The sequence below is a fragment of the Afipia sp. GW822-FHT03D08 genome, from assembly GCF_058801645.1.
In genome coordinates this window covers 1,131,896-1,184,161 of record NZ_JBXANK010000001.1, presented here as the reverse complement: position 1 = coordinate 1,184,161, position 52,266 = coordinate 1,131,896, and the positions used below count along the sequence as shown (strand labels likewise).

The window sequence follows — 52,266 nt, the reverse complement described above, 5'->3', positions numbered from 1 at the left end:
GGAAAACGTCATGCCGACCATCGAAGTGCGCTCGCGCCGCGTCGGTGGCGCCACCTACCAGGTGCCGGTCGAAGTTCGCTCGACCCGCCGTCAGGCACTGGGCATCCGCTGGATCATTACGGCCGCGCGTGGCCGCAACGAGAAGACGATGACCGAACGGCTCTCCGCTGAGCTGCTCGATGCGTCGAACAATCGTGGCAACGCGGTCAAGAAGCGTGAAGACGTGCACAAGATGGCGGAAGCCAACCGTGCCTTCTCGCATTATCGCTGGTAACGGCGAAACGAACGGAAATTAAGGACAGCCGCTATGCCCCGCCAACATGCCATCGAGGACTACCGTAATTTCGGTATCATGGCGCACATCGACGCCGGTAAGACGACGACGACTGAGCGCATCCTCTATTACACCGGCAAGAGCCACAAGATCGGCGAAGTGCACGAAGGTGCCGCGACGATGGACTGGATGGAGCAGGAGCAGGAGCGTGGCATCACGATCACCTCGGCTGCGACCACCGCGTTCTGGAACGGCAAGCGCCTGAACATCATCGACACCCCCGGCCACGTCGACTTCACCATCGAAGTCGAGCGTTCGCTGCGCGTGCTCGACGGCGCCGTTTGCGTGCTCGACTCCAACCAGGGCGTCGAGCCGCAGACCGAAACCGTCTGGCGCCAGGGCGACAAGTACAGGGTTCCGCGCATCGTCTTCGCCAACAAGATGGATAAGACCGGCGCCGACTTCTACAAGTGTCTGCAGGACATCATCGATCGCCTCGGTGCGAAGCCGGTTGCGATCCAGCTTCCGATCGGTTCGGAAAACAATTTCGTGGGCATGGTCGATCTCGTGATCATGAAGGCCTACGTCTGGAACAACGAAGCGCTCGGCGCGAAGTTCGACGTCGTCGAAATTCCGCCTGACCTCGCCGACAAGGCGAAGGAGTACCGCGAGAAGCTCGTCGAAGCCGCTGTCGAACTCGACGATGACGCGCTGGCTGCGTTCCTCGACGGCAATGAGCCGGACGAAGCGACGCTGAAGCGGCTCATCCGCAAGGCGGTGCTGACCGGCGCGTTCTATCCTGTGCTCTGCGGTTCGGCCTTCAAGAACAAGGGCGTTCAGCCGCTGCTCGACGCCGTGGTCGACTATCTCCCGTCGCCGGTCGACGTGCCTGCAATCAAGGGCACCGACGAGGACGGCAACGAAGTCGTGCGCAAGGCCGACGACAAGGAGCCGTTGGCTCTGCTCGCGTTCAAGATCATGGACGACCCGTTCGTCGGCACCATCACCTTCTGCCGCATCTATTCGGGCGTTCTTATGAGCGGCACCGGCGTCATCAACTCGACGCGCGAGAAGAAGGAACGTATCGGCCGCATGCTGCTGATGCATGCGAACAACCGTGAAGACATCAAGGAAGCCTACGCTGGCGACATCGTCGCGCTGGCCGGCCTCAAGGAAGCCCGCACCGGCGACACGCTGTGCGATCCGGATCATCCGGTCATCCTTGAAAAGATGGAATTCCCGGAGCCGGTGATCGAAATCGCGATCGAGCCGAAGTCGAAGGCCGATCAGGAAAAGCTGGGCGTTGCTCTGGCGAAGCTCGCGGCGGAAGATCCGTCGTTCCGGGTGTCGACCGATCACGAGTCCGGCCAGACCATTCTGAAGGGCATGGGCGAACTTCATCTCGACATCAAGGTCGACATTCTCCGCCGTACCTATAAGGTCGACGCCAACATCGGCGCGCCGCAGGTTGCGTTCCGCGAGAAGATCACCAAGCGGGCCGAGGTCAAGTACACCCACAAGAAGCAGACGGGTGGTACGGGCCAGTTCGCTGAAGTGTCGATCATCGTCGAGCCGAACGAGCCGGGTGCCGGTTACGAGTTCGAATCGAAGATCGTCGGTGGCGCGGTGCCGAAGGAATACATCCCCGGCGTCGAAAAGGGCCTCAACAGCGTGATGGGGTCGGGCGTCGTTGCCGGCTTCCCGGTGGTTGACGTCAAGGTCCAGCTCGTGGACGGCAAGTACCACGACGTCGACTCGTCGGCGCTCGCCTTCGAAATCGCGTCGCGTGCTGCATTCCGCGAAGCGCTGCAGAAGGGCAAGTCGGTCCTCCTCGAGCCGATCATGAAGGTCGAGGTTGTGACCCCTGAAGATTATACGGGTTCGGTGATTGGCGATCTCAACTCTCGCCGTGGCCAGATCCAGGGTCAGGACATGCGCGGCAACGCCAACGTCATCAACGCGATGGTGCCGCTCATGAACATGTTCGGTTACGTGAACAACCTGCGCTCGATGAGCCAGGGCCGCGCGACCTTCACGATGCAATTCGATCACTACGCTGAAGCGCCGGCAAACGTGTCGGCAGAAGTCCAGAAAAAGTTTGCTTGATTTCTTTGACGTAAGTCAAAGTTGAACGGAGAACGTCATGGCTAAAGAGAAATTCGAACGTAAGAAACCCCACTGCAACATCGGCACCATCGGTCACGTCGACCATGGCAAGACGTCGCTGACCGCGGCGATTACGAAGGTTCTGGCTGAAGCTGGCGGTGCTACGTTCACGGCCTACGATCAGATCGACAAGGCGCCGGAAGAGAAGGCGCGCGGCATCACCATTTCGACCGCTCACGTCGAATACGAGACGCCGAACCGTCACTACGCTCACGTCGACTGCCCCGGCCACGCCGACTACGTGAAGAACATGATCACCGGCGCTGCCCAGATGGACGGCGCGATCCTGGTCGTGTCCGCTGCTGACGGCCCGATGCCGCAGACCCGCGAGCACATCCTGCTCGCCCGTCAGGTCGGCGTTCCTGCGCTCGTCGTGTTCCTGAACAAGTGCGACATGGTCGACGATCCGGAGCTCCTCGAGCTCGTGGAAATGGAAGTCCGTGAACTGCTCTCGAAGTACAACTTCCCGGGCGACGATATTCCGATCGTTCGCGGTTCGGCGCTTGCCGCTCTCGAGAACAAGGATCCGAAGCTCGGCCACGACGCCGTTCTGGAGCTGATGAAGGCCGTTGACGCCTACATCCCGCAGCCGGAGCGTCCGATCGACCAGCCGTTCCTGATGCCGGTCGAAGACGTGTTCTCGATCTCGGGCCGCGGCACCGTCGTCACCGGCCGTGTCGAGCGCGGCATCGTGAAGGTCGGCGAGGAAATCGAAATCGTCGGTCTGAAGGCCACCCAGAAGACCACCGTCACCGGCGTCGAAATGTTCCGCAAGCTGCTCGATCAGGGCCAGGCTGGCGACAACATCGGTGCGCTGCTCCGCGGCACCAAGCGCGAAGAAGTCGAGCGCGGTCAGGTTCTCTGCAAGCCGGGTTCGGTCAAGCCGCACACCAAGTTCAAGGCTGAGGCTTACATCCTCACCAAGGAAGAGGGCGGACGTCACACCCCGTTCTTCACCAACTACCGTCCGCAGTTCTACTTCCGCACGACCGACGTGACGGGCGTGGTTCACCTGCCGGAAGGTACCGAAATGGTGATGCCGGGCGACAACATTGCGATGGAAGTGCACCTGATCGTGCCGATCGCGATGGAAGAAAAGCTCCGCTTCGCTATCCGCGAAGGCGGCCGCACCGTGGGTGCAGGCGTCGTCGCAAGCATCATCGAGTAAAGACGCGAATAGAGGGTAGCGAGCAGGTAACTGCTCGCTGCTCACCACTCACTACTCGCTCTTAGAGAAAGACAAACGGCAATGAACGGCCAGAATATTCGCATTCGTCTCAAGGCGTTCGACCATCGGATTCTCGATACGTCGACCCGCGAGATCGTGAACACGGCAAAACGTACCGGTGCTCAGGTTCGCGGACCCATTCCGCTGCCGACCCGCATCGAGAAGTTCACCGTCAACCGTTCGCCGCACGTCGACAAGAAGAGCCGCGAGCAGTTCGAGATGCGCACTCACAAGCGCCTTCTCGATATCGTCGATCCGACCCCGCAGACCGTGGACGCGCTGATGAAGCTCGACCTCGCCGCCGGTGTCGACGTCGAGATCAAGCTCTGAGCATGACCCCGAATGGTGGGCACCGGTTTTCGGACCGGGTCATGCTCACAAGATAAGTTAGTTAGTCCCTCGGGACAGAAAGAACAGGAAGCACGCCGATGCGCTCCGGAGTGATCGCACAAAAGGTCGGGATGACGCGGGTCTTTACGGAGACCGGTGAACATATCCCTGTGACCGTGCTCAAGTTGGGCAATTGCCAGGTTGTTGGCCATCGCACGACCGAGAAGAATGGATACGTCGCTTTGCAGCTCGGTTCGGGCTCGCGCAAAAGCGTCTATCTGCCGAAGGCTGAGCGCGGCCAGTTCGCCGTCGCCAAGGTCGAGCCGAAGCGCAAGGTCGCGGAATTCCGCGTCTCGGAGGATTCGCTGATCCCGGTCGGCGCTGAAATCCAGGCGGACCATTTCGTTGTCGGCCAGTTCGTCGACGTGACGGGCACCTCGGTCGGTAAGGGCTTCGCCGGCGGCATGAAGCGCTGGAATTTCGGCGGCTTGCGCGCAACCCACGGCGTCTCGGTCTCGCACCGTTCGATCGGTTCGACCGGCGGCCGTCAGGATCCCGGCAAGACCTTCAAGAACAAGAAGATGCCTGGCCACATGGGCGTCGATCGCATCACCACGCTGAACCTGCGCGTCGTCCAGACGGACGTTGCGCGCGGTCTGGTCCTCGTCGAAGGCGCCGTTCCCGGCTCCAAGGGCGGATGGATCACGATGCGCGATGCGGTGAAGAAGCCGCTTCCGAAGGAAGCTGCGAAGCCTGGCAAGTTCAAGCTGGCTGGCGGAACCGATGCTGCTCCTGAAGCGGCTCCGGCTGAGGAGGGCGCGTGATGGAATTGAAGGTCACAACCCTTGAAGGCAAAGCCGCCGGTTCGGTTCAGCTCTCGGACGAGATCTTCGGCCTTGAGCCGCGCAAGGATCTGATCCAGCGCGTCGTCAACTGGCAGCTCGCCAAGCGTCAGGCTGGTACGCACAAGGCCAAGGGCCGTGCGGAAATCTGGCGCACCGGCAAGAAGATGTATAAGCAGAAGGGCACCGGCGGTGCTCGTCACGGTTCGGCTCGCGTTCCGCAGTTCCGCGGCGGTGGCCGTGCATTCGGTCCGGTCGTTCGCTCGCATGCGCACGATCTGCCGAAGAAGGTCCGCGCGCTCGGCCTGAAGCACGCCCTGTCGGCGAAGGCTCAGGACGGCGGTCTGATCGTGATCGAAAATGCCGATCTGAAGGACGCCAAGACCAAGGCTCTGCTCGGACACTTCTCGGGTCTGGAGATCACCAACGCGCTGATCATTGACGGCGCGGAAGTGAACACCGGTTTCGCGCAGGCTGCGCGCAACATTCCGCACATCGACGTACTGCCGATCCAGGGCATCAACGTCTATGACATTCTGCGCCGTCAGAAGCTCGTTCTGACCAAGGCCGCTCTCGATGCGTTGGAGGCGCGCTTCAAATGAAGACTCAGGATGCGCGTCATTACGACATCATCGTTGCGCCGGTCGTGACCGAAAAGGCGACCGTGGCTTCCGAGCACAACAAGGTTGTGTTCAAGGTCGCGTCGAAGGCGACCAAGCCGCAGATCAAGGACGCGATTGAGAAGCTGTTCGACGTCAAGGTGAAGAGCGTCAACACGCTGGTTCGCAAGGGCAAGACGAAAGTCTTCCGCGGCCAGTTCGGTTCTCAGTCGGATACCAAGCGCGCTGTTGTGACCCTCGAAGAAGGTCATCGCATCGACGTGACCACCGGGCTGTAAGGCGAACGACGATGGCATTGAAAACATTCAACCCCACGACGCCAGGCCAGCGCCAGCTGGTGATGGTCGATCGTTCGGCGCTGTACAAGGGCAAGCCTGTCAAGGCTTTGACCGAAGGCAAGCACTCGTCCGGCGGACGCGGCAATACCGGCCGTATCACCGTGCGTTTCCGCGGCGGCGGCCACAAGCAGGCTTACCGCATCGTCGACTTCAAGCGTAAGAAGGTCGACGTGCCGGCCAAGGTCGAGCGTCTCGAGTACGATCCGAACCGCACCGCGTTTATCGCGCTGATCAAGTACGCCGACGGCGAGCAGGCCTACATCCTGGCGCCGCAGCGTCTGGCCGTTGGCGACACCGTTGTCGCCGGCAGCTACGTCGACGTGAAGCCGGGCAACGTCATGCCGCTCGGCAACATGCCGGTCGGCACCATCGTGCACAACGTCGAGCTGAAGATCGGGAAGGGCGGCCAGATCGCCCGTTCCGCGGGCACCTACGCCCAGATCGTCGGCCGCGACCATGATTTCGTGATCCTGCGTCTGAACTCGGGCGAGCAGCGCCTGGTTCACGGCCGCTGCATCGCCACCATCGGTGCGGTGTCGAACCCGGACCACATGAACATCTCGATCGGCAAGGCCGGTCGCAAGCGCTGGATGGGCCGTCGTCCGCATAACCGCGGCGTCGTGATGAACCCCGTCGACCATCCGCACGGCGGCGGCGAAGGCCGCACCTCGGGCGGCCGTCACCCGGTTACTCCGTGGGGCAAGCCGACCAAGGGCAAGAAGACGCGTTCAAACAAGTCGACCAACAAGTTCATTCTCATCAGCCGCCACAAGCGGAAGAAGAAGTAAGGATCGCCGGACATGGTTCGTTCAGTCTGGAAAGGCCCGTTCGTTGAAGGCTCTCTGCTCAAGAAGGCAGATGCCGCGCGTTCGTCCGGCCGTCACGACGTTATCAAGATCTGGAGCCGCCGCTCGACGATCCTCCCGCAGTTCGTGGGGCTCACCTTCGGCGTCTACAACGGTCAGAAGCATGTTCCGGTTGCCGTGAACGAGGAAATGGTCGGTCACAAGTTCGGCGAGTTTTCGCCGACGCGGACCTTCCACGGCCATTCGGGCGACAAGAAAGCCAAGAAGTAAGGGCTTGAGGACTTAGTCATGAGCAAACCAAAGCGCGAACGGGTTCTCCCGGACAACGAGGCAAAGGCGGTAGCCCGCATGCTTCGCGTCAGCCCGCAGAAGCTGAACCTTGTTGCGCAGTTGATCCGCGGCAAGAAGGCATCGTCTGCGCTCGCCGACCTGCAGTTCTCGCGCAAGCGGATCGCCGGCGACGTCAAGAAGTGCCTGGAGTCCGCGATTGCGAACGCCGAAAACAACCATGACCTCGATGTCGACGCTCTGGTCGTCGCTGAGGCGCATGTTGGCAACGGCATCGTCATGAAGCGTTTCGCACCGCGCGGCCGTGGCCGTTCGGGTCGTGTTTTTAAGCCGTTCTCGCAGCTGACGATCGTCGTTCGTCAGGTCGAGGCCGAGGCGAGCGCCTAAGGGCGGGAGAGAACGATGGGTCAGAAGATTAATCCAATCGGGCTGCGTCTGGGCATCAACCGGACCTGGGATTCCCGTTGGTTCGCCGGCAAGAACGAGTATGCGAAGCTCCTCCATGAGGACATCCGCATCCGTGAAATGCTGATGAAGGAACTGAAGCAGGCGGCCGTCGCGCGCATCGTGATCGAGCGCCCGCACAAGAAGTGCCGCGTGTCTATCCACTCGGCGCGTCCGGGCGTCGTGATCGGCAAGAAGGGCGCCGACATCGACAAGCTGAAGAAGAAGGTCGCCGAGATCACCGACTCCGACGTCGTGATCAACATCATCGAAATCCGCAAGCCGGAGCTCGATGCGACCCTGGTCGCCGAATCGATTGCGCAGCAGCTCGAGCGCCGCGTTGCGTTCCGCCGCGCCATGAAGCGCGCCGTTCAGTCGGCGATGCGTCTGGGCGCCGAAGGCATCCGCATCAACTGCTCGGGCCGTCTCGGCGGCGCCGAAATCGCGCGCATGGAATGGTATCGCGAAGGCCGCGTGCCGCTGCACACGCTGCGCGCCGATGTCGATTACGGGGTTGCGACCGCGTTCACGACGTTCGGTACCTGCGGTGTGAAGGTCTGGATCTTCAAGGGCGAAATCCTTGAGCACGATCCGATGGCCCAGGACAAGAAGATGGCTGAAGGCGACAGCGGACGTCCGTCACGTCGCGATGCAGCCTGATTGAAATTCGAAGAAGGTTTGAGGGCGTAAGCCATGATGCAACCAAAGAAGACAAAGTTCCGCAAGGCGCATAAGGGCCGTATTCACGGCGTCGCCTCGTCGGGTGCGACGTTGTCTTTCGGCCAGTTCGGCCTGAAGGCGATGGCGCCGGATCGCGTCACCGCGCGTCAGATCGAAGCCGCCCGCCGCGCGCTGACCCGTCACATGAAGCGTGCCGGCCGCGTCTGGATCCGCGTGTTCCCCGATCTTCCGGTGTCGAAGAAGCCTGCCGAAGTGCGCATGGGCTCGGGCAAGGGTACGCCTGAACTGTGGGTCGCCCGCGTCAAGCCGGGCCGCATCATGTTCGAGATCGACGGCGTGACCCAGCAGACCGCGAAGGAAGCACTGTCGCTCGCCGCCGCCAAGCTGCCGATCAAGACGCGCTTCGTTGCGCGCATTGCGGAGTAACGATCATGGCCCAACTCAAAATCGAAGACATCCGCGCGATGAGCCCCGATCAGATGGACGACGCCGTCCTCAATCTGAAGAAGGAGCGGTTCAACCTGCGCTTCCAGCGCGCCACCGGGCAGCTCGAGAACACCTCGCGCCTGCGTGAGGCTCGCCGCGATATCGCACGCATCAAGACCATCGCCGCGCAGAAGCGCGACGGCAAGACGAAGTAAGGGGCGAAAGATGCCGAAGCGTACTCTCCAGGGCGTCGTCGTCAGCGACAAGCAGGACAAGACCATTGTCGTGCGTGTCGACCGCCGCTTCACCCACCCGATCTACAAGAAGACCATTCGCCGGTCCAAGAACTACCATGCGCATGACGAGAACAACCAGTTCAAGGCAGGCGACACGGTCTGGATCGAAGAAAGCAAACCACTCTCGAAATTGAAGCGCTGGACGGTTGTTCAGAGCGACAAGAAAACAGCTTAAGCGCAACTTCGCGCATCAGAAAGAGGACGAGGTGCATCAATGATTCAGATGCAGACCAACCTCGACGTGGCCGATAATTCCGGCGCGCGCCGTGTCATGTGCATCAAGGTTCTTGGAGGTTCCAAGCGCCGCTATGCAACGGTGGGCGACATCATCGTCGTCTCGATCAAGGAAGCCATTCCACGCGGAAAGGTGAAGAAGGGCGACGTGATGAAGGCCGTCGTCGTTCGCGTTGCGAAGGATATTCGCCGCGCTGACGGCTCCGTCATCCGTTTCGACCGTAACGCGGCTGTGTTGATCAACAACCAGTCCGAGCCGGTCGGCACCCGTATCTTCGGGCCGGTGCCGCGCGAGCTTCGCGCCAAGAACCACATGAAGATCATCTCGCTTGCGCCGGAGGTGCTGTAATGGCTGCCAAGATCCGCAAGGGTGACAAGGTCATCGTGCTGAACGGCCGCGACAAGGGCCGGACCGGCGAAGTGTTTGAAGTGCGTCCTTCCGAGAGCAAGGCGCTCGTGCGTGGCGTCAACCTGGTGAAGCGTCACCAGAAGCAGACGCAGGCGCAGGAGGGCGGCATCATCACGAAGGAAGCCCCGATCCATCTGTCGAACATCGCGCTCGTCGGCAAGGACGGCAAGCCGACCCGCGTCGGTTTCAAGATTCAGAAGGATGGCACCAAGGTGCGCGTTGAGAAGCGCTCGGGAGCAGAGATCAATGGCTGAGACCGCATACGTTCCGCGCCTTCGCGCGGTTTACGACAAGGACATCCGCGGCAAGCTGGTCGAGCAGTTCGGTTATGCGAACGCCATGCAGGTGCCGGCGCTCGAGAAGGTCGTGCTCAACATGGGCATCGGCGAGGCTGTCAACGACCGCAAGAAGGTCGAACTGGCTGCTGCCGATCTCGCGTTGATCGCCGGCCAGAAGCCGGTCGTCACCCATTCGCGCAAGGCGATCGCAACCTTCAAGCTGCGTGAGGGCCAGGCCATCGGCGCCAAGGTCACGCTGCGCAAGTCCAAGATGTACGACTTCGTCGACCGTCTTGTGAACATCGCGCTGCCTCGTGTCCGCGACTTCCGCGGCCTCAATCCGAAGAGCTTCGACGGCAAGGGCAATTACTCCCTCGGCCTCAAGGAGCATCTGGTGTTCCCGGAAATCGACTACGACAAGTCGGGCGAGACCTGGGGCATGGACATTACGATCTGCACCACCGCGACCACAGACGACGAGGCGCGCGCGTTGCTGACCGCATTCAATTTTCCGTTCCGGCAGTGAGACACTGAACTAGTCAGCGTCTCAAACGCGGAAAGGTATGGAGACTACTCGTATGGCGAAGAAAAGTTCAGTCGAGAAGAATAACCGGCGTCAGAAGATGACGAAGAACGCTGCGGCCAAGCGCGCCCGCTTGAAGGCGATCATCGCCGACAAGAACAAGCCGATGGAAGAGCGTTTCGCGGCGACGATCAAGCTCGCCGAGATGCCGCGCAATTCGTCGGCGACCCGCGTTCACAACCGTTGCGAAATCAGCGGACGTCCTCACGCGGTCTATCGCAAGACCAAGATGAGCCGCATCGCGATCCGTGATTATGGCTCCAAGGGCCTGATCCCGGGCCTCGTGAAGTCGAGCTGGTAAGGGGAGGGTCGGACATGTCTACGCACGATCCTATCAGCGATCTCATCACCCGCATCCGCAATGCGCAGATGCGCAACAAGTCCAAGGTTTCGACCCCGGGCTCGAAGATGCGCGCCAACGTTCTCGAAGTGCTGAAGACCGAGGGTTACATCCGCGGTTACGCAGCGGTCGAGCATGCCGGCGGCCACAACGAGCTGGAAATCGAACTGAAGTATTTCGACGGCGAGCCGGTCATCAAGGAGATCGAGCGCGTGTCGAAGCCAGGTCGCCGGGTTTACGCGTCGGTCAAGAACCTGCCGCGCGTCCGCAACGGTCTTGGCATCTCGGTTCTGTCGACGCCGAAGGGAATCATGGCTGACCACGACGCGCGCGACGCGAACGTGGGCGGCGAAGTTCTCTTCACGGTGTTCTAAGGAAGGAAGACCAATGTCACGCGTAGGCAAAAAGCCCGTCGCGATCGCCTCCGGCGTCACCGCGAATATCGAAGGGCAGACCGTCAAGATGAAGGGCCCGAAGGGCGCTCTTCAGTTTGTCGTGCATGACGACGTTTCGGTCCAGATGAAGGACGGTGCGATCACAGTTGCGCCGCGCTTCGAGACCAAGCGCGCGCGCTCGCTGTACGGCACCGCTCGCGCCCAGATCGCGAATCTGGTCGAAGGCGTCACCAAGGGCTTCGAGAAGAAGCTGGAAATCACCGGCGTCGGTTACCGCGCCGCGTTGCAGGGCAAGAACCTGCAGCTCGCGCTCGGCTACAGCCACGACGTGATCTACCCGATCCCGGAAGGGATCACGATCACCGTGCCGAAGCCGACCGAAATCACCATCGTCGGCAACGACAGCCAGCGCGTCGGCCAGGTCGCCGCCGAGATCCGCAGCTATCGTCCGCCGGAGCCCTACAAGGGCAAGGGCGTGAAGTACGCCAACGAGTTTATCTTCCGCAAGGAAGGCAAGAAGAAGTAACGGAGCCGGTCATGTCGAAACTCAAGGTCACGAATGCCCGGCGCAAGCAGCGCGTACGTCTCGCGCTGCGCCGGACGGCGAACGGGCGTCCGCGCCTGTCGGTGTTCCGCTCGTCGAAGCACATCTACGCTCAGGTCATCGACGACCTGAAGGGCGAGACGCTGGCTTCGGCCTCGTCGCTGGAAAAGACGATGCGCGATGCCGGCAAGACCGGCGCGAACATCGACGCAGCGAAGGCTGTCGGCAAGCTGCTCGCAGAGCGCGCTGTGAAGAACGGCGTCAAGGAAGTGGTTTTCGACCGTGGTGGCTATCTCTACCACGGCCGCGTCAAGGCGCTCGGCGAAGCCGCGCGTGAAAGCGGCTTGAGCTTCTAAGCTCAGCCTTTGAAATTGGTTTGAACGGACACAAGGTCAGAGGCGCGAGCCTCACAAGGATTGGAAAACACCATGGCAGGTGAACGCGAACGCGGTGGACGCGAGCGGGGCGGTCGGGATCGGGAAGAGCGCGACAGCGAGTTCGTCGACAAGCTCGTCCACATCAATCGTGTGGCGAAGGTCGTCAAGGGCGGCAAGCGCTTCGGTTTCGCGGCTCTGGTCGTCATCGGCGATCAGAAGGGCCGGGTCGGTTTCGGCCACGGCAAGGCGCGCGAAGTGCCTGAAGCGATCCGCAAGGCGACCGAGTCGGCCAAGCGCAACCTGACGCGCGTTGCTCTGCGCGAAGGCCGCACGCTGCATCACGACATTGCTGGCCGTCACGGCGCTGGCCGCGTTTACCTGCGCGCAGCTCCGGCCGGTACCGGCATCATCGCGGGCGGCCCGATGCGCGCCGTGTTCGAGACGCTCGGCATCCAGGACGTGGTGGCGAAGTCGATCGGCTCGTCGAACCCCTACAACATGGTTCGCGCGACGTTCGATGCGCTGAAGCATCAGGATTCGCCGCGTTCGGTTGCAAACCGCCGCAACATCAAGGTTTCCACGCTGCAGTCCCGCCGTGTCGGTGGCGACGCGGAAGCTGTCGCGGAATAATTGGGGCATGATCCGGAAAAGCGGTCTTCCGGTTTTCCGATAGGATCATGCCAGTCTGAAAAGACGTTTTGGAGTTAGGACAATGGCCAAGGCCGCAACGAAAACCATCAAGGTCGAGCAGACGGGTAGCCCGATCCGCCGTCAGGCCGCGCAGCGCGCGACGCTGATCGGTTTGCGTCTCAACAAGATCGGCCGTGTCTCCGAGTTGCAGGATTCGCCTGCGGTTCGCGGCATGATCGACCGGGTCAAGCACCTCGTTCGCGTCGTCGACGAGAAGTAAGGAAGCAAGCGATGAAGCTCAATGAGATCGCCGACAACAGCGGCTCGCGCAAGAAGCGCATGCGCGTTGGCCGTGGCATTGGCTCCGGCAAGGGTAAGCAGGCAGGCCGCGGCGGCAAGGGCCAGACCGCGCGTTCGGGCGTGCGCATCAAGGGCTTCGAGGGCGGCCAGATGCCGCTGCATCGTCGTCTGCCGAAGCGCGGCTTCAACAACATCTTCCGGCTCGACCTGACCGAGGTCAACCTCGACCGTCTTCAGGAAGCCATCGATGCCAAGAAGCTCGATGCGAGCGCGACCGTCAACGCGGAGTCGCTGGTGAAGTCCGGACTGCTGCGCCGTTCGAAGGACGGCGTGCGGCTGCTCGGCCGCGGCGAACTCAAGGCCAAGCTCAACATCGAAGTGCACGGCGCGACCAAGTCCGCGATCGAGGCAGTCGAGAAGGCTGGCGGTTCGGTGAAGATCCTGGCTCCGGCGAAGGACGCTGCCGCCCAGAAGGCTGCTGCCAAGAAGCCGAACAGGAAGGCCTCGTAAGGTTCGACCGATCCCGCCTTTGTGACCGGCACCCGCGACAAGACTTCCTATATGGTCGTGCGAAGTCTTAAAAATCGCAGGTGCCCGGGCCGCTTAAGGCTCGGTACTGACGAATAGAAGGATCGGAGCCTCGGATGGCCTCTGCAGCGGAACAACTGGCGGCAAACCTCAACTTCGCGGCATTCGCAAAGGCTGACGAACTCAAGAAGCGCATCTGGTTCACACTGGGTGCGCTGCTTGTTTATCGGCTGGGCACCTACATCCCGCTGCCGGGTATCGACCCGAACATCTGGGAGCAGGTGTTCAAGTCGCAGGCCGGCGGCATTCTCGGCATGTTCAACATGTTCGCCGGCGGCGGCATCCACCGCATGGCGATCTTCGCGCTGAACATCATGCCGTACATTTCGGCATCGATTATCCTTCAGTTGCTGACGACTGTTTCGCCGCAGCTCGAGGCCCTCAAGAAAGAGGGTGAATCGGGCCGCAAGCAGATCAACCAGTACACCCGCTATCTCACCGTCATTCTCGCAGCGTTCCAGGCTTACGGCATCGCCGTCGGTCTCGAAGGCGCGGGCAATGTCGTGTCCGATCCGGGCATGTTCTTCCGCATCTCGACGGTCATCACGCTGACCGGCGGCACCATGTTCCTGATGTGGCTCGGCGAGCAGATCACCTCGCGCGGCATCGGCAACGGCATCTCGCTGATCATTCTGGCCGGCATCGTCGCCGAACTGCCGTCGGCGATCGCCGGTACGCTCGAACTCGGCCGTCAGGGTGCGCTGTCGACCTTCCTGATCCTCGCGATCATCATCATGGCCGTCGCGGTCATCATGCTGATCGTGTTCGTCGAGCGCGCGCAGCGCCGGCTGCTGATCCAGTATCCGAAGCGCCAGGTCGGCAACAAGATGTTCGAGGGCCAGTCCTCGCATCTGCCGCTCAAGCTCAACACCGCGGGCGTCATTCCGCCGATCTTCGCATCGTCGCTTCTGCTGCTGCCGACCACGATCGCGAGCTTCAACGCAGGGAAGGGACCGGAGTGGTTCCAGTGGCTGACGACCCAGCTCAGCCACGGCCGTCCGCTGTTCCTCGTTCTCTATCTCGCGATGATCGTGTTCTTCGCCTTCTTCTATACGGCGATCGTGTTCAACCCGACCGAGACCGCTGACAACCTCAAGAAGCACGGCGGTTTCATTCCCGGCATCCGTCCGGGTGAACGCACCGCCGAGTACATCGACTACGTGCTGTCGCGCATCACCGTAATCGGTGCGATCTATCTCGCGGTCGTCTGTCTGATCCCGGAAATTCTGATCTCTTACGCGTCGGTGCCGTTCTATCTCGGCGGTACCTCGCTTCTGATCGTCGTCAGTGTGACGATGGATACGGTCGCCCAGGTGCAGGGCTATCTGCTGGCGCACCAGTACGAAGGGTTGATCCGTAAATCGAAACTGAGGGGCCGCCGTAAATGAGGTTGATTCTTCTCGGGCCGCCGGGGGCGGGCAAGGGAACGCAGGCGCATCGACTGGTTCAAAAGCACGGTATCGTTCAGCTCTCCACCGGCGAGATGCTGCGTGCCGCTGTCGCAGCCGGAACGCCGGTCGGCCTCAAGGCGAAGGACATCATGGCCAGCGGCGCGCTGGTGCCTGACGAGGTGGTGGTCGGAATCATCGCCGATCGTATCGAAGAGCCGGACGCGAAGAAGGGCTTCATCCTCGACGGCTTTCCGCGCACCGTGCCGCAGGCGCAGGCGCTGGACGAACTGCTCAAGAAGAAGCACCTCAAGCTGGACGCCGTCGTCGAACTGCGCGTGAACGAGAGTGCGCTGCTGGAGCGGGTCGAGACCCGCGTCGCGCAGATGCGCGAGCGCGGCGAAGAGGTCCGGATCGACGATACGCCGGAGGTGCTCTCGAAGCGCCTCGCCAGCTACCGCGCCCAGACCGAACCGCTGGTTCACTACTACTCGGAGAAGCGCAAGCTGATCACCATCGACGGCATGATGACCATCGAGCAGGTGACGGCGGCGATCAACCGGGTGCTGGCAGCGCTGGAAGCCGATTCGGCTGCCAAGTCCGCCAAGAAGGGTGCCCGGAAAACCGCCAAGCCGGCCACGGGTGCAAAAAAGGCCGCCGGGAAGGCTGCCAAGGCACCCGCCAGGAAGACCAAAAAGGCCGCGAAACCGGCTGGCAAGGCTGCGAAGGGCGGTAAAAAGCCCGCCGCCAAGGCCAAAACCCGGGCCGCGGGAACCAAAGCTGCCAAGACCCGAAAAGTGGCCAAAAAGGCCACGAAAAAGAGCGCCAAGACCGCCAAGCGGTTGACGAAACGCCGCTAAATACATTAATAAGCCCGCATCCAGTCGGATAGTTCAGACGATGCCGGGCCCCGAAAGAAAAGTGGGGAGGGCGTCGTGTTTGCGTTTGTGAACACCCGCCCGACGCCAGAGACCTAACAAAGACAAGCTGTCCGGAGCGGACGGCGACAGGAGCGAAGACCGTGGCCCGTATTGCAGGCGTCAACATTCCGACCAACAAGCGCGTTCTGATTGCGCTTCAGTACATTCATGGCATCGGCCAGAAGAACGCCGCGACCATCGTGGAGCAGCTCAAGATTCCGGCCGACCGCCGCGTCTCGCAGCTCACCGACGCTGAAGTTCTCCAGATCCGCGAAATGATCGACCGCGACTTCCTGGTCGAGGGCGACCTGCGCCGCGAAGTCGGCATGAACATCAAGCGTCTGATGGACCTCGGCTGCTACCGCGGCCTGCGTCATCGCCGCGGCCTTCCGGTGCGCGGTCAGCGGACCCACACCAACGCGCGCACGCGCAAGGGTCCTGCCAAGGCCATCGCCGGCAAGAAGAAGTAATTTCGTTTCGACCACTGAACCGATCCGGCTCGCGAGGGCCGGGTGATCACCTGAATTTCCCCAGCGTCTGGAATCACGGACGCGCTTGAAGGAAGAGAAGAGACTTATGGGTAAAGAAGCCACACGCGTCCGCCGCCGTGAACGCAAGAACATCGCCTCCGGCATCGCGCACGTGAATTCGTCGTTCAACAACACGACCATCACCATCACCGACGCGCAGGGCAACACCATTGCCTGGTCGTCGGCAGGCACGATGGGCTTCAAGGGATCGCGCAAGTCGACTCCGTATGCGGCTCAGGTTGCCGCCGAAGACGTGTCGAAGAAGGCGCAGGAACACGGCATGCGTACGCTGGAAGTCGAAGTCGCGGGTCCCGGTTCGGGCCGTGAATCGGCTCTGCGCGCATTGCAGGCCGCGGGCTTCACCGTCACCTCGATCCGTGACGTGACCACGATCCCGCACAACGGCTGCCGTCCGCGCAAGCGCCGGCGCGTCTGATTGTTTGGACTGCCGCGGGCGATATGCGCCCGCGTTGTTTTTGAGATGCGATGACGCGGCCATTGTTTAAGAACATTGCCCGCGCCGCCAGACCTCCAACGCCAGTGATTTTGATGGCATGGGTGAACAAGTGACGATCCAGAAAAATTGGCAAGAACTCATTCGTCCGAACAAGCTCAACGTGACGCCTGGTTCGGATCCGACCCGTTTCGCTACCGTCGTCGCCGAGCCGCTCGAGCGCGGCTTCGGCCAGACCCTCGGCAACGCGCTGCGCCGCGTGCTGCTGTCGTCGCTGCAGGGCGCTGCCGTGCAGTCGGTTCACATCGACGGCGTTCTGCACGAGTTCTCCTCGATCGCCGGCGTGCGCGAGGACGTGACTGACATCGTGCTGAACGTGAAGGACATCTCGATCAAGATGCAGGGCGAAGGCCCGAAGCGCATGGTCGTGAAGAAGTCGGGTCCGGGCGTTGTCACCGCCGGTGACATCCAGACCGTCGGCGATGTCGTCGTGCTGAACCCCGAGCTTCAGATCTGCACCCTCGACGAGGGCGCTGAAATCCGCATGGAGTTCACTGTGAACTCCGGCAAGGGCTACGTCGCCGCCGAGCGCAACCGTCCCGAGGACGCGCCGATCGGCCTGATCCCGGTGGACAGCCTGTTCTCGCCGGTTCGCAAGGTGTCCTACAAGGTTGAGAACACCCGCGAAGGCCAGATCCTCGACTACGACAAGCTGACGCTGACCATTGAGACCAACGGCGCGATCTCGCCGGACGACGCGCTCGCTTATTCGGCGCGCATCCTGCAGGACCAGCTCAACGTGTTCGTGAACTTCGAGGAGCCCCGCAAGGAGGTTGCCGCCGAGATCATTCCGGATCTCGCCTTCAACCCTGCGTTCCTCAAGAAGGTGGACGAGCTCGAACTGTCGGTTCGTTCGGCCAACTGCCTGAAGAACGACAACATCGTCTACATCGGCGACCTCGTGCAGAAGTCGGAAGCGGAAATGCTCCGCACCCCGAACTTCGGCCGCAAGTCGCTGAACGAAATCAAGGAAGTGCTGGCCCAGATGGGTCTGCACCTCGGCATGGAAGTGCCCGGTTGGCCGCCGGAGAACATCGACGAGCTGGCCAAGCGCTTCGAGGATCACTACTGAGAACCGCGTCATCCTTCGGGGCCGCCGCAAGAGCGACGGCACCTCAGGATGACGAACAAGCGATAGTCCGTCATCCTGAGGTGCGAGGGCGTAGCCCGAGCCTCGAAGGGTGACGGAGATTAAGGGCGAACGCAGGCAGCCCACCTGAGCAACATGTCCGACGAACCGTCGCGGCAATCTGGATTGAGGACTACATCATGCGTCACGGCAAGGTTCATCGGAAGCTCAACCGCACCGCGGAGCATCGCAAGGCGATGTTCGCAAACATGTGCGCCGCGCTGATCAAGCACGAGCAGATCGTCACCACTCTCCCGAAGGCGAAGGAGCTTCGCCCGATCGTCGAGAAGCTGGTCACCCTCGGCAAGAAGGGCGGCCTTTCGCTGCGCCGTCAGGCGATCGGCGAAATGCGCGATGTCGATCAGGTCAAGAAACTGTTCGACGTTCTGGCGCCCCGTTACAAGGATCGTCAGGGCGGCTACACCCGCATCATCAAGGCCGGCTTCCGCTACGGCGACAACGCGCCGATGGCCGTGATCGAGTTCGTCGACCGCGACGTCGATGCCAAGGGCCAGGACTCGGGCCCGGTGCAGGAAACGTCGTCGGAAGCGGCGTAAGCCTCATCCCTCGGAGAATTCAAAAGCGGCGCCTTGTGCGCCGCTTTTTTTATTGGCCGGACGTTTCCCGTGCGGCCACAATGCCATGAACCGGCGGACACGATCTGGCAGTGGCGCGGGCTGTTTGGGCCGCCATATGAGTTCCATAGCAAAGGAGCTTTTCATGAAAATCGATCTCTCAGGCACCACCGCAATCGTGACCGGCTCGACCGGCGGCATCGGGCTGGCCATCGCCAGGGGTCTCGCCCGGGCCGGGGCGAGCGTTGTGGTCAACGGCCGCACACAGGCCAGGGCGGACGCAGCAGCCGAGGCCATCGTCAAGGCGGTGCCCGGAGCGAAGGCGCGGGGCGTCGCGGCCGATGTATCCACCGCCGAGGGATGCGCGAAGCTGGTCGAGGCCGAGCCGGACACGGACATTCTCATCAACAACGCCGGCATTTTCGAGCCGAAGGGCTTTTTCGATATTCCCGACGCGGACTGGACGCGCTTTTTCGAGGTCAACGTCATGTCCGGGGTCCGGCTCTCGCGCGCCTACATGCCGGGGATGCTGAAGCGCAACTGGGGACGCATCGTTTTCATCTCGTCGGAATCGGGCGTGAACATTCCGAGCGAGATGATTCACTACGGCATGTCCAAAACCGCGCAGCTCTCGATCTCGCGCGGTCTGGCCGAGTTGACCAAGGGCACCAACGTGACCGTCAATTCGGTGTTGCCTGGCCCGACCATGTCGGAAGGCGTGGAGACGTTCGTGAAGGATCTGGCGAAGCAGAACGGCCAGTCAGTGGAAGAGGCGGCCTCGCAATTCGTCAAGCAGCACCGCAGCACGTCGCTGATCCAGCGATTCGCGACGGTCGACGAGATCGCCAACATGGTGGTCTATGCCAGTTCGCGCGAGGCGTCGGTGACCAACGGCGCGGCGTTGCGGGCTGAAGGCGGCATTATCCAGACGATCGTGTAGCGCCTTTCAGAGAAGCAACAGATTGATTTCGGCGTTCTCCGGGAATGATTTTCTCCCGGGACGTCGTGTCGCATGCGACAAACGTCGCAGATCGGCTGTTTGTCACATCACTGTAACGCCGCTGTCGCATTAATGCGGCCATGCTCATGGCTGCAATGCAACACGCCTGCTCGTCTTGTCCGCGGCAATTGTCGTTCTAGATCAAGCGAATACGGCCCGCCTTTCAATGATCGGCTGACTTCATCGTGTGGACGACTGTTTTGAATGACGAAACCGCCAATCTCTCGCCGTCGCGCTTCGAGCCGAACGGCTGGATGCAGTGGCCCGAAAATGAGGATTACAGTCTTCAGTTCATGCGTGTGCTGGGCTCCGCGCAAGAAGGCGGCAGCACCATCTCCGAGTGCTTCCTGACGGCGAACGGGATCACCGCCGGCGACGACGAAAGCTGGCATCGCGCATGGAACGCCATCGCCAACGTCAACAAGGCGCGCGGCAATCTTGCGTTGGAGGCGGGGAATATCCCGTCGGCGCGCAGCAACTGGCTGCGGGCATCGAATTATTACCGGACCTCGGAAGTCTTTCTGAAGCTGGATGACGTGCGGCGCGCGACCGCGCTGGAGCAGATGCGGGCCTGCGCGAATCTCGTGGTCACGCATCTGCCGTCGGGCGGCGAGCTGGTTCGCATTCCCTGTTTCCAGAACGGCTTTGTCGAAGCCTATTTTCTGCCGGCGCCCGGGTCGGATTCGCCGGCGCCCGTCGCTGTCTGTGTCGGCGGGCCGGAGCATTTCAAGGAAGAGCATCTGCTGACGCTGCTGCGGCATGCTCATTCGCGCGGACTGTCGCTGCTGCTCGCCGATCTGCCGGGGCAGGGAGGCGCGCCGAAGCTCAAGGAGATGGTGCGATACGAGGTTGAGACCGCGATCAGTTGCTGCGTGGATTATCTGATTGCGCGCGGCGACATCGACGAGCGGCGGATCGCGATTTTCGGTGACGGACTGGGCGCCGCCTATGCCTCGCGCGCGGCGGGTCTCGACGACCGGTTTGCCGCCGCCGTGTGCGATGCCGGGATCTGGGACATGCACCAGCGCGTGACGGCGGCACAATGGATGTCAGGACACGACGGGGGTGACGCGATCGGTGACGAGATTCGCAGGATGCAGCGTCATGGCGGCATCACCAGCATCAAGTGCCCGATCCTGATGACGTTCGGAGAGTTTGACTGGCTCGATACCCGTCACGCCGATGCTCTGTGCACGGCGTTGAGGGAGGAGGGCGCGGACGTGACGCTGAAGGTGTTCTCCATTGCCGAGACCGCCGTGGTGCACGGGCAATCCGACAACCCGACCATCGGCAACGAGTTTATCTTCGACTGGATATCGGCGCGCCTGCGAACGGCGCCTGCGCTCGCGGACTGACGGTCAGTTTCCTGCGGCGATCATTTGCGCGGCTTTCGCCAGGCGCTCCTTGAGCGTCGATAGCTTGTCGGTGAGATCGCGGAACGTCTGGGTCGAGAAATCCGAGAAGACGAGATTGTCGGCGACCACCTGCTGCGAATAGAGATTCGCGATCTGCTTGTGCGCCTTGTCGGTCAGCGACATCAGCACGACGCGCGCATCTTCCTTCGATGCGACGCGGCGCATGAAGCCGTGCCTTTCCAGGCTTTTTGTCTGGGTGGTCACGAACGAAGGATCGACATGAAGCTTTGTCGAAACCTCGCGGACGGAAATTCCCTTGCCTTCATCGAGATCATTGACCGCCATCAGGATCAGCCACTGCGGACAGGTGATGTCCAGCATGCGCGCCCAGTTGGAACGGATTTCTTCGAGATGCGTGTTGATCGAAATAACATCCCAGATGAACTTCCGGACCAGTGCATCGTCAGGCCCCATCGGATGCGCATCGCGCGCCGTGCCGCGCGGGCTCGCCGTGTGACGTTGAGATGAAATTTTCTTGGCGGGAAGTCTGCCGGCCATTTAATTCTGCCTTTGCGAGCGAATGCGCAAAAATATGTCAGCATTTACGCCTTTGCAATCACTGCTTGCGTCATCCCGCTGACATGATGTTGCGGGGAAAGCACACGAACGCGGCCAAATAAAAGCATGAGTAAATCAATTATTGTAATCAATTGATGCTTGCGGTCATTGTTCCTGCGTCAGCCGGAGACGTCGGGTGACTCGTTGGTGGTCCCGCCCGGAAGGCGAGGCGGCCGGCGGTAAGTGGGGGTCAAGGGGCTGATTGGGGTGGCTAGCGCCACGGGAAGCGGACCTTTCCTCAATTGAACAATTTTGGAGGTTTTATGAGCAAGATTAAGAGCCTTATCCTGGGTTCGGCGGCCGCGTTGGCTGCTGTCGCAGGAGCACAGGCGGCTGATCTTCCCGTCAAGGCGAAAGCGGTCCAGTACGTGAAGATCTGCTCCCTGTATGGAGCTGGTTTCTACTATATCCCGGGCACCGACACCTGCATCAAGCTGGGCGGCTACGCTCAGCTCGACGTCACGGTCAACGGCAGCGCCCACGGCCAGCCGGCCTGGAACAACAGCGCGAACACCGGTCAGCAGAACCGCTCGTCGGATTACTTCGTGACCCGCGCCCGTACCCAGCTGAACATCGACACCCGCACTGCCTCCGAATACGGCGTTGTCCGCACCTACTGGTCGAGCAACTTCCAGCACACCTCGGGCGACGGTCCGTCGTCGGGCGTGCTCACCATGGATCTCGGCTTCGTCCAGTTCGCCGGCTTCACCTTCGGTAAGGCGATCTCGGGCTTCCAGACTCCCTGGGGCGCAACCCCGGTTGGTCTGAACACCTCCAACCTTCTCGGCGGTTACGACAACTCCACCGGTATCACCCAGATTGCCTACACCTGGCAGTTCGGCAACGGCCTCTCGGCTCAGTTGGGCGTTGAAGACAACAAGACGATCAACCGCGCTCCGGTGTTCAACGCCAGCGGCTCCATCACCGGTGCAACCGCAGCTACGGTGGCGGGCGCTTACCTCGGCGCCGGCACGCTCGCTGCGAACCAGAACGGCACGGGCGGTCAGCACTCACCGGATTTCGTCGGTAACATTCGCCTCGACCAGGCTGCGTTCACTGCCCAGATCTCGGGTGCGGTCAACAACATCAGCGCCAACTATTACAGCACTGGTGCCGGTGCAATCGGCAACGAGCAGCTCGGTCATCCGAGCGATGCGTGGGGCTACTCGATCTCGGGCGGCCTTCAGCTGAAGCAGCTGCCGACCGGCCCTGGCGACAAGCTGTCGTTGGACTTCACCTATACCGACGGCGCTCCGAAGTACATCATCGGCGGCACCACGGGTAACACCTTCGACGCCTTCAGCGGCGAGACCAACTTCGCTGGTAGCTACCAGTCGTTCGCTTCGCTGAACCTCTACGACGGCGTCTACGGCAACGGTGGCGGCATCGAGAAGACCAAGGCTTGGGGCTTCCGCGGCGGCTACGAGCACAACTGGTCGCCAGAGTGGCAGACCAGCGTGTACGGCAGCTACACCAAGGTCGACTACAATAACAACGCTTCTGCCCTGATCTGCGGCCGCCAGCTCCAGGCGATCGGCGCGCTGACCGGTGGTGCAGCAGCCAACGGCTACACCTGCAACCCGGACTTCGCGATCTGGCAGGTCGGCACCCGTACCGCATGGACTCCGGTCAAGAACCTGACCCTGTCGGGCGAAGTGCTCTACACCACGCTGGACCAGTCGAACACCGGTTCGATCACGACCACTGGTGCAAACCTGATCGGCGGCTTCAAGCCGGCCGGCACCTACGACTACAAGGATCAGGGTATCGTGTCGGGCCAGTTCCGCGTCCGCCGCACTTGGTAATCGCGTAACGACCACTTGAACAAAGAACCCCGGCAGGAAACTGCCGGGGTTTTTCTTTGGTCTTATCCAAAAGTGGAAGTCAGCTTCCACAGCGGCGAAAATCGGTGGCACGGCGATATCGAACAAACATATCCCGCGCTGCACACGCAATCGTGAGAGCACGTATGCATTTCGATTGTTTGACTAAATAAGGTAATTGAGGCATGTTCCAGTCACAGCGCGGCGGTGACGTCGCGGCTCGATTGCGCATCAGTTTTTCTCAGAAAATCTCCCATAACCTCCGGCAATGCCCTGCCGGAGGTTTTTTATTAGGGACGCGCGATAAGTGCGAAGGCGCTACCAGCCTTCCAGCACCAGCTTGCCGGTGGAGCGTCCACCTTCCAGCAGCGCGTGGGCCTGCTTGAGATTCGCCGCGTTGATCTTGCCGAGCACCTTGTCGAGGGTGGTGCGCAGCACGCCGTTGTCGATCAGGCTGGCGACGTCATCGAGCAGCTTGTGCTGTGCGATCATGTCGTCGGTCTGGAACGATGAGCGCGTGAACATCGATTCCCAGTGCAGCGATACTGCCTTGCCCTTCAGCAGGTTGACGTTGAGCGAGGCGGGATCGTCGATCAGCCCGATCTTGCCTTGCGGCGCGACGATGTCTGCGAGCGCAGCGAAGTGCTGATCGGTATTGGTGAGTGCTGCGACCAGCGCGACCGGCGGAACTTTCAGAGCGGCGACCTGGTCTTTCATCGGCTTTGAATGATCGATCACATGATGCGCGCCGAGCTCAAGACACCACTTGCTGGATTCGGGACGTGACGCGGTGGCGACGACGGTGAGTCCGGTCAGCCGCCGCGCAAGCTGAATCAGGATCGAGCCGACGCCGCCGGCGCCGCCGATGATCAGCAGCGTGCGCGGATCGACGCTCTTGCCCGGCGCAACCCCGAGGCGATCGAACAACAGTTCCCATGCCGTGATGGACGTCAGGGGCAGGGCGGCCGCTTGGGCGAACGACAACGTCTTCGGCTTGTGGCCGACAATGCGCTCATCCACGAGATGGAATTCCGAATTGGTGCCCTGGCGCTGGATCGAGCCAGCATACCAGACCTCATCACCGGGCTTGAACAGCGACACGTCCGGTCCGACTGCATCGACGATGCCGGCGGCGTCGAAGCCGAGAATCTTGGTTTCGCCTGCGGGCGGCTCGGCGCGCTTGCGGACCTTGTAGTCCACAGGATTGGCTGAAATCGCCTTCACCGCGACGCGGATGTCACGCCCGCGCGGCTCCGGCTTGTCGGTTTCGAAATCGAACAGCGCGTCTGCCGCATCGATCGGCAGCGACTTCTTGTAACCCACAGCTTTCATTGTTCTTGCTCCATCAAGGACCATTGCGGTCTCCGAGAACCTACCTGTCGCGCCTGGGCCATATTTGCAAGTACTGTCATTTCAGGGATATAGTCACCGTTCGGATACCAATGGATATATCCCAATGAAACGACAGGATTTCGGCTGCGCTCCGGGCTGTTCGGTGGAGGTCACGCTCGATCTGATCGACGGCAAGTGGAAGGGCGTCATCCTCTATCACCTGCAGGAGGGGCGGCTGCGCTTCGGCGAACTGCGCAAGAAGCTGCCGAGGATCACCCAGCGGATGCTGACCAAGCAGCTTCGGGCCCTTGAGGAGGATGACCTGATCGTCCGCAAGGTGTATGCGGAGGTTCCGCCGCGGGTCGACTATGAGTTGTCCGAGACGGGCCAGCGGCTGCGGCCGGTGATTGATGCCCTCAAGGCGTGGGGCGATGCCAATCGCGCCCGGGTCGATGCCGCATTGGAAAACAAGGCTGCGGAAGCAAGGAAAGGCAAGGTGCAGCCGGACACCGCGAAGCGCCCGTCGAGGCTGCCGCAACCCGCTGAATAGTGATTTCTCCCGCCACCCCGGCGTGGCTGTATCTTTGGCATCAAGTTCAGGACTGTTTCATGATCGTTATCCGTGCGCTTTCCGCGCTTCTCGTCTCGTCCGTTTTGGCCGCGCCCGCGCTGGCGCAGGATCGCGTGGTTCCCCAATCGCCGGCGCAACTTCGCTTTTCCTATGCGCCGATCGTTCAGCGCGTGCAGCCGGCAGTGGTGAACGTCTACGCCGCCAAGATCGTGCAGAACCGCAACCCGCTGCTGGACGATCCGGTGTTTCGCCGTTTCTTCGGCGTGCCGGGCAATCAGCCGGAACAGATGCAGCGCTCGCTGGGCTCCGGCGTGATGGTCGACGCGGCGGGTCTCGTGGTCACCAACAATCACGTCATTGAAGGCGCCGACCAGGTGAAGGTCTCGCTGTCCGACAAGCGCGAGTTTGAAGCCGAGATCGTGCTGAAGGACAGCCGCACTGATCTGGCAGTGCTGCGCCTGAAGGACGTGAAGGAAAAATTCCCGGTGCTCGAGTTCTCGAACTCTGACGATGCGCTGGTCGGCGACGTGGTGATCGCTATCGGCAATCCGTTCGGCGTCGGACAGACGGTGACCCACGGCATCATCTCGGCGCTGGCGCGCACACAGGTCGGCATCACCGACTATCAGTTCTTCATCCAGACCGATGCGGCGATCAATCCCGGCAACTCCGGCGGTGCATTGGTGGACATGACCGGCAAGCTGGTCGGCGTCAACACCGCGATCTTCTCGCGCTCCGGCGGCTCGCAGGGCATCGGCTTTGCCATTCCGGCCAACATGGTGCGCGTGGTCGTCGCCTCGGCCAAGGGCGGCGGCAGTGCGGTGAAGCGCCCATGGCTCGGCGCGCGCCTGCAGGCTGTGACACCCGAGATCGCCGAAACGCTCGGGCTGAAGCGTCCGGCCGGCGCGCTGGTGGCGAATATCTCCGAGGGCAGTCCGTCGGCCAGAGCCGGATTGAAATTGTCCGATCTGATCGTATCCATCGATGGCCAGGTCGTCGACGATCCGAATGCGTTCGATTACCGCTTCGCGACGCGTCCGCTCGGCGGCACCGCACAGGTCGAGGTGTTGCGCGGCGGCAAGCCGGTCAAACTTTCGGTCGCGCTGGAAACTGCGCCGGACACCGGCCGCGATGAGATCGTCATCAAGGCGCGTTCGCCGTTCCAGGGTGCGAAGATCGCCAACATCTCGCCGGCGCTGGCGGACGAGCTGAAGCTCGACAGCAGCATCGAGGGCGTGGTCGTGACCGATTTGCCTGACGATGCGATCGCGACGAATGTCGGATTCAAGAAGGGCGACGTGATCGCCGTCGTGAACGGTCAGAAGATCGGCCGGACCAGGGATCTCAACAAACTCGCCACCGAAGGCTCGCGGCTCTGGCGCATCACGGTGATCCGCGGCGGCCAGCAGTTGAATGTCGTTCTCGGGGGATGATGATTATCGAGGCGCTTCTCCTGACCTCGCCCCGTTCTTACGGGGAGAGGTCGGATTGCCGTAAGCGCGTTTACGCGCGTCTTCGACCCGCTATGGCAATCCGGGTGAGGGGCTTCTGCTTGTTGCCGAGTTGCCGCTCACCCCAACCCTCTCCCTGTAAACGGGGAGAGGGAGAAGAACTTGCCCTATGAACGCGAAGCGACCGCAGCCTTCCGCAAACCTCTTCGCCGCAGCCGGCATGGAGCAGGACGCACCGCGTCCGCTGCCGGACAAGCTGCGGCCGCGGACGCTTGCCGATGTGGTCGGGCAGGATCACATCCTCGGTCCGGATGGCGCGCTCACGCGGATGCTGGAGACTCGTACGCTCGGCTCGCTGGTGTTCTGGGGGCCACCCGGCACCGGCAAGACCACGGTGGCGCGGCTGCTGGCTGATGCGACCGAGCTGGAGTTCGAGCAGATCTCCGCGGTTTTTTCCGGCGTCGCGGATTTAAAGAAGGCGTTCGATGCAGCCCGCGCCCGCCGCGAAATCGGCAAGGGCACGCTGCTGTTCGTGGATGAGGTACATCGCTTCAACCGTGCGCAGCAGGATTCGTTTCTGCCGGTGATGGAAGACGGCACGGTGGTTCTGGTCGGCGCCACCACGGAAAACCCATCCTTCGAGCTCAACGCGGCGCTCCTTTCGCGCGCGCGGGTGCTGGTGTTTCACTCGCTTGACGTTGCGGCGGTGGAGAAGCTTTACGCCCGCGCTGAAGAGGTCGAGGGCCGGAAGCTGCCGCTCGATGCGGAGGCGCGCGCGGTGTTGGTGCGGATGGCGGACGGTGACGGCCGCGCCGCGCTGACACTGGCGGAGGAAGTCTGGCGTGCCGCGCGCCGGGACGAGATTTTCAACGCCGCGCAGTTGCAGGACATTCTCCAGCGCCGCGCGCCGATCTACGACAAGTCCGCCGACGGCCATTACAACCTGATCTCGGCGCTGCATAAGTCCGTGCGCGGCTCGGATCCTGACGCCGCGCTCTATTATCTCGCGCGCATGCTGGACGCCGGCGAGGACCCGCTGTTTCTGGCCCGGCGGGTGGTGCGCATGGCAGTGGAGGACATCGGGCTGGCCGATCCGCAGGCGCTGGTGATCTGCAACGCCGCCAAGGACGCCTATGATTTCCTCGGCTCTCCCGAAGGCGAACTCGCCATCGCGCAGGCGGTGATCTATCTCGCGACCGCGCCGAAATCGAACGCGGGCTATATGGCGTACAAGGCCGCGATGCGCACGGCAAAGGAGGGCGGCTCGCTGCTGCCGCCGAAGCACATCCTCAATTCACCGACCAAGCTGATGAAGTCCGAAGGCTATGGCGGCGGCTACGAATACGACCATGACACGCCGGACGCCTTCTCGGGGCAGGATTACTTCCCGGAAGCGCTCGGCCGCCAGACGTTCTACGATCCGCCGGACCGCGGTTTCGAGCGGGAGATTCGCAAGCGGCTCGAGTACTGGGCCCAGCTGCGAAGAGAGCGAAAGGGCCGGAGCGAATGAGCGCCTTCAGCAAAACGGCTCGGACGCTCGCCGTGCTGGCCTCATTGTCATGGGCTGGCATGGCGGCCGCCCAGACGGTCGAGGTGGCGCCCGGCGTTCAGGTCACGAAGAAAACCTACTCCGCGCCGATCAACGAGCAGCCGTTCTATGGCTTTGCCGAGAAAACGCCGGAGCTGCGCGCAACCGACGAACGCTTTGTATCGGCGCTGACTCAGGCCGCCGGAACACGGCAGAGGGCGTTTGAGGAAACCACCCTGCGCGGCTGGAGGGCGCTTGGCTCCGGCAACACCGCAGAGGCTGCGCAGCGGTTTAATCAGGCGTTTCTCCTCGCTCCCGAACAGAGCGGCGTTTATCACGGCTTCGCGGCGGTGGTTCAGGTCCGCTTCAACGATCCCGCGTTCGCGGAGGAGTTGTTCAAGATTGCGCGAAAGCAGCCAAATCCGTCGAAAAATCTCAATGCCGATTACGGGCGGTTTCTTCTGATCGCCAGGCGCCCGGGCGATGCACAGCCGGTGCTCGAACAGGCCGTCATCGATGCCCCCAATTTCGGCGACGCGTGGTCCAATCTTGCCTTCGCGCGAATTCAGAATGGCGACCGCACCGGCGCGTGCGCCGCTGCGGACGAGGCCGCCAAACGGAATCCGTCAGTCAACGCGAGCCGTGATCTCGTGCTCCTTAAAAGCAATGCGCAATGCAAATGAACGATACCGAATCCCGACGTCTTGAATTTGAATGGCCGACGGCTCGCCTTATCGAGCCTGAATGCGGCCCGAGCAGGAAAGTTAAGTCATGAGCCGCCGCGCCAGAAAGCCTCTCGCGAAGAAATCCGAACGCGGCAACAAGCGCGGCGTGAAGCGCTCCACCGACAAGCGCGGGTCGGGCAAGCCGTCATTCGGCGGGCCGGATAAACGCCCCGGCAGCAAGTTTCCGCCGCGCCGCCCGGCCGCCGAGTTTTCGGCGAAGCCAATGCGCGAGCCGCGTCCCGAGCCGGTGAGGGAAGAGAAAGCGGCACCGCCGCCGTTGCCGACCAAAGTGCAGACCGTCGTCGTCACCGCCGACGAGAACAACATGCGCGTCGATCGTTTTCTCGAGCATCGTTTCCCCGGGCTGTCGTTCTCCCATATCCAGCGCATCGTCCGCAAAGGCGAGCTGCGCATCAACGGCAAGCGCGCCGACAGCAAGGACCGGCTTGAAGAAGGCCAGAGCGTGCGCATTCCGCCGCTCAAGCTCGACACGCCGAAGGTTGGCGGTGAACTGTCCGAGGCTGCGACCAAGACGCTCGAAGATCTGCGCAAGATGATTCTGTTCGAAGACGCCGACGTGATGGTGCTGAACAAGCCCGCCGGTCTCGCGGTGCAGGGCGGTTCGGGCATGACCAAGCATGTCGACCAGATGCTGGAAGCGATGCGCGACGCCAAGGGGCAGAAGCCGCGTCTGGTCCATCGTCTCGACCGCGAAACGTCCGGCTGTCTTTTGATTGCCAAGACGCGCTTTGCAGCGAGCGCATTGACTGGATCGTTCCGCCATCGTTCCGCGCGCAAGATCTACTGGGCGCTGGTGGCGGGTGTGCCGAAGCCGAAGCAGGGGCGCATCTCGACCTATCTCGCCAAGGAAGAGAGCGAGGAAGATTCCATCATGCGCGTCGCCGCCCATGGCGACGAGGGTGCGGCGCATGCGGTGACTTATTATGCCGTGGTCGAGGCCTCGGCGCAGAAGCTGGCTTGGGTGTCGCTGAAGCCGGTGACCGGGCGCACTCACCAGTTGCGCGCGCACATGGCGCATATCGATCACGCCATCGTCGGCGATCCGAAATACTTCAACAAGGAAAACTGGGAACTGCCCGGCGGTATCCAGAAGCGGCTGCATCTTCTGGCGCGGCGGATCGTGATCCCGCATCCGCGCGGCGGGTTTATCGACGTCACCGCGCCGCTGCCGCCGCATATGCTGCAATCGTGGAACCTGCTCGGCCTCGAGGCCGACCGTTTCGATCCGATCGAGAACGCTCCGGAGGAGTGATCACGCGAGGGTGATGCTCTTGCCGCTGATGTCCCGGGTAACGATATGATCGTGATGAACAGAACCGCATTCGCAATCGTGCTCACGCTGTCCGCGCCTGTGTCCGGCGTCGCGCACGCGCAGCTCTATCCGCCGGGCGGCGTCGGCGCGCAGCCTGTCATTCCGTTTCCGACCGCGCCACCGGCGCCGCCGCCGCCGCCGATCGTTGTGCCGACCGTGCCGCAGATGAATTCGCCGCCGCCGTTCGCATTGCAGAACACGACGCCGGGTGTGGTCACGCAGGACACGCCGCCGAAACCGGTGCTGAAGCGCGACCGCCGTCCGTCGTTCAGCGACCGGGTCGCGCGCTGTCTTGACGACGGCGCGGCGTGGGGGCTTAACCCCAATCAGCGCGCGGCGTATTCGCGCCAGTGTGCAAATCAATAGGGCATGACCCCGAAAAGTGGGAACCGGTTTTCGGACAAGGTCATGCCCAGAAAATCAAAAGGCTAGTGGATGCGCGAACTGTTCGACGAAGTTGCCGGCAAGTCGCCGCTCGATCCGCGCGAGGCGTCGCGCAAGTCATCGCGGACGCCGCTGCGCAAGCGCTTCTATACCAGCGCGGGCGTGGCCGAAGGGCCTGACGGTTTTACGGTGACGCTCGACGGCAAGCCGATCCGCACGCCGGGGCGCAATCCGCTGGCTGCGCCGACGCGCGAGCTCGCCGAAGTGATGGCCGCGGAGTGGGACGCCCAGACCGACAACATCGATCCGATGTCGATGCCGCTGACACGGCTGGCCAACAGCGTGATCGACGGCGTCGTAAAGGACGTCCAGACCGTGGCCGACGATGCTGCGAAGTACTTCGAGACCGATCTCTTGTTCTATCGCGCCGGTTTTCCCGACGCGCTGATCGCGCGGCAGGCTGAGCACTGGGACCCGGTGCTGCGCTGGGCCGCCGATGATCTTGGTGCGCATTTTATTCTCGCCGAGGGCGTGATCCATGTGACGCAACCGGAGACGGCGGTTGCGGCTGCGCGCAGTGCGTTGCCGAAAGACGCGTGGCCGGTCGGCGCGTTTCATATCGCGACCACGCTCACCGGCTCGGCGCTGCTGGCGCTCGCGCTCAAGCATGGCGTGCTGGATGCGGCGCAGGTCTGGGCGGCGGCGCATGTGGACGAGGACTGGAATCGGGAGAAGTGGGGCGCCGACGAGGAAGTCGACGCCCGCCGCGCCTCAAAGTTCAGGGATTTCGAGGCCGCGGCAAAGGTGCTCAGAACGCTCTGAGCAATTCATACCTTCATGGCGCCGACCAGTTCGTCCGTGGTCAGAATGGCGTGGGCATAGGTCGGACCATTGATATTCATGGCCGCATGCATCGCCTCCGGCGTGCGCGCCGCAGTTGCGTCGCGAACGAGGGTGACGTGATAGCCAAGCTCCATCCCGATGCGTCCCGTCGCCTCAAGGCATGTGTTGGCGAGCAGGCCGACAAGGATGATCTTCTCCTTGCCGCGCCGTTTGAGCTGGATATCGAGGTCCGTGTTCGGAAAGCCGCTTGATGCCCAGTGTTCGGTCGCGACAACGTCCCCCGGCTGCACCTTGAAGTCATCGTGAAATTCGCCGCCCCATGTCCCCTTGGCGAAAATCTGCCGTTCCATGCCGGAGAGCTGATAGGGGGTAGCATTTTTCCAGTTCTGAAGATCGCCCGGTTCCCAGCGATGATGCGGAACGTGGAAAACGGTGATGCCGGCCTCGCGCGACGTTTTGACGATGGTGCGCAGATTGTCGAGAAGCTTCAGTTCGGCTGCCATCGTCTTCACCATGGGCCACAGCTTGCCGCCTTCGCTGAGGAAGTCGTTGTAGAAATCGATGCACAGGAGCGCCGTGGTCTTGGGATCGTAAGACTGGGTCATCGGAGAAACCTTGCTTTTGGCCGGGGGGCGGTTAATTAGCGTATTATCAACCTCTATTATAGAAATAGAGTTCAATCAACATCTATTATCGGAAATCGCCAAATGGGTCGATCGAGCAGGCAACAGGCGGAAGAAAACCGCGAGCGGATCGTGAAGGTCGCCAGCGGGCTGTTTGCCGCCAACGGCGTCGGCGCTGTCGGTATCGCGGACGTTATGAAGGCTGCGGGAATGACGCAGGGCGGCTTCTACAAGCATTTTGAGAGCAAGGACGCGCTCGCTGCCGAGGCTTGCAGTTTTGCGTTCGCCGGTGCGGCCAGGATGTGGCGGCAGGTCGCGGAAACGGCGCAGCACGCGGGGCGCGATGCAGCCGGCGCGATCGTCACATACTATCTCGATCCCAAGCCGCCCGAAATGACATGCCCGATGGTAACTTATGCGCCGGACGCCGCGTCCGCTCCCGGTGAGCATCCGCTGAACGCCGCTTACAGCGCGGGCGTCCGCGATCTGTTCGACACCTTCTGCGAGCTTTCCGGGCCGGGATCGTCCGATGCGTCTCGGGATCACGCACGCATGCAGTTCGCGGCCATGGTGGGATCCAACATGCTGACGCGTCCGTCGCGCGGAGCGGGATGGCTCACCCGATTCAGGCAATCCATCAAAACGAACTTGAATCCCGGTGGCCAGGTCAAAGCGGGCCGGAATACAGCGCGGACCGTGGATCGCGCCCGGCAGAAACCGGAGAGGCGGAGTTAACAAAGGGTTTACGACGCTGGTCTAGCTTGGCGGCCGAACAAGGCCTCCATCATGTCGATCGCCATCAATCCCGTGTTTCCGGTCGTCGCTGCCCAGAGCGTAGCGGCGGGCGTAGCGTTGCAGCCGGGCACCGTGATCGATGCGACCGTGCTCAAGCAGCTCGACGCCAATCTGGTCCGCATTGCGATCGCGAATCTGACAATCGAAGTCCTCTCCGAAGTGCCGTTGCAGCCCGGCCAGGTGCTGCAACTGGCAGTGTCGCAGACGCCGCAGGGTGTGCGGCTTCAGATCGTGCCGGGCGAGGGTGCCGCGCTGTCGTCCGTGGCCACGGCATCAGCCGGTGCGGCGAAGGCCGATACGGTCAGCGTGCCGAAGGCCGATGTGCCGGTGCAGGCCGCAGCCGCAGGCCGCGTGCTGACCAATCTCGAAGCGCTCGCCGTGTCGGCCGCGGTGCAGGGCGCCGCCGCACGGCAGGGCAGTCTCTCGCCGCTGTTCGCAAATCTCGGTGTTGCGGCGTCGTCACCGGCACTGCCGCAAACGCTGCAACAGGCCGCCGCGCAACTGCTCGCCCAGCGCACGCCGCTCGGCGAGAATCTCACCGGCGATGCGCTCAGGACCGCGTTTCGGAATTCAGGTCTCTTCCTCGAGCAAAGCCTCGCATCATCGCAGGCTTCCAATGGTCCCGACCTCAAGGCCGCGCTGATCGTCTTCCGCCAGACCGTGGCCTCGTGGCTCGGCACCGCGCCGGGGCAGGAGGCCGCAGCGTCGCCGCAGCCGGCCAACGTGCCGCCGTCCGCAGCGCCGCCGTTGTCGCCGGAGATTGAAGCCGGTGACATCTTGTTGCCGCAGGCCGCCGCGCGCATCGCCGAGGATGCCGCAGAGCTCGACGGCAAGGTCCGCATCTACGCGCCGAACGAACCGCTGCCGACGGCGGCCAACCGCGCAGCCGCGGCCAGCGCCGGGCTCACGGCGCTCCAGGAAGTACTGCAGGCATTTCCGAAAGGCGTGCAGGACGAGGTCGCAAAGCTTCTCAATGCGGAAGCGCATGCCGGTGTGACCCGCATGCCGGGGAATGACGATGCGATCGCGCGCACGAATGTGCCGCCGCCGCCGTTCCGCGGTTCGGAAACATCCGCGCAGCCGGTCGCGCTGCCATCGCTCGCGCCCGACGATGCCCCGGCGGCTGTCGCGCATCGCCTGATCGAGGATACCGATGCCGCCTTGGCGCGGCAGACGCTGTTGCAGGCGGCCTCGTTGCCGCTGGATGTGCCCGGCGCCCGCAACGATCCGACCGCGCCGCGCTGGAATTTCGAGATTCCGTTCGCCACGGCGCAAGGCACGGCGGTGGCGCAGTTCGAGATTTCGCGCGATGGCGCAGGCAGCGAAGCCGAAGCGGCCAGCCGCGCCTGGCGGGCGCGCTTTTCACTCGACGTCGAGCCGAGTGGTCCGGTGCACGCGCTGGTGTCATTGAGCCATGGACGAACGTCGGTGCGGATGTGGGCCGAGCGGCCCGCGACGGCGGCGCAGCTTCGCATCAATGCGCCGCAACTGTCGCATGCGCTGCGCGAAGCAGCGCTGGAGCCGGGCGACATTGTGATCGGCGAGGGCGCGCCGCCGAAGTCCGCTCCGCCCCCGGCTGGGCATTTTCTGGATCGCGCGCTGTGAGCATCGATATCAAAAACCGTCTCGCGGTCGCGTTGCACTACGACAAGAAGGGTGCGCCGCGCGTCGTCGCCAAGGGCAAGGGCACGCTCGGCGAGAAGATCATCGAAATCGCCAAAGAGAACGACATTCCCATTCAGGAGAATGAAGTGCTGGCGGGCGCGCTGTCCAATGTCGAACTCGGCGACGAGATTCCAGCCGAACTTTACAAGGGCGTCGCGGAAGTCCTGATTTTCGTCATGCGGCTGACGGGACGGCTGCGCTAGATTTAGTTATCGTCATTGCGAGCGAAGCGAAGCAATCCACGCTTGAAGCTGGATTGCTTCGTCGCTTTGCTCCTCGCAATGACGAAGACTGGAACCGTCATCATTTCACCACGATGCGCCGCGCAATTAGCGCCGCCAATTCGTATGAGATGATCATGATCAATCGCCGTCATGTCTTGTCGCTTGCCGCCGCTGCGGCCGTTATCCCGGTACCTGCATTCGCCACTGGCGTGCCGCGATACGAAGTCCGCAAGAATCTGCAGAAGTATTTCACCGACGACGGCACCGTTGGCGCCTTCGCGGCGTTTCAGGCCGACGATCAGCACGTCATCGCCAGCGACAACACCCGCGCCCGCGAGGCTGTCCTTCCGGCGTCCAGCTTCAAGATTGCCAATTCCGTCATTGCGCTGGAAACCGGCGTCGTCGCCGATCCGGACAAGGACATCTTCAAGTGGGATGGCGTGACGCGGAGCATCCCCGAGTGGAACAAGGATCACACCATGCGGACCGCCATCGCGGCTTCTGTGGTGCCGGTCTATCAGCAGATCGCGCGGCGCATCGGCGCGGAGCGGATGCAGACGTATGTCGATACGTTCGAGTACGGCAACCGCAACATCGGCGGCGGCATCGATCGCTTCTGGCTGACGGGTGACCTGCGCATCTCGCCGCTGGAGCAGATCGCATTCGTGGACAAGCTGCGGCGGCGGACGCTGCCGGTGTCGAAGCGCGCGCAGGATCTGACTGCGGACATTCTGCCGGTGACGAAGGCAGGCGACAGCATCATCCGCGCCAAGACAGGCCTGATCGGCGTCGATGACAGGACAGCAGTCGAGGGTGTGAAGGCGAGCCTCGGCTGGCTGGTCGGCTGGGCCGAGAAGGGCAGTGCGCAGACCGTGTTCGCGCTCAACCTCGACATCCGCGAGGACAAGCACATCGCCAGCCGGATGAAGATCGCGCAGCAATGCCTCAGCGACATAGGAGCCATCTGACACTTTGTCCGGTTTCGCACCCGCGCGAAACCGGCTAGGCTCGTGGCAATTCAGAAGAATAAAGAGCCCAGGGAGTGAGTTGATGTCCTCTTCAGCAGCTGCGAAAATTGCGCCGACCTCGTCGTGGAAAGATCTCGCCACGCGTTACAACGCCGCGTGGAACGCCCACGACGTTGCAGCGATCATGGCGTTTCATACCGACGACACCAGCTATCAGCGCCACGGCAGCCCGAAGGTCTACAAGGGCAAGGAGTCGGTCGCCGAGCAGTTCGGCAAGGACATCTCAGGATTGCCGGGAATCAAGTTCGAGCCGGTCGCGCTCTATGGCAGCGACGATCATTTCGTCTCGGAATCGATTCTCACCGCAACGAAGCCCGACGGCACGCCGGTGACCATGGAACTGGTGGACGTCATTACGCTCCGCGACGGCAAGGTGGTGCACAAGTCGAGCTACTTCGTGCCGAGCCGCCCGCCGAAGGCGTAACGCGCGCGCGTTGCTCTTTACCTCGCCCCGTCTACGGGAGAGGGAGTGGTCGTTTCAGCCGCGATCTCTCCACCGTCATCACCGGGCTTGTCCCGGTGATCCCATTGGTGTGGCACGGTGCCCGAATAATCGGGATGGCCGGGACAAGCCCGGACATGACGGTCAGTTATCCCGCGTCCTTCCCGATCCGCCCCAGATGGGTGAACGTAAATCCCGCGTCGTATTTCAGGCCGTAGCCGAGCGCGCGGTCGATCCCGATATGCGCGCACCAGATCAGCGACAGGTGCATCGCCAGCGCCGAGGGCATGACCATGGCGAAGATGCCGATCAGCATCGGGATGATCGCCGCGTGGGCGGCGTTGTAGGCGGCGGCTCCCGCGCGCGGACCGGCGAGATAGCCCAGAAAGCTCAGGTCCGGCGCCAGCAGCAGGAGGGCGAACATCCACCACGAGCCCTCGAAATAGCTGTAAAACACCATGCAGGCGGCGGCGAGCGCCGCGCCCTCCAGCCGGAGCAGGGTGCGGACCCCGCCGGTGGCGCTGCCTGGGGCCGGGGTCGTCGTGGTCTCGGTCATGGCTTGCGAATCCCTGTAAAGGACGCCTTTTAGCACGCGCCACAGGCCAGCCAGACCCGCCATTTTCGGGGCAGCAGGGCCATTTTCTCCCGCCCAAACAGCGTGCTAGAAAGCTGCCCAACCATCCAAGAACGGCGGCGTCCGCCGCCCGTGAACACACCGGGACGAAATCCATGAAGCATATCCTCGAAGCACTCGATCAACGCCGCGCGGGCGCAAAAAAGGGCGGCGGCGACAAGCGCATCGAGGCGCAGCACGCACGCGGCAAGCTGACCGCCCGCGAGCGCATCGAGCTGCTGCTGGATAAAGGCTCGTTCGAGGAGTTCGACATGTTCGTCGAGCATCGCTCGGTCGAGTTCGGCATGGACAAGACCAAGATCCCCGGCGACGGCGTGGTCACCGGCTGGGGCACGGTGAACGGCCGCACCACCTTCGTGTTCGCCAAGGACTTCACCGTGTTCGGCGGCTCGCTGTCCGAGACCCACGCGCTGAAGATCACCAAGCTGCAGGACATGGCGCTGAAGGCGCGGGCGCCGATCATCGGCCTCTATGACGCAGGCGGCGCGCGCATCCAGGAAGGCGTCGCGGCGCTGGCCGGTTACTCCTATGTGTTCCGCCGCAACGTGATCGCCTCGGGCGTCATCCCGCAGATCAGCGTCATCATGGGCCCGTGCGCGGGCGGCGACGTCTATTCGCCGGCGATGACCGACTTCATCTTCATGGTAAAGAACACCAGCTACATGTTCGTCACCGGCCCCGACGTGGTGAAGACCGTGACCAACGAAGTGGTCACCGCGGAAGAGCTCGGCGGCGCGAGCGTCCACGCGACGAAGTCGTCGATCGCCGACGGCGCGTTCAGCGACGACGTCGAAACGCTGCTCCAGATGCGCCGGCTGCTGGACTTCCTGCCGAGCAACAACACCGACGGCGTGCCGGAGTGGCCGAGCTTCGACGACATCGAGCGCACCGAAGAGTCGCTCGACACGCTGATCCCGGCCAATCCGAACCAGCCCTACGACATCAAGGAGCTGATCCTGAAAGTGGTGGACGAGGGCGACTTCTTCGAACTCGCGGACACCTTCGCAAAAAACATCGTCACCGGTTTCGGCCGCATCGCGGGCAAGACGGTGGGCTTCGTCGCCAACCAGCCGATGGTGCTGGCGGGCGTGCTCGACAGTGACGCCTCGCGCAAGGCTGCGCGCTTCGTCCGCTTCTGCGACGCCTTCAACATTCCGATCGTCACCTTCGTGGACGTGCCGGGCTTCCTGCCGGGAACCGCGCAGGAATACGGCGGGCTGATCAAGCACGGCGCGAAGCTGCTGTTCGCCTACAGCCAGTGCACGGTGCCGCTGGTCACCGTCATCACGCGCAAGGCCTACGGCGGCGCGTTCGACGTGATGGCCTCGAAGGAGATCGGCGCGGACATGAACTACGCCTGGCCGACCGCGCAGATCGCGGTGATGGGCGCGAAGGGCGCGGTGGAGATCATCTTCCGGCAGGACATCGGCGACGCGGAAAAGATCGCCGCGCGCACCAAGGAATACGAAGACCGCTTCCTGTCACCGTTCGTCGCCGCCGAGCGCGGCTATATCGACGACGTGATCATGCCGCACTCGACCCGCAAGCGCATCGCCCGCGCGCTGGCGATGCTGAAGGACAAGCACGTCGACGTGCCGATGAAGAAGCACGATAATATTCCGTTGTAGACGGGGCAATTTTCAATTCAACAAATTTTGTTGACGCTAGATGAGGTGGGCGCATAGTACGTGAGTACTAGGAGGTGATTCGTCATGCGCGACCGCCTTACCGCTTTTGGATCTCAGTGTCGAAAATTTAGGATCCAGTATAATCTAAGCATGGGGGATCAAGCCAAAGGGCTGGGATTCTCTGTCGCGTATATTTCCGCTATTGAGCTAGGTAAGCGGAAAATTCCCGAGAACTATATATCCGATCTCGCTTACTGGATGAGTTTGTCGGCACCCGACAAAGACCTTCTTGAAAAGCTTGCGATCGGGGATCAGCGCACAATTGAGGTTCAGCCTAAGAATACTGAACAAGCGCTTCTTGCTGATGAATTTGCTAAGAGTGTGAGCCGACTTCCTGCAGAAGCAGTTAAGTTTCTTCGTGAATGCTTGTCCGTTGCGCGTTCTGCAAGATACTCGGACATGGAAGTGCGCAAACGAGCCTTACTTGCGCGGACGGTTTTCAATTTAGACGATGAAGCCACGTTTGATGTTCTACGCATTGTGGAGAGTCAGTTACATCTCGTAGATCAGAATTTCTTTCTAAAGGTCGACTCTGAAAAGCCGAGTCAGTTGGCCATCTACGCTAGTTCTGACGGCAAAAAAGTTGATCATTTTGTATGCGCGGAATTTTTTTACACTAACGCGGATCGTCAGACGCCGGACAGCAGAGCACTACTAGCGCACGAGATCGCTCACTGGATTTTGCATCCGGAAGAAAGTCACGCTTATTCGAGGCCTTTCCATCCAAGCATTGTAATTTCGAAAAGTAAGCGCATCGAATATGAGGCTGATTTATTTGCTCGCGAATTCCTTCTGCCAATAACTACCGTATCCAAGTATCAATCTCCCGAATCCTTGGCGAGAGCTACTAATGTTCCTTTGTGGATGGCGAAGCTTCGAATAAAGGAAATTGCTCGTCTGAAAGACGTGGAGCGTGAGGAGGTTATCGCATTTGCTACGGCCTTACGGAAAAGGCTGCTATCTGCCGCAGAGACAAACGTATCTATTGAGGAGACAAAGCAGTTTCCGACGTCAAAAAGTAATGTTGTCCCTTTTCCAATTCGGTCCTCGCATCAACCTGTTTCCTCTAAAAAGCGATCAAAGAAATCCCCGGCGCTTCTTCCACTTTTTGAGTATGCAGACAAACAAGCGGCAGCAAGGTTGAATCGGTCCATCGAGTGGTTTCGAGAGTTTGGTTTTCGGGAATAATTTGCCCTCTCCATGCCCCACATCTTCGTCGTCCGCGCCACTGTCCCCGATGAATCAAAACGCGCTGCGTTCGATGCGTGGTATTCGCGCGAGCATTTGCCGGATGCGGTGAAATCGTTCGGCTCAAAGCGTGCATGGCGCTACTGGCTCGCCAACGATCCCGCCGTGCATCTGGCGATGTATGAATTCCCGGGCGCATCGCTGGACGCTGCGGCGGGCGGGGAGGAGATGAAGCGGCTGATCCGCGATTCGACCGCGACTGGCCGGATGTGAAGCGCACGCGCGACATCATGGTGCAGGCGGAAAGCTGGCCTGCGTAATTCACTTTGTCATGGCCGGGCTTGTCCCGGCCATCCACGTCTTTCTCCTTCCGGCAAGTCCAGTCTGGATCCCCGCCTTCGCGGGGATGACCGGGAGCGTAGAGCGGCAGGCGTTTCGCGGCTCCCGTCCTGCGCCAGCACCGGAACTATGCTACGCCTCCATCATGGAGCCCGCAGAATCAGTTCTCTTCTTCTTCGGTCTGTTCGCCATGGTTGCCGAGGCCATGACGGCGGCGCTGGCGGCCGGGCGGCGCAAGATGGACTGGTTCGGCGTCGCGATGCTCGGATGCATCACCGCGCTCGGCGGCGGTTCGCTACGCGATGTGCTGCTCGGGCATTATCCGCTGCTCTGGGTGAAATATCCCTCGCTGCTGTTCTTGACCGGCGGCGCGGCGCTTTTGACCATCGCGCTGGCGCGCGTGGTGCATCGCTTTCACACTCTGTTTCTCGTGCTCGATGCGATCGGGCTTGTTGTCTTTACCATCATCGGCTGCAACGTGGCGCGGAGCATGGGCCATCCGGTGACCATCGTGGTGGTGGCGGGGATGATCACCGGATGCGCCGGCGGCGTGCTGCGCGATATCCTGTGCACCGAGGTGCCGCTGCTGTTCCGCAGCGAGCTTTACGCCAGTGTCTCGTTGATGACGGGCGCGATCTATGTCGCGGGCACGCATTTCGGCACCGAGCATGTCGCGGTGGTGATCGGCTCGGTCGCGTTCGGCCTGACGTTCCGCCTGCTGGCGATCCGCTACAAGTGGGAAATGCCGAAGTTCATTTACGAGCGCGAAGGGCCGCACTGAGCGTCCGGCCCGCGCCCGGTGCAGGGCCGCTTACGCCGCCTTGCTGCGCTTCCTGAGTTCTTCCTCCGCGCGCTTCTTCAGGTCGCTGGCGCTGATGTCCTCGATATGCGTGCCGACAAACCAGCTATTGCCCGCGGGATCTTTCACGCCGCCGGAGCGGTCACCGTAAAACTGGTCCATCGGCTCCATGATCGAGGTGGCGCCGGCCCTGATGGCTTTCTGGTAGGCGGCGTCCGCGTCCGGCACATACAGATAGAGCATGACCGGCGAAGCCTTGGCGTGTTCGGACGAGTCCGCGATCATGACCATCGAGTTGCCGATTTTCAGCGTGGCGTGCATCACGGTGCCGTCGGGCCGCTTGGTCATCTCGTGCAGCAGTTCGGCATCGAAGGCTTTCTTCAGAAAGCCGATCATCTTCTCCGCGCCATCGACAATGAGATACGGCGTGACGGTGTGGAAGCCTTGGGGAATGGGTTTGACCTTGGAAGCCATGAGCAAACTCCTCGTTTCGATAAAGAATGACGAGAACAATCCGCCCCCGGACATGATCCGGTGACCTGCTGCCGCGCCTGGTCATGGCGGGTTGCGCGGCGGGAGCTTCGTCCGCAATTGCGACGGGACCATGAACGGGCCGAACCGTGAGCGACTCTGCTGCGTCACAGTGGCGCGATTGAGATTAAATTGTGCCGCGCGATTTGTTCCAGGAAACTTTCAGGAAGCCTGCGCGTTTATGTGGCATGTCATCACGCAAGCCACCTCCCATGATCAATCAGCCACCTGCCGATGGCAGCAACATGCCCCGGCAGATGGTGTCGCGCGTCGAGCTGGTGGGGCCGAGGCAGCCGACGCCTTATGACAAGGCGCTGTGTGCGAAGGCGCGGGGCGATGCCCTGAAAAAACAACGCGAAGCGCTGGGCGCGTCCATGGTCATGAAAACCGGCGCGTCGCATCCCGGGCGCGGAAAGACGTCCTGAAGCCGACGCACGCCCTGCGGGGCAACGCCGATTCGATTTAAATTCTCTCAAGTTTTCCGCATGCGCGCCGTCAGACCGGCCACGATCTGTATCGTCACGCCAAGCAGCCAGCCGAACGCGAGCAATGACGATGTCGCTGTGGTTGTATCGGCGTCGGTGACGATGGAATACACCGATATGAAAGCCGTTATGGCGGCGAGAAAGGTTCCAGCCGAGCTCAGAAGCTCGACGGGGTCGGTGGACGGCGGAGGTTCGTCGGCGCGTGCGCGTGCCAGATGCAGTCTGGCGTTGCGGTGAGGGGGCACATCGATCCCGAGATAGAACCCGATTGCACCAAGAATCATCAGGGCAAGGCTCATGCTCACGGAGCCCAGCGCATCGACGCGTGCGTTCGCGACATGCGCGGCCACGAACAGGCCGCACGACGCGCCGGCCATGGACAGTCCGACGCGTTCGATGACATGAGCGACCCGGCTGGTCCGGGAACGGTATGTCCGGTGGGGGATGATGCTGTCTGCCATCTGTACCAACCACGGAACCGCGAAAGGTTCCTTCAGCATCGTGAAAAATTGGCGGGGCCTGTTTAGGACCGTCCGGCGCGGATCGGAAGATACCCATTCGATACCTCGCGGGATTGACAATTCTCGCAATTGGATTATATTCCTATTCGTCCCGCCCCGTCATGAGGGGCGTTTCGCGATCGTCACGATACGCGGGGCGGGATGCGGTGGCGCGGCAGCGTCAGGCCGGAGCGAGGGTTGCAGGGCGCAAGCCCGGATCGCGCGCACGCACCCGCAAGGGCGTGCGCAACATCCGGAGGCGTGTGAGCGATGCAAGCGACGGCAGACGAACCACGCTGTGCGCGCCGGCTCAAGTCGTGTGGTCCCGACGCCCGAAGCTGGCGTCAGTCCGGCAGAGAGCTGCTTCCAACCGGAGGCGGAAACCCTCAGCAGGGATGCGGTGACGTAGCATCGTCCGCCGGGGAGAGCACGAAGCAAGCCGGAGCCCCACCGCGTGCGGAACGCCGGATGCAAACGGCGTGACCGTGGTGACGACGCTCGTGTGCTTTCTCACTTTTGCGCACGGGGCTGCGGATGCGCTCGCGCATCCGGCGTTCCGCGCGCCCTCATTCAGGGCGAAGCGATATGAGAATTCGGGCGCCCCCGCGCCGTCATAACAACAGGGGTGATGGCGCGTGGCTGTTGGTGGCGCGGGATTTCTTTGGCGCGAATCGGGCAAGCCCCACGCGCGCAGGCTGTTTTAATCGGTGAATCTGGGATGCAGCGGATCGTCATCCTGAGGTGCGAGCGCTTGCGAGCCTCGAAGGATGACAACGACGCGAATAGTGCATCCTTCGAGGCTCGCCGCAAACGCGGCTCGCACCTCAGGATGACGCGGGCACGCGGGGACGACGAGAGAGCAAGAAAAACCCCGCCGAAGCGGGGTTTCGATAGCGCGGGGCGGAGTGCTTACCACCAGGTGCGGCAAACGCGGCGGCCGGGACCCCAGTAGCGGCACTTGCGAACGACCGGCGGACGAACGACGACGACGCCACGGTTGGCGCGGCAGCCGCCATATGGACCGCGGTGAAAGCCGGGGCCGCAACCGCCGGCGACCTGAATCACATCGGCGGAGGCGCCCGACGCGGGAGCCAGAGGCATTGCGTTGGCCGTGCCGAAACCGGCGACAGAAACGGCGAGAAGCGCTGCTGCGAACAATGTTTTCATGGGGGTCCTTCCTAGGGTGATCAAATCGCGATGCGTTTCGGAGCGGCCGGGGCTGGCCGGAGGCGCCGAAGATTATTCGCCGGCGACGGGCCGGCGGAGGGACGTTATTCGCTCGAACATTGACACAAGATGAACCGAATGTGGCCCGGTTGCGACCACTGACAAGGCAGTACGCCTGAGGCAGGGGACTCACTTTCATGAAGACATTTATTCTATCGGGATTGCTGATGTGTGCCGCGGGCGTGGCCGTGGCAGCCGATGTCACCGCGATCTGCAAGCTCGGGGACGACAAGCGTACGGTGACGGTTGCGTTCACAAATCCCGAATCGAAGACGATGCAGTGCGAAGTCAATTGCGACATGGCGCTGCCCGGCGGGTTCGGGACGGTGGTGTGCGTCAAGCCGGTTCCCGGCGGCGCTAAAGATCAGGTGATGTGCACCGACGTAAGCAAAGGCAGCGCAGCCTGGGTCCGCGTCAAGGGCACCGAGGTCAATTGCCGTGATCCGAATGGAACGCCGGTCACACCCGCCGACGACAAGTCGGAGGAAGAAGAATCCGACGCGCTGATCAAAAGATTACAGAAGCAGGGTCAGGATTTCATCGACCGGCAGAAGAAATAACGTCGCGACCGCGAAACCTGAAACGGTTCAGTTTCCATTCATGCGCGCTGCTGAATTCTGCTGTCGGGCAGAACATCAGAGGACGCACCATGGATCGCCGCGTTTTTCTCAAGTTCGCGTTTGGTGTCGCTGCCGCAGGTGCGGCCACCATCGCAGCCGCGCGTGCCGCGCCGCTCGCGCCGCAAGCGCTCACCGGCACTCCGATCGAGCCGGATCAGCTTCCGCAAAATGCCGTTGCCAACGACGACGACCTGAACGAAGCGCAGGTCGAGCAGGTCCGCTGGGGCCGTCGCCGGTGGGGATGGCGCCGCCACCGTTGGGGATGGCGCCGCCGCCGCTATTGGGGTTTCCGTCGCCGCAGATACTGGCGCCGCCGCAGATACTGGGGGTGGCGTCGCCGCCGTCGCTTCTATCGCCGCCGGTACTGGCGTCGCCGCTACTGGTGATGACGTACCTCATGCGCGGTGATGCTTCTGCCTGAGACAAAATTATCGAAGCTGCCAGGGAACGATCACGCTTCACCGCGTTTGTCGTTCCTGCGGGACATTCGGTTCCGTAAAACGTTCACAAGGAGATAGTTGATGGAACGTCGTGATTTCCTGAAATTTGCGTTCGGCTTCGCGGCCGGCGCTGGAGCAATCGCCGCTGCCGCATCGGCCGCGACCGCTGCTCCGATGCTGGTCCCGCATCAAGATTTGATGAACGGCCCGAAGTCCGAGCCGGACGTCGCTGCGAAGCCAGCGGTTGCAGATCAGGACGACGTTGCGCGTGCCGAACCTGAGAAGGTGTACTGGCGCCGCCGCCATTACCGTCGGCATTATCGCCGTCATTACCGCCGGCACTACCGCCGCTGGTAAGCCGCGGCTGAACTGACGGACCCCGGCTTCGACGAGCCGGGGTTTCGTTGTGTCGCCATCTATTTCGCGAGGAAGCCCAGCATCAGTTCATTGAACTTCGATTCGGCTTCGAGAAAGATCAGATGCCCGACACTCGGGATCACCTCGGCCTTTGCGTTCGGCATTTTCGCCGCGAACGCTTTGGCGAGATCGGCGTTATGGCCCATTTTGGGGCGCAGCGCCTCCGGCGCGTTCGGCTTGCCGGGCGCACTGTGATCGTCTTCGCCCATGACGAACAGCGTCGGCCGGTCGATCAGCGGGATTTCGTGCGCAACCGGCTCGCGATAGATCATCTGCGCTGAATTGACGAAGGCGCGCAGCCAGCGCGGGTATTCGGACGAGCCCTTGATGTTGAAACGCGCATCGATGAACGGCGTGATCGCCTCAGGCGGCAGCTTCAATGAGTAGTTGTTGACGAGCTGGGTCCGGTAACCGTCCGCGGTCAGCTTGTCTTCGTTCTCGAGAATTTTTTCGGTCGGCGTCGGTGGCACGTAGAGCCGGTAGTCCTCAAGTCCGATGGGAGCGGCCAGCAGCAGGCGGGAGACGCGGGCAGGGTAAGCGCGGGTGATGCGGACGCCGAGCATGCCGCCGAGCGAATGTGCCACGATGTCCACCTGCTGCAGTTGCAGATGATCGAGCAGCGCGATGGTATTGCGCGCCAGTGCATCGAAATGCAGGTCGAAGGCCGGCTTGGAGGATTTTCCAAATCCGATCTGGTCGGGCACCACCACGCGATAGCCCGCGCCGGTCAGCGTCTTGATCACCGGCGCCCAGTAGCTCGACGGAAAGTTGCGGCCGTGCAGCAGGAGTACGGTGCGGCCGTTCGGTGTTGCGGGCGCGACATCCATATACGCCATACGGACCTGCTCACCCTCGTTGGTGAGCGGCAGCATGTTGACCGGGTAAGGATAGGCGAAGCCTTCGAGGCCGATGCCGTAGGGTTCCTTCGCGACAGGCTCGGCCGCGTGCGCGGCGGTGAGCGACAGCAGTGCGAACGGCAAAAGGTATAGCGATCTCATGAGACTCTCCCGGATACGGGCGGCACCGTTAGCGCCGTCGGGTATCCGGGTAAAGCACGGCGCGTTCTGCCCTCATGACAATGCCGTGAGGGCAGAAAGCGATGTCAGAGTTTCGGCGCGTTTCCGAGCGGAGTCTTGTTGAGCGCCTCGTTCTTCTCGGCGGCGAAAGCGTCGGCATCGATCTTGGCGGCACTGATGATCTGCTTGAAGTCGATCAGCGTGAATTCAGCCTTGCTGACGCGATCCGGCGTGATGCCGGGAAAAATCTCGACGGAGACGAGGGCATCGCAATTCGCCGCCTTGGCCTCGGTGACGAGCTTGTCGAGCGTCTTTTCCAGCGCTTGCGCGCGTTTCAGCTCCGCGACGCAGCTTCCGCGTCCATTGGCATCGTTGAGCGCCACGGCAGCTTTGGGATTGAGCGGTGCGTTGAGTGCTTCAAGCGCGGAAGCAGGGGTGTATTTCTGCTTCACCGACATCACCTTGCCGGCCTTGTAGAAGTAATACATGCGGCCGTCGCCGATCGCGGTCGGCTGACCGTATTTCGCGGTGACCCGTTCAATCATCTCGGCCTTGGACGGTTGCTTCTCGGCGGAAAAGCCGAGAACGCGCGAGATGTAATAAGCGCGGTTGGCGCTGGCCGGAGAGGAAAACACCGCCAGCATCGATTCACCCGGATGAGTGCTGGTAGGGGCGAGGGTGAACTTCATCGCGGTGACATAGGTCACGTTGGTGCCGCCGAATTTCTGCTGGGCGGTTTCCGGCTTCACACCCGGCAGGTCCTTCAGATAGGCCTCGAACAGGGGCGAGGCCTTGCTGCCCTCGGTGCTGCTCGACAGGCCGACGATGTCGGGTTGCAGCTTCGGGGAAAACGCGGTTTCCGGCACTTTCGGCTTGATCTCATAGGCCCAGCCTGTCGCCGGAAAGGTAACCGAAGACAGCGCGACAAATGCGATTAACCCACAGCGAAACATGGAACACCTGCTCAGAAATGAAGGAAGTCAAAGCGCAATGCGCGGCGAATTACGCCAATTTTTGCGCGCGTGTGTCAACACCGGATTGTTGCATTAATCATTCTTCGTGCCGAACAGCGCCGTGAACCGGTCGGCGCCCTTGGGCGAAAACGTCACGACGCGATTGCCCTTTTCGCGCCTGGCCCATTTCAATTCGTAAAGACGCGACAGAATCGCTGCGCCCAGCGATCCCGCAAGGTGACTGCGCCGTACGCTCCAGTCGAGGCAGGTCTTGCAGAGCGGGCGGCGGGTTCCCTCCAGCGCCGACAGGTCGATGCCGAAATCGGCGACAAATCGTTCGCCCTCCGGCGTCAGCGTTACGCTGCCCTTGTGCGTGCGCAGGAGCTTCTTTTCGGTCATGGCGTCGAGCATCTGGACGCCGAAATCGCCGGCGAGATGGTCGTAGCAAACGCGGGCGCGCCGCAATCCCGGATCCGCCGGTCCGGTCCTGACCCGCAGATGGCCGGCGCGGGCGGCGAGGCCCATCAATCCCTCCAGCACCGCAGCGACATCTGGACCCGAAAGGCGGAAATAACGATGACGGCCCTGTTTTTCGGGAACGACGAGGTGACCCGCTTCGAGTTTGGCCAGATGCGAACTCGCGGTCTGCGGCGTGATGCCGGCTTCCTGCGCAAGTTCGGTCGCGGTGAGCGCGCGGCCACTCATCAGCGCCGTCAGCATGTTGGATCGCGCGGGATCGCCGACAAGCGATGCGATCACGGCCATGTCCGGTCCTGCTTTCATACTTCGACCTTAATCGAAGCATTCGCGGCAGGCAACGGATAGCTTGCGGTCAAGACAAGGAGCGTCTCATGACAATTACCGTTTTCATCCGCTACCAGCTTGATCCGTTCAGGCGCCATCTGTTCGAGGCCTACGCGCAGCGCTGGCTCACGATCATTCCCAAGTGCGGCGGCGATCTGCTCGGCTACTGGATGCCGCACGAGGGCACCGACAACATCGCGTTCGGACTGATCTCGTTTCAAAGCCTCGCTGACTATGAGTCCTATCGTGCGCGGCTCAAAGCCGATAGCGAAGGTGTCGCCAATTTCAACTTCGCGCAGGAGCATAAGTTTATCCTCTCGGAGGAGAGGACTTTTTTGCGACAGGTGCAGGGCTGACACCGCCCAGGGGCCGATTGATTTCACATCGCATCAGCGGCATCGTCCGATGTAGCAAAGACACAGAAAACAAACTTGCTGGGAGAATGACCAATGCCGGTTTCGACAGCGCAGAAGCGCGCGGACTTCAGGAAACTCCACGAGAGCGGATGCTTCGTGCTGCCCAATCCATGGGACGTGGGTAGCGCACTGTTGTTACAAGGAATGGGCTTCAAGGCGCTAGCCTCAACGAGTTCGGGCATGGCCTGGTCGATTGGCCATTCCGACAACAACGTGAATCGCGATCATGTCCTGGCGCATCTGAAGACGCTGTGCGATGCCACAGATTTGCCGGTGAATGCTGATTTCGAAGCGGGGTTTGCGCACGATCCGGCAGGCGTGGCCGCGAACGTGGCGCGTGGTGTTGATACCGGCGTGGCTGGATTGTCGATCGAAGACTCGACCGGAGATGTTTCGGCACCGCTCTATGAGATGACACTTGCAGTGGAGCGCATGCGCGCGGCCCGCGCGGCGATCGATGCAAAGGGTGGCGACATCGTGCTGGTGGGGCGCTGCGAAAGCTTTCTGGTAGGACAGCCTGATCTCAAGGCGACCATCGCGCGGCTGGTGGCCTATGCGGAGGCCGGTGCGGATTGTCTTTATGCCCCGGGCATCAGGACCAGGGAGCAAATCGCAGCGGTCGTCAAAGAGTTGGCCCCGAAGCCGATCAATGTCCTGATGGGAGGTCCGGGACTGACCGTTGCTGAACTCACCGACCTCGGCGTGCGGCGGATCAGCATTGGCGGCGCGCTGGCACGTGCAGCGTGGGGAGGATTTCTTCGCGCCGCGCGAGAGATCGCCGAGAAGGGATCGTTCTCCGAGTTGGCTCATGCCGTGACGCATGCGGAGATCAATGGCTTCTTCACCAAGGTGGCGAAGGATCGGAAATGACGGAACGAAAAAGAGCGGGCATCCGTGAAGATGCCCGCCCTGACGTTCAGCCTTCGTGATTAGTTACTTGACGGCGCGCCAGCCGGAGGCGCGTTGTTCTGCGGAACTGCCGGAGCAGGGTTGTCAGCTGCCGGTGGAGCAGCCGGCCGTGCGGGGTTCATTGCAGAGCCGGTGGTCTGGCCAGCCGGAGCGCGAGGCGCCTGAGCGGTTCCGGCCGCCGAAGGCGAGGCAGGTGTTGTCTGCGCGGTCGGAGTCGCCTCGGGTGATGTGCTTGACGAATTCAGCCCGTAAAATACGACGCCGAGAACGGCCACCAATGCGATCGCGAACAATGCGATACGCCCGCCATTCGCAGGACCTTCAGCCAGTTCAGGATCCGCCTGAAGTTCGTTATCAATTTGTTCCGTTCGGCGGCGAAGCACGTCATCGTTCGTCGCGGCGCTGTAGGGATCGCTGGGATTGCGTTCGATTGCCATAAGTTCAATCCTCCAGTCGTTGCATCTGGACAGACAATCGCCCGATGCTGGGGACGTTCCCGGCGCCCGGCGATGATGGGTCAAGAATCTCGGATTGCAGGTCGGGTATTCATCGGGCGCTTGTGCCCGTCGTCTGGCCTGTCGTTATTGCAGGGTTGTTCGAGACATCATGCGGTGCAGGATTCATCCGCGCGAGTGCGACGGCGAGCACCACAAGGAGCGCGATGCCAATCAACGCCTTGACCGGTTTGCCTTGCTGATACGCGAACTCCTCGCTCGCCTGAGCAGGTTCGTCGGAGACACCTTTTTTGCCGTCCGACATCCAGTCGCTTCCTGAAATGCGATTCATGATGCAAATCCTCCGCTCTGTGACCCGTTGAGATCAGGTCTTTGTATGTCGGGGCAACGGCCTTTCCGGTGGGAACGTTCCGGCGGAGCGTTGCATGGAGCGAGGGGCAGCATTGCGGGGAGACAGGCCGCACTGCAGCGGTATGAACGGGGGGCCGCTGCAAGGCACGAGTCGTTCGCAATGTCCTTTCGGCCTCAGGCAGGCGGGCGACACAACCGGTCTGAAGGAAGGCGAAAAGCGCCCTAAAATTACGTTTGAAAACAAAGGTCTGATGAATGCGATTTCTTTTGTGCGGGAAACGAAAAGCGACATAGACTGGCTTTAGGTAGACTCGTCACAGCGCAACAAGAGCCCGGCAAAGAGGCAAACGAATATGGGAATCAACCAAGGGCCGATCAGCCTCGACCAGAAATACACGCAGGCATCGGGGCATGTTTTCCTGACCGGAATTCAGGCGCTGGTCCGGCTGCCAATGGCACAGGTCAGACGCGACCGCGCGGCGGGGCTGAACACCGCAGCGTTCGTATCCGGATATCGCGGGTCGCCGCTGGGCGGCTATGACCAGCAACTGTTCGCCGCGCGCAAGCACCTTGAACAGTACAATGTGAAATTCCAGCCGGGGGTCAACGAGGACCTCGCCGCCACGGCGATCTGGGGTTCGCAGCAGCTCAATCTCTCGCCCGGCGCGAAATACGACGGCATCACCGGCATCTGGTATGGCAAGGGCCCCGGCGTCGATCGTTGCGGCGACGTCTTCCGCCACGGCAATGCGGCGGGCTCCGCCAAGAACGGCGGCGTGCTCTGTCTCGCCGGTGACGATCACGGCGCGAAGTCATCGACCGTGCCGCATCAGTCGGACCACGCCTTCATCTCCGCGCTGATGCCGTATCTCTATCCATCGAGCATCCACGAGATGATCGAGATGGGACTGCTCGGCATCGCGATGTCGCGCTATTCCGGCTGCTGGGTCGGCATGAAGGTGATCACCGAGACGGTGGAAACGACCGCGGAGATCGATCTCACCGACGAGATGACGCCGTTCATCATTCCGAGCGATTTCGAGATGCCGCCGGGCGGTCTCAACCTCCGCTGGCCGGACGACCGTTACGCGCAGGACAAGCGCTTGCAGGACTACAAGGGCTTCGCTGCCGTCGCCTTTGCGCGCGCCAACAAGATCAACCGCGTGACGATGGACTCGCCCAACGCACGGTTCGGCATCATGGCGTCCGGCAAGAGCTATGAAGACATCCGCCAGGCGCTGCGCGAACTCGGCATCACGCCGGAGGTGGCTGCGAAGATCGGTCTGCGGCTTTACAAGATCGGCATGCCGTGGCCGCTGGAGCCGGAAGGCGTGCGCGCCTTCGCCGTCGGTCTTGAGGAAATCTTCATCGTCGAGGAGCGCCGCGAGATCGTCGAGAACCAGGTCAAACAGGAGCTGTTCAACTGGCGCGACGATGTGCGCCCGCGCATCATCGGCAAGATGGACAATCACGACAAGCGGTTCCTGCCGTTCGCGGAAGAATTGAGCGTCGCTTCGCTGGCAAGCTCGCTGACCGAGCGGCTGCTGCAACTCGACCTCAATCCCGAAATCGTGGCGATGCTCCGCGCCAAGGCTGACTGGTTCAACGGCCGGCAGGCGACGCAGGTGCAGGCCATCGCGCCAGTGACGCGCACGCCGTATTTCTGCTCGGGCTGTCCGCACAATTCATCGACCAAGGTGCCGGAAGGCAGCCGTGCGATGGCCGGTATCGGCTGTCACTTCATGGCGTTGTGGATGGACCGCAACACGGAGACCTTCACGCACATGGGCGGCGAGGGCGTGCCGTGGGTCGGCATCGCGCCATTCACCAACGAGAAGCACGTTTTCGTCAATCTAGGCGACGGCACTTACTTCCACTCAGGCAGCCTCGCGATCCGGCAGGCAGTCGCGTCCAAGGCCAACATCACCTACAAAATTCTTTACAACGACGCGACGGCCATGACCGGCGGTCAGCATGTCGACGGCGAGCTTTCGCCGCAGCAGGTGACGTTCCAGCTTCACAGCGAAGGTATCCGCGACATCTATCTTGTGTCGGAAAATCCCGAGGCCTATCCGGCATCCGACATCGCGCCCGGCACCAAGGTCGCGCACCGCGATCAGCTCGACGAAGTCCAGCGCACGCTGCGCGAGACGCCGGGTTGCTCGGCGATCGTGTTCGTGCAGACCTGCGCCGCCGAAAAACGCCGCCGCCGCAAGCGCGGATTGATGGAAGACCCGTCAAAGCGGGTCGTCATTAATGCCGCGGTCTGCGAAGGGTGCGG

The 52,266-nt window shown here is 62.0% G+C and carries 67 protein-coding genes and 1 pseudogene (2 of these 68 only partly in view); 56 read left to right on the top strand and 12 right to left on the bottom strand.

Annotated features, from left to right (window positions below; translation table 11 throughout):
• From rpsG to AC1RM7_RS05720, 32 genes are all read left to right on the top strand, one after another.
• Window positions 1-274, top strand: partial view of a 30S ribosomal protein S7 gene (gene rpsG / locus AC1RM7_RS05875; RefSeq protein WP_006021072.1) — the 3' portion only. The gene continues 197 nt to the left of window position 1, outside the view; 274 of the gene's 471 nt are visible here — the last part of the coding sequence; its start codon lies off the left edge, out of view; its stop codon occupies window positions 272-274.
• Between the two features lie 33 nt (window positions 275-307).
• Window positions 308-2,380 carry an elongation factor G gene (gene fusA / locus AC1RM7_RS05870; protein ID WP_024920147.1) on the top strand — a complete coding sequence of 691 codons (2,073 nt, stop codon included), beginning with the start codon at window positions 308-310 and terminating at the stop codon, window positions 2,378-2,380.
• A 37-nt stretch (window positions 2,381-2,417) separates the two neighbouring features.
• Window positions 2,418-3,608 carry an elongation factor Tu gene (tuf, locus tag AC1RM7_RS05865; RefSeq protein ID WP_006021070.1) on the top strand — a complete coding sequence of 397 codons (1,191 nt, stop codon included), beginning with the start codon at window positions 2,418-2,420 and terminating at the stop codon, window positions 3,606-3,608.
• Window positions 3,609-3,689: 81 nt separating this feature from the next.
• Window positions 3,690-3,998, top strand: coding sequence for a 30S ribosomal protein S10 (gene rpsJ, locus AC1RM7_RS05860; protein WP_002712302.1), 309 nt, complete (start codon window positions 3,690-3,692; stop codon window positions 3,996-3,998).
• 98 nt (window positions 3,999-4,096) lie between these two features.
• A complete protein-coding gene (gene rplC / locus AC1RM7_RS05855) occupies window positions 4,097-4,822 on the top strand; it encodes a 50S ribosomal protein L3 (RefSeq protein WP_006021069.1) in 726 nt (241 codons plus the stop codon).
• Window positions 4,822-5,442, top strand: coding sequence for a 50S ribosomal protein L4 (rplD, locus tag AC1RM7_RS05850; protein WP_024920148.1), 621 nt, complete (start codon window positions 4,822-4,824; stop codon window positions 5,440-5,442). The genes rplC and rplD overlap by 1 nt, the downstream gene beginning before the upstream one ends.
• Window positions 5,439-5,738 carry a 50S ribosomal protein L23 gene (locus AC1RM7_RS05845; RefSeq protein WP_006021067.1) on the top strand — a complete coding sequence of 100 codons (300 nt, stop codon included), beginning with the start codon at window positions 5,439-5,441 and terminating at the stop codon, window positions 5,736-5,738. The genes rplD and AC1RM7_RS05845 overlap by 4 nt, the downstream gene beginning before the upstream one ends.
• An 11-nt stretch (window positions 5,739-5,749) precedes the next feature.
• Window positions 5,750-6,586 carry a 50S ribosomal protein L2 gene (rplB, locus tag AC1RM7_RS05840; RefSeq protein ID WP_006021066.1) on the top strand — a complete coding sequence of 279 codons (837 nt, stop codon included), beginning with the start codon at window positions 5,750-5,752 and terminating at the stop codon, window positions 6,584-6,586.
• A 12-nt stretch (window positions 6,587-6,598) separates the two neighbouring features.
• Complete coding sequence (gene rpsS, locus AC1RM7_RS05835; RefSeq protein ID WP_002712297.1) at window positions 6,599-6,874, top strand: 30S ribosomal protein S19; 276 nt, start codon at window positions 6,599-6,601, stop codon at window positions 6,872-6,874.
• Window positions 6,875-6,892: 18 nt separating this feature from the next.
• On the top strand, window positions 6,893-7,279 hold the full coding sequence (gene rplV / locus AC1RM7_RS05830; RefSeq protein WP_006021065.1) for a 50S ribosomal protein L22: 387 nt from the start codon (window positions 6,893-6,895) through the stop codon (window positions 7,277-7,279).
• 15 nt (window positions 7,280-7,294) lie between these two features.
• Entirely contained in the window at window positions 7,295-7,996 is a 702-nt protein-coding gene (gene rpsC / locus AC1RM7_RS05825) for a 30S ribosomal protein S3 (protein WP_006021064.1), read from the top strand.
• A gap of 33 nt (window positions 7,997-8,029) precedes the next feature.
• Window positions 8,030-8,443 carry a 50S ribosomal protein L16 gene (rplP, locus tag AC1RM7_RS05820; protein ID WP_006021063.1) on the top strand — a complete coding sequence of 138 codons (414 nt, stop codon included), beginning with the start codon at window positions 8,030-8,032 and terminating at the stop codon, window positions 8,441-8,443.
• Window positions 8,444-8,448: 5 nt separating this feature from the next.
• On the top strand, window positions 8,449-8,658 hold the full coding sequence (rpmC, locus tag AC1RM7_RS05815) for a 50S ribosomal protein L29 (RefSeq protein ID WP_006021062.1): 210 nt from the start codon (window positions 8,449-8,451) through the stop codon (window positions 8,656-8,658).
• Between the two features lie 10 nt (window positions 8,659-8,668).
• Entirely contained in the window at window positions 8,669-8,914 is a 246-nt protein-coding gene (gene rpsQ, locus AC1RM7_RS05810; protein WP_006021061.1) for a 30S ribosomal protein S17, read from the top strand.
• A gap of 39 nt (window positions 8,915-8,953) precedes the next feature.
• The gene (gene rplN / locus AC1RM7_RS05805) at window positions 8,954-9,322 is read left to right on the top strand and encodes a 50S ribosomal protein L14 (protein WP_002712291.1); all 369 of its coding nucleotides are present in this window, start codon (window positions 8,954-8,956) and stop codon (window positions 9,320-9,322) included.
• On the top strand, window positions 9,322-9,636 hold the full coding sequence (gene rplX / locus AC1RM7_RS05800) for a 50S ribosomal protein L24 (protein WP_006021060.1): 315 nt from the start codon (window positions 9,322-9,324) through the stop codon (window positions 9,634-9,636). The genes rplN and rplX overlap by 1 nt, the downstream gene beginning before the upstream one ends.
• On the top strand, window positions 9,629-10,186 hold the full coding sequence (rplE, locus tag AC1RM7_RS05795; RefSeq protein WP_006021059.1) for a 50S ribosomal protein L5: 558 nt from the start codon (window positions 9,629-9,631) through the stop codon (window positions 10,184-10,186). The genes rplX and rplE overlap by 8 nt, the downstream gene beginning before the upstream one ends.
• Window positions 10,187-10,238: 52 nt before the next feature.
• Window positions 10,239-10,544 carry a 30S ribosomal protein S14 gene (gene rpsN, locus AC1RM7_RS05790; protein ID WP_006021058.1) on the top strand — a complete coding sequence of 102 codons (306 nt, stop codon included), beginning with the start codon at window positions 10,239-10,241 and terminating at the stop codon, window positions 10,542-10,544.
• Window positions 10,545-10,558: 14 nt separating this feature from the next.
• A complete protein-coding gene (gene rpsH, locus AC1RM7_RS05785) occupies window positions 10,559-10,957 on the top strand; it encodes a 30S ribosomal protein S8 (protein WP_006021057.1) in 399 nt (132 codons plus the stop codon).
• Between the two features lie 13 nt (window positions 10,958-10,970).
• Window positions 10,971-11,504 carry a 50S ribosomal protein L6 gene (gene rplF / locus AC1RM7_RS05780; protein ID WP_006021056.1) on the top strand — a complete coding sequence of 178 codons (534 nt, stop codon included), beginning with the start codon at window positions 10,971-10,973 and terminating at the stop codon, window positions 11,502-11,504.
• Window positions 11,505-11,515: 11 nt separating this feature from the next.
• Window positions 11,516-11,878 carry a 50S ribosomal protein L18 gene (gene rplR, locus AC1RM7_RS05775; protein ID WP_006021055.1) on the top strand — a complete coding sequence of 121 codons (363 nt, stop codon included), beginning with the start codon at window positions 11,516-11,518 and terminating at the stop codon, window positions 11,876-11,878.
• A gap of 72 nt (window positions 11,879-11,950) precedes the next feature.
• Window positions 11,951-12,529 (top strand): 30S ribosomal protein S5, encoded by a 579-nt coding sequence (gene rpsE, locus AC1RM7_RS05770; RefSeq protein WP_006021054.1) that lies wholly within the window; start codon window positions 11,951-11,953, stop codon window positions 12,527-12,529.
• Between the two features lie 82 nt (window positions 12,530-12,611).
• Entirely contained in the window at window positions 12,612-12,809 is a 198-nt protein-coding gene (rpmD, locus tag AC1RM7_RS05765) for a 50S ribosomal protein L30 (RefSeq protein WP_006021053.1), read from the top strand.
• 11 nt (window positions 12,810-12,820) lie between these two features.
• Window positions 12,821-13,339 carry a 50S ribosomal protein L15 gene (gene rplO / locus AC1RM7_RS05760; RefSeq protein ID WP_024920149.1) on the top strand — a complete coding sequence of 173 codons (519 nt, stop codon included), beginning with the start codon at window positions 12,821-12,823 and terminating at the stop codon, window positions 13,337-13,339.
• A gap of 134 nt (window positions 13,340-13,473) precedes the next feature.
• Entirely contained in the window at window positions 13,474-14,805 is a 1,332-nt protein-coding gene (gene secY, locus AC1RM7_RS05755) for a preprotein translocase subunit SecY (RefSeq protein WP_006021051.1), read from the top strand.
• Window positions 14,802-15,665, top strand: a complete 864-nt coding sequence (locus AC1RM7_RS05750; RefSeq protein ID WP_024920150.1) for an adenylate kinase — start codon at window positions 14,802-14,804, stop codon at window positions 15,663-15,665. Before secY ends, AC1RM7_RS05750 begins: the two co-directional genes overlap by 4 nt.
• Before the next feature lie 161 nt (window positions 15,666-15,826).
• Window positions 15,827-16,195: a 30S ribosomal protein S13 gene (gene rpsM / locus AC1RM7_RS05745; protein WP_006021049.1), complete on the top strand. Its 369-nt coding sequence runs from the start codon at window positions 15,827-15,829 to the stop codon at window positions 16,193-16,195.
• A gap of 106 nt (window positions 16,196-16,301) precedes the next feature.
• Window positions 16,302-16,691 carry a 30S ribosomal protein S11 gene (gene rpsK, locus AC1RM7_RS05740; RefSeq protein WP_006021048.1) on the top strand — a complete coding sequence of 130 codons (390 nt, stop codon included), beginning with the start codon at window positions 16,302-16,304 and terminating at the stop codon, window positions 16,689-16,691.
• A gap of 118 nt (window positions 16,692-16,809) precedes the next feature.
• A complete protein-coding gene (locus AC1RM7_RS05735) occupies window positions 16,810-17,841 on the top strand; it encodes a DNA-directed RNA polymerase subunit alpha (protein ID WP_006021047.1) in 1,032 nt (343 codons plus the stop codon).
• 197 nt (window positions 17,842-18,038) lie between these two features.
• On the top strand, window positions 18,039-18,455 hold the full coding sequence (gene rplQ / locus AC1RM7_RS05730) for a 50S ribosomal protein L17 (protein WP_006021046.1): 417 nt from the start codon (window positions 18,039-18,041) through the stop codon (window positions 18,453-18,455).
• A gap of 163 nt (window positions 18,456-18,618) precedes the next feature.
• Window positions 18,619-19,413 carry an SDR family NAD(P)-dependent oxidoreductase gene (locus AC1RM7_RS05725; RefSeq protein WP_024920152.1) on the top strand — a complete coding sequence of 265 codons (795 nt, stop codon included), beginning with the start codon at window positions 18,619-18,621 and terminating at the stop codon, window positions 19,411-19,413.
• A 260-nt stretch (window positions 19,414-19,673) separates the two neighbouring features.
• A complete protein-coding gene (locus AC1RM7_RS05720; protein WP_024920153.1) occupies window positions 19,674-20,828 on the top strand; it encodes an alpha/beta hydrolase family protein in 1,155 nt (384 codons plus the stop codon).
• Between the two features lie 3 nt (window positions 20,829-20,831).
• Here the strand turns inward: AC1RM7_RS05720 and AC1RM7_RS05715 are convergent, their stop codons facing one another.
• Complete coding sequence (locus tag AC1RM7_RS05715) at window positions 20,832-21,386, bottom strand: MarR family transcriptional regulator (protein ID WP_006021043.1); 555 nt, start codon at window positions 21,384-21,386, stop codon at window positions 20,832-20,834.
• Between the two features lie 323 nt (window positions 21,387-21,709).
• On the opposite strand from AC1RM7_RS05715, the gene AC1RM7_RS05710 reads away from it, so the two are divergent.
• The gene (locus AC1RM7_RS05710) at window positions 21,710-23,251 is read left to right on the top strand and encodes a porin (protein WP_006021042.1); all 1,542 of its coding nucleotides are present in this window, start codon (window positions 21,710-21,712) and stop codon (window positions 23,249-23,251) included.
• A gap of 336 nt (window positions 23,252-23,587) precedes the next feature.
• Here the strand turns inward: AC1RM7_RS05710 and AC1RM7_RS05705 are convergent, their stop codons facing one another.
• On the bottom strand, window positions 23,588-24,601 hold the full coding sequence (locus AC1RM7_RS05705; protein WP_006021041.1) for a zinc-binding alcohol dehydrogenase family protein: 1,014 nt from the start codon (window positions 24,599-24,601) through the stop codon (window positions 23,588-23,590).
• Between the two features lie 124 nt (window positions 24,602-24,725).
• Between AC1RM7_RS05705 and AC1RM7_RS05700 the strand changes: the two genes are divergently transcribed.
• The 7 genes from AC1RM7_RS05700 (at window position 24,726) to AC1RM7_RS05670 (ending at window position 31,415) form a co-directional block, all read left to right on the top strand.
• Entirely contained in the window at window positions 24,726-25,151 is a 426-nt protein-coding gene (locus AC1RM7_RS05700) for a winged helix-turn-helix transcriptional regulator (protein ID WP_006021040.1), read from the top strand.
• 59 nt (window positions 25,152-25,210) lie between these two features.
• Complete coding sequence (locus AC1RM7_RS05695; RefSeq protein WP_024920154.1) at window positions 25,211-26,605, top strand: Do family serine endopeptidase; 1,395 nt, start codon at window positions 25,211-25,213, stop codon at window positions 26,603-26,605.
• Between the two features lie 187 nt (window positions 26,606-26,792).
• Entirely contained in the window at window positions 26,793-28,133 is a 1,341-nt protein-coding gene (locus AC1RM7_RS05690; RefSeq protein ID WP_024920155.1) for a replication-associated recombination protein A, read from the top strand.
• Window positions 28,130-28,834: a tetratricopeptide repeat protein gene (locus AC1RM7_RS05685; RefSeq protein WP_024920156.1), complete on the top strand. Its 705-nt coding sequence runs from the start codon at window positions 28,130-28,132 to the stop codon at window positions 28,832-28,834. Before AC1RM7_RS05690 ends, AC1RM7_RS05685 begins: the two co-directional genes overlap by 4 nt.
• 88 nt (window positions 28,835-28,922) lie before the next feature.
• On the top strand, window positions 28,923-30,149 hold the full coding sequence (locus AC1RM7_RS05680; RefSeq protein WP_024920157.1) for an RluA family pseudouridine synthase: 1,227 nt from the start codon (window positions 28,923-28,925) through the stop codon (window positions 30,147-30,149).
• Window positions 30,150-30,194: 45 nt separating this feature from the next.
• On the top strand, window positions 30,195-30,575 hold the full coding sequence (locus AC1RM7_RS05675; RefSeq protein WP_152544152.1) for a hypothetical protein: 381 nt from the start codon (window positions 30,195-30,197) through the stop codon (window positions 30,573-30,575).
• 69 nt (window positions 30,576-30,644) lie between these two features.
• Window positions 30,645-31,415, top strand: coding sequence for an ATP12 family chaperone protein (locus tag AC1RM7_RS05670; protein WP_006021034.1), 771 nt, complete (start codon window positions 30,645-30,647; stop codon window positions 31,413-31,415).
• A 5-nt stretch (window positions 31,416-31,420) separates the two neighbouring features.
• Here AC1RM7_RS05670 and AC1RM7_RS05665 read toward each other — a convergent pair whose 3' ends face one another.
• Window positions 31,421-32,041 carry a cysteine hydrolase family protein gene (locus AC1RM7_RS05665; RefSeq protein ID WP_024920159.1) on the bottom strand — a complete coding sequence of 207 codons (621 nt, stop codon included), beginning with the start codon at window positions 32,039-32,041 and terminating at the stop codon, window positions 31,421-31,423.
• Between the two features lie 102 nt (window positions 32,042-32,143).
• On the opposite strand from AC1RM7_RS05665, the gene AC1RM7_RS05660 reads away from it, so the two are divergent.
• From AC1RM7_RS05660 to AC1RM7_RS05640, 5 genes are all read left to right on the top strand, one after another.
• Window positions 32,144-32,794: a TetR/AcrR family transcriptional regulator gene (locus tag AC1RM7_RS05660; RefSeq protein WP_024920160.1), complete on the top strand. Its 651-nt coding sequence runs from the start codon at window positions 32,144-32,146 to the stop codon at window positions 32,792-32,794.
• A gap of 51 nt (window positions 32,795-32,845) precedes the next feature.
• On the top strand, window positions 32,846-34,459 hold the full coding sequence (gene fliK / locus AC1RM7_RS05655) for a flagellar hook-length control protein FliK (protein WP_024920161.1): 1,614 nt from the start codon (window positions 32,846-32,848) through the stop codon (window positions 34,457-34,459).
• Window positions 34,456-34,722 (top strand): EscU/YscU/HrcU family type III secretion system export apparatus switch protein, encoded by a 267-nt coding sequence (locus AC1RM7_RS05650; protein ID WP_006021030.1) that lies wholly within the window; start codon window positions 34,456-34,458, stop codon window positions 34,720-34,722. Before fliK ends, AC1RM7_RS05650 begins: the two co-directional genes overlap by 4 nt.
• Window positions 34,723-34,877: 155 nt before the next feature.
• Window positions 34,878-35,711: a class D beta-lactamase gene (gene blaOXA / locus AC1RM7_RS05645; protein WP_024920162.1), complete on the top strand. Its 834-nt coding sequence runs from the start codon at window positions 34,878-34,880 to the stop codon at window positions 35,709-35,711.
• A gap of 82 nt (window positions 35,712-35,793) precedes the next feature.
• Window positions 35,794-36,195 (top strand): nuclear transport factor 2 family protein, encoded by a 402-nt coding sequence (locus AC1RM7_RS05640; RefSeq protein ID WP_024920163.1) that lies wholly within the window; start codon window positions 35,794-35,796, stop codon window positions 36,193-36,195.
• A 166-nt stretch (window positions 36,196-36,361) separates the two neighbouring features.
• On the opposite strand, the gene AC1RM7_RS05635 is transcribed toward AC1RM7_RS05640, so the two are convergent.
• Complete coding sequence (locus AC1RM7_RS05635) at window positions 36,362-36,769, bottom strand: DUF4260 domain-containing protein (protein WP_024920164.1); 408 nt, start codon at window positions 36,767-36,769, stop codon at window positions 36,362-36,364.
• A gap of 173 nt (window positions 36,770-36,942) precedes the next feature.
• On the opposite strand from AC1RM7_RS05635, the gene AC1RM7_RS05630 reads away from it, so the two are divergent.
• From AC1RM7_RS05630 to AC1RM7_RS05615, 4 genes and pseudogenes are all read left to right on the top strand, one after another.
• Entirely contained in the window at window positions 36,943-38,475 is a 1,533-nt protein-coding gene (locus AC1RM7_RS05630) for an acyl-CoA carboxylase subunit beta (protein WP_006021023.1), read from the top strand.
• A gap of 84 nt (window positions 38,476-38,559) precedes the next feature.
• A complete protein-coding gene (locus AC1RM7_RS05625; RefSeq protein ID WP_081758764.1) occupies window positions 38,560-39,723 on the top strand; it encodes a helix-turn-helix domain-containing protein in 1,164 nt (387 codons plus the stop codon).
• Between the two features lie 12 nt (window positions 39,724-39,735).
• Window positions 39,736-40,043 (top strand): annotated as a pseudogene (locus tag AC1RM7_RS05620) (hypothetical protein).
• Between the two features lie 164 nt (window positions 40,044-40,207).
• Complete coding sequence (locus AC1RM7_RS05615) at window positions 40,208-40,843, top strand: trimeric intracellular cation channel family protein (protein ID WP_024920166.1); 636 nt, start codon at window positions 40,208-40,210, stop codon at window positions 40,841-40,843.
• 30 nt (window positions 40,844-40,873) lie between these two features.
• Here AC1RM7_RS05615 and AC1RM7_RS05610 read toward each other — a convergent pair whose 3' ends face one another.
• Complete coding sequence (locus tag AC1RM7_RS05610) at window positions 40,874-41,335, bottom strand: VOC family protein (RefSeq protein WP_024920167.1); 462 nt, start codon at window positions 41,333-41,335, stop codon at window positions 40,874-40,876.
• Window positions 41,336-41,604: 269 nt separating this feature from the next.
• Here AC1RM7_RS05610 and AC1RM7_RS05605 point away from each other — a divergent pair, with 269 nt between their 5' ends.
• Window positions 41,605-41,817: a hypothetical protein gene (locus tag AC1RM7_RS05605; RefSeq protein ID WP_024920168.1), complete on the top strand. Its 213-nt coding sequence runs from the start codon at window positions 41,605-41,607 to the stop codon at window positions 41,815-41,817.
• Between the two features lie 47 nt (window positions 41,818-41,864).
• Here the strand turns inward: AC1RM7_RS05605 and AC1RM7_RS05600 are convergent, their stop codons facing one another.
• Both AC1RM7_RS05600 and AC1RM7_RS05595 read right to left on the bottom strand, forming a co-directional pair.
• Window positions 41,865-42,338, bottom strand: coding sequence for a hypothetical protein (locus tag AC1RM7_RS05600; protein ID WP_024920169.1), 474 nt, complete (start codon window positions 42,336-42,338; stop codon window positions 41,865-41,867).
• A gap of 948 nt (window positions 42,339-43,286) precedes the next feature.
• Entirely contained in the window at window positions 43,287-43,544 is a 258-nt protein-coding gene (locus tag AC1RM7_RS05595; protein WP_006021015.1) for a GCG_CRPN prefix-to-repeats domain-containing protein, read from the bottom strand.
• A gap of 197 nt (window positions 43,545-43,741) precedes the next feature.
• Here AC1RM7_RS05595 and AC1RM7_RS05590 point away from each other — a divergent pair, with 197 nt between their 5' ends.
• The 3 genes from AC1RM7_RS05590 to AC1RM7_RS05580 all read left to right on the top strand — a co-directional run bounded on the left by AC1RM7_RS05590 (window position 43,742) and on the right by AC1RM7_RS05580 (window position 45,021).
• Window positions 43,742-44,164: a hypothetical protein gene (locus tag AC1RM7_RS05590; protein WP_024921543.1), complete on the top strand. Its 423-nt coding sequence runs from the start codon at window positions 43,742-43,744 to the stop codon at window positions 44,162-44,164.
• 89 nt (window positions 44,165-44,253) lie between these two features.
• Window positions 44,254-44,610 (top strand): hypothetical protein, encoded by a 357-nt coding sequence (locus AC1RM7_RS05585; RefSeq protein ID WP_024921542.1) that lies wholly within the window; start codon window positions 44,254-44,256, stop codon window positions 44,608-44,610.
• Between the two features lie 135 nt (window positions 44,611-44,745).
• Entirely contained in the window at window positions 44,746-45,021 is a 276-nt protein-coding gene (locus tag AC1RM7_RS05580; protein ID WP_024921541.1) for a hypothetical protein, read from the top strand.
• Between the two features lie 59 nt (window positions 45,022-45,080).
• Here the strand turns inward: AC1RM7_RS05580 and AC1RM7_RS05575 are convergent, their stop codons facing one another.
• From AC1RM7_RS05575 to AC1RM7_RS05565, 3 genes are all read right to left on the bottom strand, one after another.
• Window positions 45,081-46,079: an alpha/beta fold hydrolase gene (locus tag AC1RM7_RS05575; protein WP_492838756.1), complete on the bottom strand. Its 999-nt coding sequence runs from the start codon at window positions 46,077-46,079 to the stop codon at window positions 45,081-45,083.
• 104 nt (window positions 46,080-46,183) lie between these two features.
• On the bottom strand, window positions 46,184-47,050 hold the full coding sequence (locus AC1RM7_RS05570) for a hypothetical protein (protein WP_006021010.1): 867 nt from the start codon (window positions 47,048-47,050) through the stop codon (window positions 46,184-46,186).
• Window positions 47,051-47,143: 93 nt separating this feature from the next.
• Window positions 47,144-47,833, bottom strand: coding sequence for an ArsR/SmtB family transcription factor (locus AC1RM7_RS05565; protein ID WP_024921539.1), 690 nt, complete (start codon window positions 47,831-47,833; stop codon window positions 47,144-47,146).
• A 68-nt stretch (window positions 47,834-47,901) separates the two neighbouring features.
• On the opposite strand from AC1RM7_RS05565, the gene AC1RM7_RS05560 reads away from it, so the two are divergent.
• Window positions 47,902-48,210, top strand: coding sequence for an NIPSNAP family protein (locus tag AC1RM7_RS05560; RefSeq protein WP_024921538.1), 309 nt, complete (start codon window positions 47,902-47,904; stop codon window positions 48,208-48,210).
• A gap of 93 nt (window positions 48,211-48,303) precedes the next feature.
• On the top strand, window positions 48,304-49,140 hold the full coding sequence (locus AC1RM7_RS05555; protein WP_024921537.1) for an isocitrate lyase/PEP mutase family protein: 837 nt from the start codon (window positions 48,304-48,306) through the stop codon (window positions 49,138-49,140).
• A 59-nt stretch (window positions 49,141-49,199) separates the two neighbouring features.
• Here AC1RM7_RS05555 and AC1RM7_RS05550 read toward each other — a convergent pair whose 3' ends face one another.
• The gene (locus tag AC1RM7_RS05550) at window positions 49,200-49,616 is read right to left on the bottom strand and encodes a hypothetical protein (RefSeq protein ID WP_024921536.1); all 417 of its coding nucleotides are present in this window, start codon (window positions 49,614-49,616) and stop codon (window positions 49,200-49,202) included.
• 109 nt (window positions 49,617-49,725) lie between these two features.
• Window positions 49,726-49,965 carry a hypothetical protein gene (locus AC1RM7_RS05545; protein ID WP_024921535.1) on the bottom strand — a complete coding sequence of 80 codons (240 nt, stop codon included), beginning with the start codon at window positions 49,963-49,965 and terminating at the stop codon, window positions 49,726-49,728.
• A 373-nt stretch (window positions 49,966-50,338) separates the two neighbouring features.
• On the opposite strand from AC1RM7_RS05545, the gene AC1RM7_RS05540 reads away from it, so the two are divergent.
• Window positions 50,339-52,266, top strand: partial view of an indolepyruvate ferredoxin oxidoreductase family protein gene (locus AC1RM7_RS05540; protein ID WP_492838754.1) — the 5' portion only. The gene runs 1,564 nt beyond the window's last position; 1,928 of the gene's 3,492 nt are visible here — the first part of the coding sequence; the start codon lies at window positions 50,339-50,341; the stop codon falls past the right edge of the window.

What these genes read in the sequence shown, in the direction of transcription:
- fusA (WP_024920147.1), top strand. Translation starts at nt 308, where the DNA reads ATGCCCCGCCAACATGCCATCGAGGACTACCGTAATTTCGGTATCATG.
- tuf (WP_006021070.1), top strand. Translation starts at nt 2,418, where the DNA reads ATGGCTAAAGAGAAATTCGAACGTAAGAAACCCCACTGCAACATCGGC.
- rpsJ (WP_002712302.1), top strand. Translation starts at nt 3,690, where the DNA reads ATGAACGGCCAGAATATTCGCATTCGTCTCAAGGCGTTCGACCATCGG.
- rplC (WP_006021069.1), top strand. Translation starts at nt 4,097, where the DNA reads ATGCGCTCCGGAGTGATCGCACAAAAGGTCGGGATGACGCGGGTCTTT.
- rplD (WP_024920148.1), top strand. Translation starts at nt 4,822, where the DNA reads ATGGAATTGAAGGTCACAACCCTTGAAGGCAAAGCCGCCGGTTCGGTT.
- AC1RM7_RS05845 (WP_006021067.1), top strand. Translation starts at nt 5,439, where the DNA reads ATGAAGACTCAGGATGCGCGTCATTACGACATCATCGTTGCGCCGGTC.
- rplB (WP_006021066.1), top strand. Translation starts at nt 5,750, where the DNA reads ATGGCATTGAAAACATTCAACCCCACGACGCCAGGCCAGCGCCAGCTG.
- rpsS (WP_002712297.1), top strand. Translation starts at nt 6,599, where the DNA reads ATGGTTCGTTCAGTCTGGAAAGGCCCGTTCGTTGAAGGCTCTCTGCTC.
- rplV (WP_006021065.1), top strand. Translation starts at nt 6,893, where the DNA reads ATGAGCAAACCAAAGCGCGAACGGGTTCTCCCGGACAACGAGGCAAAG.
- rpsC (WP_006021064.1), top strand. Translation starts at nt 7,295, where the DNA reads ATGGGTCAGAAGATTAATCCAATCGGGCTGCGTCTGGGCATCAACCGG.
- rplP (WP_006021063.1), top strand. Translation starts at nt 8,030, where the DNA reads ATGATGCAACCAAAGAAGACAAAGTTCCGCAAGGCGCATAAGGGCCGT.
- rpmC (WP_006021062.1), top strand. Translation starts at nt 8,449, where the DNA reads ATGGCCCAACTCAAAATCGAAGACATCCGCGCGATGAGCCCCGATCAG.
- rpsQ (WP_006021061.1), top strand. Translation starts at nt 8,669, where the DNA reads ATGCCGAAGCGTACTCTCCAGGGCGTCGTCGTCAGCGACAAGCAGGAC.
- rplN (WP_002712291.1), top strand. Translation starts at nt 8,954, where the DNA reads ATGATTCAGATGCAGACCAACCTCGACGTGGCCGATAATTCCGGCGCG.
- rplX (WP_006021060.1), top strand. Translation starts at nt 9,322, where the DNA reads ATGGCTGCCAAGATCCGCAAGGGTGACAAGGTCATCGTGCTGAACGGC.
- rplE (WP_006021059.1), top strand. Translation starts at nt 9,629, where the DNA reads ATGGCTGAGACCGCATACGTTCCGCGCCTTCGCGCGGTTTACGACAAG.
- rpsN (WP_006021058.1), top strand. Translation starts at nt 10,239, where the DNA reads ATGGCGAAGAAAAGTTCAGTCGAGAAGAATAACCGGCGTCAGAAGATG.
- rpsH (WP_006021057.1), top strand. Translation starts at nt 10,559, where the DNA reads ATGTCTACGCACGATCCTATCAGCGATCTCATCACCCGCATCCGCAAT.
- rplF (WP_006021056.1), top strand. Translation starts at nt 10,971, where the DNA reads ATGTCACGCGTAGGCAAAAAGCCCGTCGCGATCGCCTCCGGCGTCACC.
- rplR (WP_006021055.1), top strand. Translation starts at nt 11,516, where the DNA reads ATGTCGAAACTCAAGGTCACGAATGCCCGGCGCAAGCAGCGCGTACGT.
- rpsE (WP_006021054.1), top strand. Translation starts at nt 11,951, where the DNA reads ATGGCAGGTGAACGCGAACGCGGTGGACGCGAGCGGGGCGGTCGGGAT.
- rpmD (WP_006021053.1), top strand. Translation starts at nt 12,612, where the DNA reads ATGGCCAAGGCCGCAACGAAAACCATCAAGGTCGAGCAGACGGGTAGC.
- rplO (WP_024920149.1), top strand. Translation starts at nt 12,821, where the DNA reads ATGAAGCTCAATGAGATCGCCGACAACAGCGGCTCGCGCAAGAAGCGC.
- secY (WP_006021051.1), top strand. Translation starts at nt 13,474, where the DNA reads ATGGCCTCTGCAGCGGAACAACTGGCGGCAAACCTCAACTTCGCGGCA.
- AC1RM7_RS05750 (WP_024920150.1), top strand. Translation starts at nt 14,802, where the DNA reads ATGAGGTTGATTCTTCTCGGGCCGCCGGGGGCGGGCAAGGGAACGCAG.
- rpsK (WP_006021048.1), top strand. Translation starts at nt 16,302, where the DNA reads ATGGGTAAAGAAGCCACACGCGTCCGCCGCCGTGAACGCAAGAACATC.
- AC1RM7_RS05735 (WP_006021047.1), top strand. Translation starts at nt 16,810, where the DNA reads ATGGGTGAACAAGTGACGATCCAGAAAAATTGGCAAGAACTCATTCGT.
- rplQ (WP_006021046.1), top strand. Translation starts at nt 18,039, where the DNA reads ATGCGTCACGGCAAGGTTCATCGGAAGCTCAACCGCACCGCGGAGCAT.
- AC1RM7_RS05725 (WP_024920152.1), top strand. Translation starts at nt 18,619, where the DNA reads ATGAAAATCGATCTCTCAGGCACCACCGCAATCGTGACCGGCTCGACC.
- AC1RM7_RS05715 (WP_006021043.1), bottom strand. Translation starts at nt 21,386, where the DNA reads ATGGCCGGCAGACTTCCCGCCAAGAAAATTTCATCTCAACGTCACACG.
- AC1RM7_RS05710 (WP_006021042.1), top strand. Translation starts at nt 21,710, where the DNA reads ATGAGCAAGATTAAGAGCCTTATCCTGGGTTCGGCGGCCGCGTTGGCT.
- AC1RM7_RS05705 (WP_006021041.1), bottom strand. Translation starts at nt 24,601, where the DNA reads ATGAAAGCTGTGGGTTACAAGAAGTCGCTGCCGATCGATGCGGCAGAC.
- AC1RM7_RS05700 (WP_006021040.1), top strand. Translation starts at nt 24,726, where the DNA reads ATGAAACGACAGGATTTCGGCTGCGCTCCGGGCTGTTCGGTGGAGGTC.
- AC1RM7_RS05695 (WP_024920154.1), top strand. Translation starts at nt 25,211, where the DNA reads ATGATCGTTATCCGTGCGCTTTCCGCGCTTCTCGTCTCGTCCGTTTTG.
- AC1RM7_RS05690 (WP_024920155.1), top strand. Translation starts at nt 26,793, where the DNA reads ATGAACGCGAAGCGACCGCAGCCTTCCGCAAACCTCTTCGCCGCAGCC.
- AC1RM7_RS05685 (WP_024920156.1), top strand. Translation starts at nt 28,130, where the DNA reads ATGAGCGCCTTCAGCAAAACGGCTCGGACGCTCGCCGTGCTGGCCTCA.
- AC1RM7_RS05680 (WP_024920157.1), top strand. Translation starts at nt 28,923, where the DNA reads ATGAGCCGCCGCGCCAGAAAGCCTCTCGCGAAGAAATCCGAACGCGGC.
- AC1RM7_RS05675 (WP_152544152.1), top strand. Translation starts at nt 30,195, where the DNA reads ATGATCGTGATGAACAGAACCGCATTCGCAATCGTGCTCACGCTGTCC.
- AC1RM7_RS05670 (WP_006021034.1), top strand. Translation starts at nt 30,645, where the DNA reads ATGCGCGAACTGTTCGACGAAGTTGCCGGCAAGTCGCCGCTCGATCCG.
- AC1RM7_RS05665 (WP_024920159.1), bottom strand. Translation starts at nt 32,041, where the DNA reads ATGACCCAGTCTTACGATCCCAAGACCACGGCGCTCCTGTGCATCGAT.
- AC1RM7_RS05660 (WP_024920160.1), top strand. Translation starts at nt 32,144, where the DNA reads ATGGGTCGATCGAGCAGGCAACAGGCGGAAGAAAACCGCGAGCGGATC.
- fliK (WP_024920161.1), top strand. Translation starts at nt 32,846, where the DNA reads ATGTCGATCGCCATCAATCCCGTGTTTCCGGTCGTCGCTGCCCAGAGC.
- blaOXA (WP_024920162.1), top strand. Translation starts at nt 34,878, where the DNA reads ATGATCAATCGCCGTCATGTCTTGTCGCTTGCCGCCGCTGCGGCCGTT.
- AC1RM7_RS05640 (WP_024920163.1), top strand. Translation starts at nt 35,794, where the DNA reads ATGTCCTCTTCAGCAGCTGCGAAAATTGCGCCGACCTCGTCGTGGAAA.
- AC1RM7_RS05635 (WP_024920164.1), bottom strand. Translation starts at nt 36,769, where the DNA reads ATGACCGAGACCACGACGACCCCGGCCCCAGGCAGCGCCACCGGCGGG.
- AC1RM7_RS05630 (WP_006021023.1), top strand. Translation starts at nt 36,943, where the DNA reads ATGAAGCATATCCTCGAAGCACTCGATCAACGCCGCGCGGGCGCAAAA.
- AC1RM7_RS05625 (WP_081758764.1), top strand. Translation starts at nt 38,560, where the DNA reads ATGCGCGACCGCCTTACCGCTTTTGGATCTCAGTGTCGAAAATTTAGG.
- AC1RM7_RS05615 (WP_024920166.1), top strand. Translation starts at nt 40,208, where the DNA reads ATGGAGCCCGCAGAATCAGTTCTCTTCTTCTTCGGTCTGTTCGCCATG.
- AC1RM7_RS05610 (WP_024920167.1), bottom strand. Translation starts at nt 41,335, where the DNA reads ATGGCTTCCAAGGTCAAACCCATTCCCCAAGGCTTCCACACCGTCACG.
- AC1RM7_RS05605 (WP_024920168.1), top strand. Translation starts at nt 41,605, where the DNA reads ATGATCAATCAGCCACCTGCCGATGGCAGCAACATGCCCCGGCAGATG.
- AC1RM7_RS05600 (WP_024920169.1), bottom strand. Translation starts at nt 42,338, where the DNA reads ATGGCAGACAGCATCATCCCCCACCGGACATACCGTTCCCGGACCAGC.
- AC1RM7_RS05595 (WP_006021015.1), bottom strand. Translation starts at nt 43,544, where the DNA reads ATGAAAACATTGTTCGCAGCAGCGCTTCTCGCCGTTTCTGTCGCCGGT.
- AC1RM7_RS05590 (WP_024921543.1), top strand. Translation starts at nt 43,742, where the DNA reads ATGAAGACATTTATTCTATCGGGATTGCTGATGTGTGCCGCGGGCGTG.
- AC1RM7_RS05585 (WP_024921542.1), top strand. Translation starts at nt 44,254, where the DNA reads ATGGATCGCCGCGTTTTTCTCAAGTTCGCGTTTGGTGTCGCTGCCGCA.
- AC1RM7_RS05580 (WP_024921541.1), top strand. Translation starts at nt 44,746, where the DNA reads ATGGAACGTCGTGATTTCCTGAAATTTGCGTTCGGCTTCGCGGCCGGC.
- AC1RM7_RS05575 (WP_492838756.1), bottom strand. Translation starts at nt 46,079, where the DNA reads ATGAGATCGCTATACCTTTTGCCGTTCGCACTGCTGTCGCTCACCGCC.
- AC1RM7_RS05570 (WP_006021010.1), bottom strand. Translation starts at nt 47,050, where the DNA reads ATGTTTCGCTGTGGGTTAATCGCATTTGTCGCGCTGTCTTCGGTTACC.
- AC1RM7_RS05565 (WP_024921539.1), bottom strand. Translation starts at nt 47,833, where the DNA reads ATGAAAGCAGGACCGGACATGGCCGTGATCGCATCGCTTGTCGGCGAT.
- AC1RM7_RS05560 (WP_024921538.1), top strand. Translation starts at nt 47,902, where the DNA reads ATGACAATTACCGTTTTCATCCGCTACCAGCTTGATCCGTTCAGGCGC.
- AC1RM7_RS05555 (WP_024921537.1), top strand. Translation starts at nt 48,304, where the DNA reads ATGCCGGTTTCGACAGCGCAGAAGCGCGCGGACTTCAGGAAACTCCAC.
- AC1RM7_RS05550 (WP_024921536.1), bottom strand. Translation starts at nt 49,616, where the DNA reads ATGGCAATCGAACGCAATCCCAGCGATCCCTACAGCGCCGCGACGAAC.
- AC1RM7_RS05545 (WP_024921535.1), bottom strand. Translation starts at nt 49,965, where the DNA reads ATGAATCGCATTTCAGGAAGCGACTGGATGTCGGACGGCAAAAAAGGT.